The 56,570-nt window shown below is 59.5% G+C and carries 53 protein-coding genes and 1 pseudogene (2 of these 54 only partly in view); 18 read left to right on the forward strand and 36 right to left on the reverse strand.

The window, feature by feature from the left end:
* Together ptsP and AC1DIG_RS12080 are read right to left on the reverse strand one after the other, a co-directional pair.
* Window positions 1-1,312: the 5' portion of a phosphoenolpyruvate--protein phosphotransferase gene (ptsP, locus tag AC1DIG_RS12075; RefSeq protein WP_477767493.1), read on the reverse strand. It extends 968 nt beyond the left edge of the window; the window shows 1,312 of its 2,280 coding nt (coding positions 1-1,312); it begins with the start codon at window positions 1,310-1,312; the stop codon falls past the left edge of the window.
* A gap of 22 nt (window positions 1,313-1,334) precedes the next feature.
* Window positions 1,335-1,814 (reverse strand): RNA pyrophosphohydrolase, encoded by a 480-nt coding sequence (locus tag AC1DIG_RS12080; protein WP_008064982.1) that lies wholly within the window; start codon window positions 1,812-1,814, stop codon window positions 1,335-1,337.
* A 144-nt stretch (window positions 1,815-1,958) separates the two neighbouring features.
* Here AC1DIG_RS12080 and AC1DIG_RS12085 point away from each other — a divergent pair, with 144 nt between their 5' ends.
* Window positions 1,959-2,615, forward strand: a complete 657-nt coding sequence (locus tag AC1DIG_RS12085) for a histidinol-phosphatase (RefSeq protein WP_477767494.1) — start codon at window positions 1,959-1,961, stop codon at window positions 2,613-2,615.
* 104 nt (window positions 2,616-2,719) lie between these two features.
* On the opposite strand, the gene AC1DIG_RS12090 is transcribed toward AC1DIG_RS12085, so the two are convergent.
* Both AC1DIG_RS12090 and ilvA read right to left on the reverse strand, forming a co-directional pair.
* Window positions 2,720-3,145 carry a DUF2269 family protein gene (locus tag AC1DIG_RS12090; RefSeq protein WP_477767495.1) on the reverse strand — a complete coding sequence of 142 codons (426 nt, stop codon included), beginning with the start codon at window positions 3,143-3,145 and terminating at the stop codon, window positions 2,720-2,722.
* Between the two features lie 39 nt (window positions 3,146-3,184).
* Window positions 3,185-4,699: a threonine ammonia-lyase, biosynthetic gene (gene ilvA / locus AC1DIG_RS12095; protein ID WP_477767496.1), complete on the reverse strand. Its 1,515-nt coding sequence runs from the start codon at window positions 4,697-4,699 to the stop codon at window positions 3,185-3,187.
* A 300-nt stretch (window positions 4,700-4,999) separates the two neighbouring features.
* Between ilvA and rpiA the strand changes: the two genes are divergently transcribed.
* Entirely contained in the window at window positions 5,000-5,674 is a 675-nt protein-coding gene (gene rpiA / locus AC1DIG_RS12100; protein WP_477767497.1) for a ribose-5-phosphate isomerase RpiA, read from the forward strand.
* Between the two features lie 123 nt (window positions 5,675-5,797).
* Here rpiA and AC1DIG_RS12105 read toward each other — a convergent pair whose 3' ends face one another.
* Genes AC1DIG_RS12105 through AC1DIG_RS12115 form a run of 3 tightly spaced genes read right to left on the reverse strand, consistent with a single transcriptional unit; the run spans window position 5,798 to window position 8,796 of the window.
* Window positions 5,798-6,751, reverse strand: a complete 954-nt coding sequence (locus AC1DIG_RS12105) for an SdiA-regulated domain-containing protein (RefSeq protein WP_477767498.1) — start codon at window positions 6,749-6,751, stop codon at window positions 5,798-5,800.
* A complete protein-coding gene (locus AC1DIG_RS12110) occupies window positions 6,696-7,361 on the reverse strand; it encodes a fumarylacetoacetate hydrolase family protein (protein WP_477767499.1) in 666 nt (221 codons plus the stop codon). The genes AC1DIG_RS12105 and AC1DIG_RS12110 overlap by 56 nt, the downstream gene beginning before the upstream one ends.
* A 40-nt stretch (window positions 7,362-7,401) precedes the next feature.
* Complete coding sequence (locus AC1DIG_RS12115; RefSeq protein WP_477767500.1) at window positions 7,402-8,796, reverse strand: FAD-binding oxidoreductase; 1,395 nt, start codon at window positions 8,794-8,796, stop codon at window positions 7,402-7,404.
* Between the two features lie 204 nt (window positions 8,797-9,000).
* Here AC1DIG_RS12115 and serA point away from each other — a divergent pair, with 204 nt between their 5' ends.
* A complete protein-coding gene (gene serA, locus AC1DIG_RS12120; RefSeq protein ID WP_477767501.1) occupies window positions 9,001-10,230 on the forward strand; it encodes a phosphoglycerate dehydrogenase in 1,230 nt (409 codons plus the stop codon).
* A gap of 103 nt (window positions 10,231-10,333) precedes the next feature.
* Here serA and AC1DIG_RS12125 read toward each other — a convergent pair whose 3' ends face one another.
* Both AC1DIG_RS12125 and AC1DIG_RS12130 read right to left on the reverse strand, forming a co-directional pair.
* Window positions 10,334-10,804 (reverse strand): hypothetical protein, encoded by a 471-nt coding sequence (locus AC1DIG_RS12125; RefSeq protein ID WP_477767502.1) that lies wholly within the window; start codon window positions 10,802-10,804, stop codon window positions 10,334-10,336.
* Window positions 10,805-11,076: 272 nt separating this feature from the next.
* Window positions 11,077-11,514 (reverse strand): DUF4399 domain-containing protein, encoded by a 438-nt coding sequence (locus AC1DIG_RS12130; protein ID WP_477767503.1) that lies wholly within the window; start codon window positions 11,512-11,514, stop codon window positions 11,077-11,079.
* 132 nt (window positions 11,515-11,646) lie between these two features.
* On the opposite strand from AC1DIG_RS12130, the gene AC1DIG_RS12135 reads away from it, so the two are divergent.
* Complete coding sequence (locus AC1DIG_RS12135; protein ID WP_477767504.1) at window positions 11,647-12,420, forward strand: transporter substrate-binding domain-containing protein; 774 nt, start codon at window positions 11,647-11,649, stop codon at window positions 12,418-12,420.
* A gap of 106 nt (window positions 12,421-12,526) precedes the next feature.
* Here AC1DIG_RS12135 and AC1DIG_RS12140 read toward each other — a convergent pair whose 3' ends face one another.
* Both AC1DIG_RS12140 and AC1DIG_RS12145 read right to left on the reverse strand, forming a co-directional pair.
* Entirely contained in the window at window positions 12,527-13,030 is a 504-nt protein-coding gene (locus AC1DIG_RS12140; RefSeq protein ID WP_477767505.1) for a 2-thiouracil desulfurase family protein, read from the reverse strand.
* A 2-nt stretch (window positions 13,031-13,032) separates the two neighbouring features.
* Complete coding sequence (locus tag AC1DIG_RS12145; protein ID WP_477767506.1) at window positions 13,033-13,665, reverse strand: 2OG-Fe(II) oxygenase; 633 nt, start codon at window positions 13,663-13,665, stop codon at window positions 13,033-13,035.
* A gap of 132 nt (window positions 13,666-13,797) precedes the next feature.
* Between AC1DIG_RS12145 and AC1DIG_RS12150 the strand changes: the two genes are divergently transcribed.
* On the forward strand, window positions 13,798-14,550 hold the full coding sequence (locus AC1DIG_RS12150; protein WP_477767507.1) for a DUF2059 domain-containing protein: 753 nt from the start codon (window positions 13,798-13,800) through the stop codon (window positions 14,548-14,550).
* 133 nt (window positions 14,551-14,683) lie between these two features.
* On the opposite strand, the gene bipL is transcribed toward AC1DIG_RS12150, so the two are convergent.
* Entirely contained in the window at window positions 14,684-15,637 is a 954-nt protein-coding gene (gene bipL, locus AC1DIG_RS12155) for a phospholipase BipL (RefSeq protein WP_477767508.1), read from the reverse strand.
* A gap of 109 nt (window positions 15,638-15,746) precedes the next feature.
* On the opposite strand from bipL, the gene AC1DIG_RS12160 reads away from it, so the two are divergent.
* The 3 genes from AC1DIG_RS12160 (at window position 15,747) to AC1DIG_RS12170 (ending at window position 19,519) form a co-directional block, all read left to right on the forward strand.
* Entirely contained in the window at window positions 15,747-16,331 is a 585-nt protein-coding gene (locus AC1DIG_RS12160; RefSeq protein WP_477767509.1) for a DUF6436 domain-containing protein, read from the forward strand.
* 103 nt (window positions 16,332-16,434) lie between these two features.
* Window positions 16,435-18,846: a penicillin acylase family protein gene (locus tag AC1DIG_RS12165; protein WP_477767510.1), complete on the forward strand. Its 2,412-nt coding sequence runs from the start codon at window positions 16,435-16,437 to the stop codon at window positions 18,844-18,846.
* A 331-nt stretch (window positions 18,847-19,177) separates the two neighbouring features.
* Window positions 19,178-19,519 carry a carboxymuconolactone decarboxylase family protein gene (locus tag AC1DIG_RS12170; protein ID WP_477767511.1) on the forward strand — a complete coding sequence of 114 codons (342 nt, stop codon included), beginning with the start codon at window positions 19,178-19,180 and terminating at the stop codon, window positions 19,517-19,519.
* Between the two features lie 47 nt (window positions 19,520-19,566).
* On the opposite strand, the gene AC1DIG_RS12175 is transcribed toward AC1DIG_RS12170, so the two are convergent.
* Window positions 19,567-20,532, reverse strand: a complete 966-nt coding sequence (locus AC1DIG_RS12175; RefSeq protein ID WP_477767512.1) for a GlxA family transcriptional regulator — start codon at window positions 20,530-20,532, stop codon at window positions 19,567-19,569.
* Window positions 20,533-20,905: 373 nt separating this feature from the next.
* Here AC1DIG_RS12175 and AC1DIG_RS12180 point away from each other — a divergent pair, with 373 nt between their 5' ends.
* Window positions 20,906-21,547 (forward strand): HD domain-containing protein, encoded by a 642-nt coding sequence (locus AC1DIG_RS12180; RefSeq protein ID WP_477767513.1) that lies wholly within the window; start codon window positions 20,906-20,908, stop codon window positions 21,545-21,547.
* Between the two features lie 104 nt (window positions 21,548-21,651).
* On the opposite strand, the gene AC1DIG_RS12185 is transcribed toward AC1DIG_RS12180, so the two are convergent.
* The 8 genes and pseudogenes from AC1DIG_RS12185 to AC1DIG_RS12220 all read right to left on the reverse strand — a co-directional run.
* On the reverse strand, window positions 21,652-22,542 hold the full coding sequence (locus tag AC1DIG_RS12185; RefSeq protein ID WP_019694147.1) for an ABC transporter permease subunit: 891 nt from the start codon (window positions 22,540-22,542) through the stop codon (window positions 21,652-21,654).
* Entirely contained in the window at window positions 22,539-23,420 is an 882-nt protein-coding gene (locus AC1DIG_RS12190; RefSeq protein ID WP_477767575.1) for an ABC transporter permease subunit, read from the reverse strand. Before AC1DIG_RS12190 ends, AC1DIG_RS12185 begins: the two co-directional genes overlap by 4 nt.
* Window positions 23,421-23,455: 35 nt before the next feature.
* Complete coding sequence (locus AC1DIG_RS12195; protein ID WP_123580981.1) at window positions 23,456-24,598, reverse strand: ABC transporter ATP-binding protein; 1,143 nt, start codon at window positions 24,596-24,598, stop codon at window positions 23,456-23,458.
* 71 nt (window positions 24,599-24,669) lie between these two features.
* Complete coding sequence (locus tag AC1DIG_RS12200; protein WP_477767514.1) at window positions 24,670-25,764, reverse strand: polyamine ABC transporter substrate-binding protein; 1,095 nt, start codon at window positions 25,762-25,764, stop codon at window positions 24,670-24,672.
* A gap of 187 nt (window positions 25,765-25,951) precedes the next feature.
* A complete protein-coding gene (locus tag AC1DIG_RS12205) occupies window positions 25,952-27,046 on the reverse strand; it encodes a polyamine ABC transporter substrate-binding protein (RefSeq protein ID WP_477767576.1) in 1,095 nt (364 codons plus the stop codon).
* Window positions 27,047-27,245: 199 nt separating this feature from the next.
* Window positions 27,246-28,610, reverse strand: a complete 1,365-nt coding sequence (locus AC1DIG_RS12210; protein ID WP_477767515.1) for an aspartate aminotransferase family protein — start codon at window positions 28,608-28,610, stop codon at window positions 27,246-27,248.
* Window positions 28,611-28,663: 53 nt separating this feature from the next.
* Window positions 28,664-30,022 carry a glutamine synthetase family protein gene (locus AC1DIG_RS12215; RefSeq protein ID WP_054594537.1) on the reverse strand — a complete coding sequence of 453 codons (1,359 nt, stop codon included), beginning with the start codon at window positions 30,020-30,022 and terminating at the stop codon, window positions 28,664-28,666.
* Window positions 30,023-30,096: 74 nt separating this feature from the next.
* Window positions 30,097-30,411 (reverse strand): annotated as a pseudogene (locus AC1DIG_RS12220) (gamma-glutamyl-gamma-aminobutyrate hydrolase family protein); the annotation flags it as partial.
* A 278-nt stretch (window positions 30,412-30,689) separates the two neighbouring features.
* Here AC1DIG_RS12220 and AC1DIG_RS12225 point away from each other — a divergent pair.
* Window positions 30,690-32,066 carry a glutamine synthetase family protein gene (locus AC1DIG_RS12225; protein WP_477767516.1) on the forward strand — a complete coding sequence of 459 codons (1,377 nt, stop codon included), beginning with the start codon at window positions 30,690-30,692 and terminating at the stop codon, window positions 32,064-32,066.
* Between the two features lie 243 nt (window positions 32,067-32,309).
* Window positions 32,310-32,948 (forward strand): TetR/AcrR family transcriptional regulator, encoded by a 639-nt coding sequence (locus AC1DIG_RS12230; RefSeq protein ID WP_477767517.1) that lies wholly within the window; start codon window positions 32,310-32,312, stop codon window positions 32,946-32,948.
* A gap of 201 nt (window positions 32,949-33,149) precedes the next feature.
* On the opposite strand, the gene AC1DIG_RS12235 is transcribed toward AC1DIG_RS12230, so the two are convergent.
* The 10 genes from AC1DIG_RS12235 to argE all read right to left on the reverse strand — a co-directional run bounded on the left by AC1DIG_RS12235 (window position 33,150) and on the right by argE (window position 43,541).
* Window positions 33,150-33,365: a TOBE domain-containing protein gene (locus AC1DIG_RS12235; RefSeq protein WP_003177394.1), complete on the reverse strand. Its 216-nt coding sequence runs from the start codon at window positions 33,363-33,365 to the stop codon at window positions 33,150-33,152.
* Between the two features lie 33 nt (window positions 33,366-33,398).
* A complete protein-coding gene (gene ssuB, locus AC1DIG_RS12240) occupies window positions 33,399-34,205 on the reverse strand; it encodes an aliphatic sulfonates ABC transporter ATP-binding protein (protein WP_477767518.1) in 807 nt (268 codons plus the stop codon).
* A complete protein-coding gene (gene ssuC / locus AC1DIG_RS12245) occupies window positions 34,202-34,990 on the reverse strand; it encodes an aliphatic sulfonate ABC transporter permease SsuC (RefSeq protein WP_477767519.1) in 789 nt (262 codons plus the stop codon). Before ssuC ends, ssuB begins: the two co-directional genes overlap by 4 nt.
* Window positions 34,991-34,998: 8 nt before the next feature.
* Window positions 34,999-36,147: an FMNH2-dependent alkanesulfonate monooxygenase gene (ssuD, locus tag AC1DIG_RS12250; protein ID WP_477767520.1), complete on the reverse strand. Its 1,149-nt coding sequence runs from the start codon at window positions 36,145-36,147 to the stop codon at window positions 34,999-35,001.
* A gap of 25 nt (window positions 36,148-36,172) precedes the next feature.
* Complete coding sequence (locus tag AC1DIG_RS12255; protein WP_477767521.1) at window positions 36,173-37,141, reverse strand: sulfonate ABC transporter substrate-binding protein; 969 nt, start codon at window positions 37,139-37,141, stop codon at window positions 36,173-36,175.
* 89 nt (window positions 37,142-37,230) lie between these two features.
* Entirely contained in the window at window positions 37,231-37,824 is a 594-nt protein-coding gene (ssuE, locus tag AC1DIG_RS12260; protein ID WP_477767522.1) for an NADPH-dependent FMN reductase, read from the reverse strand.
* Window positions 37,825-38,146: 322 nt separating this feature from the next.
* Window positions 38,147-38,785, reverse strand: a complete 639-nt coding sequence (locus tag AC1DIG_RS12265) for a peroxiredoxin (RefSeq protein ID WP_477767523.1) — start codon at window positions 38,783-38,785, stop codon at window positions 38,147-38,149.
* Window positions 38,786-39,075: 290 nt separating this feature from the next.
* Window positions 39,076-40,407 (reverse strand): OprD family porin, encoded by a 1,332-nt coding sequence (locus tag AC1DIG_RS12270; RefSeq protein ID WP_477767524.1) that lies wholly within the window; start codon window positions 40,405-40,407, stop codon window positions 39,076-39,078.
* Between the two features lie 548 nt (window positions 40,408-40,955).
* Window positions 40,956-42,254, reverse strand: a complete 1,299-nt coding sequence (gene argA, locus AC1DIG_RS12275; RefSeq protein WP_145014238.1) for an amino-acid N-acetyltransferase — start codon at window positions 42,252-42,254, stop codon at window positions 40,956-40,958.
* A 138-nt stretch (window positions 42,255-42,392) separates the two neighbouring features.
* Window positions 42,393-43,541: an acetylornithine deacetylase gene (argE, locus tag AC1DIG_RS12280; protein WP_477767525.1), complete on the reverse strand. Its 1,149-nt coding sequence runs from the start codon at window positions 43,539-43,541 to the stop codon at window positions 42,393-42,395.
* 158 nt (window positions 43,542-43,699) lie between these two features.
* Between argE and AC1DIG_RS12285 the strand changes: the two genes are divergently transcribed.
* Window positions 43,700-45,067 carry a CYTH domain-containing protein gene (locus AC1DIG_RS12285; RefSeq protein ID WP_477767526.1) on the forward strand — a complete coding sequence of 456 codons (1,368 nt, stop codon included), beginning with the start codon at window positions 43,700-43,702 and terminating at the stop codon, window positions 45,065-45,067.
* A gap of 126 nt (window positions 45,068-45,193) precedes the next feature.
* Here the strand turns inward: AC1DIG_RS12285 and AC1DIG_RS12290 are convergent, their stop codons facing one another.
* The gene (locus AC1DIG_RS12290) at window positions 45,194-45,667 is read right to left on the reverse strand and encodes an Lrp/AsnC family transcriptional regulator (protein WP_123426265.1); all 474 of its coding nucleotides are present in this window, start codon (window positions 45,665-45,667) and stop codon (window positions 45,194-45,196) included.
* A gap of 125 nt (window positions 45,668-45,792) precedes the next feature.
* On the opposite strand from AC1DIG_RS12290, the gene AC1DIG_RS12295 reads away from it, so the two are divergent.
* From AC1DIG_RS12295 to AC1DIG_RS12315, 5 genes are all read left to right on the forward strand, one after another.
* Entirely contained in the window at window positions 45,793-46,131 is a 339-nt protein-coding gene (locus AC1DIG_RS12295; RefSeq protein WP_347928285.1) for a hypothetical protein, read from the forward strand.
* Window positions 46,132-46,272: 141 nt separating this feature from the next.
* On the forward strand, window positions 46,273-48,054 hold the full coding sequence (tfpB, locus tag AC1DIG_RS12300) for a type IV pilus assembly ATPase TfpB (protein ID WP_477767527.1): 1,782 nt from the start codon (window positions 46,273-46,275) through the stop codon (window positions 48,052-48,054).
* Window positions 48,055-48,124: 70 nt separating this feature from the next.
* Complete coding sequence (locus tag AC1DIG_RS12305) at window positions 48,125-49,045, forward strand: SPFH domain-containing protein (protein WP_477767528.1); 921 nt, start codon at window positions 48,125-48,127, stop codon at window positions 49,043-49,045.
* A 10-nt stretch (window positions 49,046-49,055) separates the two neighbouring features.
* Entirely contained in the window at window positions 49,056-49,505 is a 450-nt protein-coding gene (locus AC1DIG_RS12310) for an NfeD family protein (RefSeq protein WP_477767529.1), read from the forward strand.
* 67 nt (window positions 49,506-49,572) lie between these two features.
* Complete coding sequence (locus AC1DIG_RS12315) at window positions 49,573-49,902, forward strand: DUF2388 domain-containing protein (RefSeq protein ID WP_477767530.1); 330 nt, start codon at window positions 49,573-49,575, stop codon at window positions 49,900-49,902.
* Window positions 49,903-50,034: 132 nt separating this feature from the next.
* Here the strand turns inward: AC1DIG_RS12315 and gcvP are convergent, their stop codons facing one another.
* Window positions 50,035-52,908: an aminomethyl-transferring glycine dehydrogenase gene (gene gcvP, locus AC1DIG_RS12320; protein WP_477767531.1), complete on the reverse strand. Its 2,874-nt coding sequence runs from the start codon at window positions 52,906-52,908 to the stop codon at window positions 50,035-50,037.
* Between the two features lie 153 nt (window positions 52,909-53,061).
* Here gcvP and AC1DIG_RS12325 point away from each other — a divergent pair, with 153 nt between their 5' ends.
* Complete coding sequence (locus AC1DIG_RS12325; protein ID WP_477767532.1) at window positions 53,062-54,204, forward strand: DegT/DnrJ/EryC1/StrS family aminotransferase; 1,143 nt, start codon at window positions 53,062-53,064, stop codon at window positions 54,202-54,204.
* A 55-nt stretch (window positions 54,205-54,259) separates the two neighbouring features.
* Here the strand turns inward: AC1DIG_RS12325 and gcvH are convergent, their stop codons facing one another.
* The 3 genes from gcvH to AC1DIG_RS12340 all read right to left on the reverse strand — a co-directional run.
* A complete protein-coding gene (gene gcvH / locus AC1DIG_RS12330; protein ID WP_145014229.1) occupies window positions 54,260-54,643 on the reverse strand; it encodes a glycine cleavage system protein GcvH in 384 nt (127 codons plus the stop codon).
* Between the two features lie 51 nt (window positions 54,644-54,694).
* Window positions 54,695-55,777: a glycine cleavage system aminomethyltransferase GcvT gene (gcvT, locus tag AC1DIG_RS12335; RefSeq protein ID WP_477767533.1), complete on the reverse strand. Its 1,083-nt coding sequence runs from the start codon at window positions 55,775-55,777 to the stop codon at window positions 54,695-54,697.
* A gap of 155 nt (window positions 55,778-55,932) precedes the next feature.
* On the reverse strand, window positions 55,933-56,570 hold the final stretch of the coding sequence (locus tag AC1DIG_RS12340) for an ABC transporter permease (protein ID WP_477767534.1). The gene runs 979 nt beyond the window's last position; the window shows 638 of its 1,617 coding nt (coding positions 980-1,617); its start codon lies beyond the right edge, outside the window; it ends in the stop codon at window positions 55,933-55,935.

A 56,570-nucleotide genomic window follows, 5' to 3' on the forward strand; every position in this document is an offset into this window, starting at 1 on the left:
TCGTCACACACGGCAAGTCGCGCAGTGCATCCAGCCCCAAGGCCAGTTGTTTCTCTTCTTCGACCACGTCGGCGAATTGCTTGCGCAGCACGTCGCTCGGGTTGGTGTAGACCTCGCCGTGGTAGCCGTCGACGATCATCTGAATGCCGTCGACCTTGGAATACGGCAGGTCGACCAGACCCATCACCGTCGGGATACCCATGGCTCGCGCCAGGATCGCCACGTGGGAGTTGCCGGAACCGAGTACCGACACCAACCCCACCAGCTTGCCTTCCGGCACCTCGCCGAGCATCGCCGGCGTCAATTCTTCGCTGATCAGAATGGTGTTGTCGGGATAGACCAGCGTCTGCTGACGTTCTTCCTGCAGGTAAGCCAGCAGGCGTCGGCCAAGGTCTTTGACGTCCGAGGCGCGCTCACGCAGGTAGGCGTCGTCCATCAATTCGAAACGGTTGACGTGATCGGTGACCACCTGACGCAGTGCGCCCTGGGCCCACTGACCGGTCTTGATCACGGTGGTCACTTCGCTGCCCAGCGAAGCGTCGTCGAGCATCATCAGGTAGACATCGAACAGCGCCCGCTCTTCCGGCCGCAATTGCGTGGCGAGCTTGGCGGACAGCGCGCGCATGTCAGCGCGCACGCCTTCGATGGCGGTCTTGAACAGCCCCAGCTCTGCTTCGATGTCAGCGATGGCCTTGTCAGGCACCACGTCCAGATCGGCCGGCGGCAACATGACCACCGCGGTACCGACCGCCGCACCGGGCGAACCGGGTACGCCGACAAACTTTGCTTCCTGAATGCCCTTGCCCTGACGCCCCAGACCACGGATCGAACCGGTGGCCTCGGCGTGGGCGATAACGCCCGCGAGCTGGGCGCTCATGGTCACCAGGAAGGCTTCCTCACCTTCGTCGAACTGGCGACGTTCTTTTTGCTGGATGACCAACACGCCGACAACGCGGCGGTGGTGAATGATCGGGGCGCCGAGGAACGAGGCATAACGCTCTTCACCGGTTTCGGCGAAGTAGCGATAGCGCGGGTGATCCGCGGCGTTTTCGAGGTTGAGGGGTTCTTCACGCGTGCCGACCAGGCCAACCAGACCTTCGTTGGGCGCCATGCTGACCTTGCCGATCGAGCGCTTGTTCAAGCCCTCGGTGGCCATCAGCACGAAGCGGTTGGTTTCGGGGTCGAGCAGGTAGACCGAGCAGACCTGGCTGCCCATGGCCTCTTTGACGCGCAACACAATAATCCCCAACGCCGCCTTGAGATCCTTGGCGGAGTTAACTTCCTGGACGATCTTGCGCAGCGTATTGAGCATGGCTCGGGGTCGAACTCCGTCGTCAGTCGCGCGCTAAAAGGCGCGGGGCAAGCTCTTTGAGAGCGCGGCGATAAACCTCGCGCTTGAATGTCACCACCTGGCCCAACGGATACCAATAACTGACCCAGCGCCAGCCATCGAACTCCGGTTTACCGGTCAAATCCATCCGCACCCGCTGCTCGTTGGAGACCAGGCGCAGGAGAAACCACTTCTGTTTCTGGCCGATGCACAGCGGTTGGCTGTGCGTTCTGACCAGGCGTTGCGGCAAACGATAGCGCAACCAGCCCCGGGTGCAGGCGAGAATTTCAACATCTTCGCGCTCCAGACCCACTTCTTCGTTCAACTCGCGGTACAAGGCGTCTTCGGGCGTCTCCTGAGGGTTGATACCACCTTGAGGAAACTGCCAGGCATCTTGATTGATACGGCGAGCCCATAGCACCTGGCCGGCATCATTCGTGAGAATGATCCCGACATTGGGGCGGAAACCATCGGGGTCGATCACGGCAACAACCTCGCAAACGCATGTCGTCGCATTGTTCCACAAAGGTCGTGAAGGCGGCAACGAAGCTTCCTACCTTATGTGCACTCTTGTGAAAAGACCGTATTCTGGAGGCCTTTTTACAGACTTTTCAGCGAGTAACTGCAAATGCGTCTGGCTTTATTCGACTTGGACAACACACTTTTGGGCGGCGACAGCGATCACGCATGGGGCGATTACCTGTGCGAACGCGGCTTGCTCGACGCCGTCGCCTACAAAACGCGCAACGATGAGTTCTACCAGGACTACCTGGCCGGCAAGCTGGACCAGGCCGAGTACCTGAACTTTTGCCTGGAAATCCTCGGTCGGACCGAGATGACCCTGCTGGACGAATGGCACCGCGACTACATGCGCGACTGCATCGAACCGATCGTATTGTCCAAGGGACTCGAGTTGTTGGCCAGGCACCGGGCTGCCGGCGACAAACTGGTGATCATCACCGCCACCAACCGTTTTGTCACCGGGCCGATTGCCCAGCGCCTGGGTGTCGAAACCCTGATTGCCACCGAATGCGAAATGGTCGACGGCCGCTACACCGGACGCAGCACTGACGTACCGTGCTTCCGTGAAGGCAAGGTGACACGCTTGAATCGTTGGCTGGAAGAGACCGGTATGTCGCTCGAAGACAGCTACTTCTATAGCGATTCGATGAATGACCTGGCCCTTCTGGAGGAAGTGGCAAACCCGGTGGCCGTGGACCCGGACCCGAACTTGCGGGCCGAGGCACAGAAGCGTGGCTGGCCGATCATGTCGTTGCGTGACTGAAATCGCCATCGCGAGCAAGCTCGCTCCCACACTGGATCTGTGATCGACGCAAATCCCCTGTGGGAGCGAGCTTGCTCGCGATGGGGTCGACTCGGTTTCAAGCCTTAAACCGGTTTAGCGCCCATCAACCCGGCAATCGCGATAAAGCAAACAAAGCTGAACACTGCCAAGGCAAACGTAAACTTGCCATTGCCACCCGGCTCAGTACGCAGCTTGTTAAGCCGCACCAGCAGCCAGAACATCGCCAGCGCACCGGCTGTGTAGGTCACGCTGGAAGCCAGAATCCACATCTGCCCCAGCGGCCAGCCCACCAGGTGCACCATCCACCATCCGGTGAACGGCATGCTCAGCAAGGCCAGGCCCATCACCAACCAGACAAACACCCATGGGCGCTGCAAGGTGCGCGCGTGCGCCGTCACATCGCCGTTACGCCGCGTGTGCCAGACCCAGATCGCCAGGCCCAGCGCACCGACCAGCAACAACACTGTTGCCAGGACATGCGCCATTTTCAGGGCGGTTAACGTTTCCATTGTTCGTTTTCCTTATGGACTGACCATCAGCGTAGACGCTCAGCCGAGGAACAGCTTATACGCCGGGTTGTCGCTCTCATCCCAATACGGGTAACCGATTTCCGCCAGTGCCGCCGGCACCAGATGACGCTCTTCATGCGGCACTTGCAGACCGGCGACCACCCGACCATCGGCCGCGCCGTGGTTGCGGTAGTGGAACATCGAGATATTCCAGCGCCCGCCGAGCTTGTTGAGAAAGTTGAACAAGGCTCCCGGACGCTCCGGGAACTCGAAGCGCAACACCACTTCATCGACGACCTGCGCCGCACGACCGCCCACCATGTGGCGAATGTGCAACTTGGCCAGTTCGTTGTCGGTCAGGTCGAGCACCGGGAAGCCCTGCTCGGTCAGACTGGTGAGCAGCGCACTGCGTGGATCGTTTTCCGGGTGCGTCTGCACGCCAACAAAGATGTGCGCTTCGCTGCCGGTGTTGTAGCGGTAGTTGAATTCGGTGATCTGGCGTTTGCCGATCGCTTCGCAGAACGCCTTGAAGCTGCCCGGTTTCTCCGGGATGGTCACGGCGATGATCGCTTCGCGGCCCTCACCCAGCTCGGCGCGTTCAGCAACGTGGCGCAGGCGATCGAAGTTGACGTTGGCGCCGGAATCGATGGCCACCAGGGTCTGCCCGGTTACACCGCGCAACTCGACGTACTTCTTGATCCCCGCTACGCCCAAAGCACCGGCAGGCTCGGTGATCGAGCGGGTATCGTCGTAGATATCCTTGATCGCCGCACAGATCTCGTCAGTGCTGACAGTGATCACTTCATCGACGTAATCCTTGCAGATATCGAAGGTGTGCTGGCCGATCTGCGCCACTGCCACGCCATCGGCAAAGAGCCCGACGGTCGGCAGAACCACGCGCTCACCGGCCGCCATGGCCGCCTGCAGGCAGTTGGAGTCGTCCGGCTCGACGCCGATGATCTTGATCTCGGGCCGCAGGTACTTCACGTACGCGGCGATCCCGGCGATCAGGCCGCCACCGCCCACCGGGACGAAAATCGCATCGAGCGGGCCCGGGTGCTGGCGCAGAATCTCCATCGCCACGGTACCCTGCCCGGCAATGGTGTGCGGATCATCGTAAGGGTGGATGTAGACGTAACCCTTTTCGTCGACCAGTTTCAGCGAATAGGCCAGGGCTTCCGGGAAGGAATCCCCGTGCAGCACCACTTTGCCGCCGCGTGAACGCACGCCTTCGACCTTGATCTCAGGGGTGGTCTTGGGCATGACGATGGTCGCTTTCACGCCCAACACCTTGGCCGCGAGCGCCAGGCCCTGCGCATGGTTACCTGCGGAGGCTGTGACCACGCCACGGGCGCGCTCTTCATCGCTCAATTGGGTCAGCTTGTTGTAAGCGCCGCGAATCTTGAACGAGAACACCGGCTGCAAGTCTTCGCGCTTGAGCCAGATCTTGTTGCCCAGCCGCTCGGAGAGCTGGCGAGCAGTCTGCAATGGGGTTTCTACGGCAACGTCATAAACGCGCGAGGTGAGGATCTTTTTGACGTACTGTTCGAGCATCGGAAAGCATCACTGAGCGGGTTGGGCAGGGCCAAGGAGTCTAACCCGGCTTTTGCTCGGGCGACCACACGAATCCAGAGGATTTAGCCAGGCATGGAGCTATAATGCGGGCCTTTCGTTCCAATGCCAGTCAGTTAAGCGCAATCCATGTGAGAGCGAGCTTGCTCGCGATAGCGGTGGATCAGTCAACATTGATGTTGAATGTTATGCCGTCATCGCGAGCAAGCTCGCTCCCACAGGTTTGTGCCTTAACTGACAGGCATTAGGCCTTTCGTTCCCCTTTGGCACCTCGGAGCCCGCATGACCCAGGATCAACTCAAACAGGCAGTGGCTCAGGCCGCCGTCGATTTCATCCTTCCAAAACTCGACGACAAGAGCATCGTCGGGGTCGGCACCGGCTCCACCGCCAACTGCTTCATCGACGCACTGGCCCTGCACAAGGGCGCGTTCGACGGCGCGGTTGCCAGCTCCGAAGCCACCGCCGCGCGCCTCAAGGCCCACGGGATTCCGGTGTATGAGCTCAACACCGTCAGCGACCTGGAGTTCTATGTCGATGGCGCCGATGAAAGCGACGAGCACCTGAACCTGATCAAGGGCGGTGGCGCAGCCCTGACCCGCGAGAAGATCGTTGCAGCCGTGGCCAAGACGTTCATCTGCATCGCCGACGCCAGCAAACTGGTGCCGGTCCTGGGCGCTTTCCCATTGCCGGTCGAAGTGATCCCGATGGCCCGCAGCCACGTGGCCCGCGAGCTGGTGAAACTGGGCGGCGATCCGGTTTACCGTGAAGGCGTACTGACCGACAACGGCAACATCATCCTCGACGTGTTCAACATGCAGATCACCAACCCGGTCGAGCTCGAGACTCAAATCAACGCCATCGTCGGCGTGGTCACCAACGGCCTGTTCGCTGCCCGTCCGGCAGACTTGTTGTTGCTGGGCACGAGCGAAGGCGTGAAGACCCTGCGCGCCGAGTAAGGCAAACACAAAACCTGTGGGAGCGGGCTTGCTCGCGAAAGCGGTGTAACAGTCAACGATGATGTTGAATGTGATGGCCCCTTCGCGAGCAAGCCCGCTCCCACATTGGTTTTGCGGTGTTTGTCAGGGCTGTGGCTTTTTGAAGACATAAAACAGGTTTGGCTCGCTGACCAGGTACATCGTGCCGCTGCCGTCCATGGCGATCCCCTCCGCTTGTGGCACCGTCTTCTGTAAACCCTGACGCCCAATGTTCAGTGACATCGTGCTTAACGGCCTACCGTCGATATCCAGTTCCAGCACCAGATGCGACTCATCCGACAGCGCCAGCAAATGGCCGCTGCGCTTGTCATATTGCAGGCTCGACAGGTCGCGCACGAACAGCCCGGCATCGCGCTTGGGGTTGTTGACCACGTGCACCGCATAGGACTTCTCGGGATTGTAATGCGGGAAGCCCTGCACTTCGTAGATCAGCATCGGGTCGCGTTCCTTGGCGACGAACAACCGCTTGCCCACCGAATCGTAGGCCAGGCCTTCAAAGCCCTTATTGCTGCTCATGTGCACGCCAAGGGCCAACTGCTCGGCTTCCGCAGCATCCAGAAACGTCGTTTCATCCTTCAGATGAATCTTGATCAAGCGCTGCTGATATTCATCGGCGATCACATAGGTATCAGCACTGATGAACTCCACCGCTTCCGGGTCGCCAAACCCGATCAGCGTCACGCGGCGCAGGATTCGTCCATCGAGGGACAACTCGATCAGCTCGGGTTTTTTATTGGTCACGGTGAACAGGCTGTTGCGCACCGGATCGAAAGTCAGCGCCGAAACGTCAGCGCTCAGCCCGTCAATGACCTTCGCCTCGACAACCACCTGGTAATCGTTGAGTGCCATGGACTGGCCGTCGGCCGGATGCAACCAGGCTTGCAGGTTGAACCAGCCACGCTCGAACAAACGATAATGTTGCCCGGCCGCGCCCAACGCCACGACTGCGGCGAAGAGCACGATCAGGACCAGGTTTTGCGGTTTAGCGAACACTGCTCTTGAAGCTGCCGGCGCCCGGCAGTTCCAGCACCAGTTCATCGCCAACGTTCAGCGGTCCGACGCCAGCTGGAGTGCCGGTCATGATCACGTCACCGGCTTGCAGCGAGAAGCAGCCTGCCATGTGCTGGATCATTGGCACGATCGGGTTGAGCATCAAGCTGCTGTTGCCGTCCTGGCGAACTTCACCGTTGATGGTCAGGCGGATGCCGATGTCGGTCAGGTCCGGGAACTCGCTGCTGACCACGAACGGCGCCAGCACGCAGGCGCCGTCGAACGACTTGGCGATTTCCCATGGCAGGCCTTTGGCTTTCAGCTCGGCCTGCTTGTCGCGCAAGGTCAGGTCCAGCCCCGGTGCGAACCCGGAGATCGCGTCCAGCACTTCTTCGCGGCTCGGCGTGGTCGACAATGGTTTGCCGATCAGCACCGCGATTTCTGCCTCGTAATGCACCGAGCCACGCTCGGTCGGAATCGCAAAACCACCTTCCAGCGCGACCACGCAACTGCCCGGCTTGATGAACAACAGCGGCTCGGTCGGCACCGGGTTATCCAGTTCCTTGGCGTGTTCGGCGTAGTTACGCCCGATGCACACCACTTTCCCGACCGGGAAATGAATACGTGTACCGTCGACATACTGGTGCTGATAGCTCATTACCGACTCCTGCCTTATTGATTCATCAGGGACAGCGACTTCAAACAGCGAAGATCTTGCCCGGGTTCATGATGCCGTTCGGATCGAACACCGCCTTGACCGCTTTCATGTACTCGATCTCAACCGGCGAACGGCTGTAGGTCAAGTAATCACGCTTGGTCATGCCCACGCCGTGCTCGGCGGAGATCGAGCCGTTGTACTTCTCGACGGTTTCGAACACCCACTTGTTGACGGTCGCGCACTTGGCGAAGAACTCGTCCTTGCTGAGGTTCTCTGGCTTGAGGATGTTCAAGTGCAGGTTGCCGTCGCCGATGTGGCCGAACCAGACGATTTCGAAATCCGGGTAGTGTTCACCGACGATCGCGTCGATTTCTTTCAGGAATGCCGGGACTTTCGACACAGTGACCGAAATGTCGTTCTTGTACGGCGTCCAGTGGGAAATGGTCTCGGAGATGTATTCGCGCAGCTTCCAGAGGTTTTGCAGTTGCGATTCGCTCTGGCTCATCACGCCATCCAGCACCCAGCCTTCTTCGACGCAGTGCTCGAAGGTTTCCAGCGCATGGTTGGCCACTTCTTCGGTGGTCGCTTCGAATTCCAGCAGCGCGTAGAACGGGCAATCGGATTCGAACGGCGCCGGCACATCGCCGCGCGCGAGGACTTTGGCCAGGGCCTTGTCGGAGAAAAATTCGAACGCGGTCAGGTCGAGCTTGCTCTGGAACGCGTGCAGCACCGGCATGATCGAGTCGAAATCGGCAGTGCCGAGGACCATCGCGGTGAGGTTTTTCGGGGCGCGATCAAGGCGCATGGTCGCTTCGACCACAAAACCCAAGGTACCTTCGGCGCCGATGAACAGCTGGCGCATGTCGTAGCCGGTGGCGTTCTTGATCAGGTCGCGGTTCAGTTCCAGCAGGTCGCCCTTGCCGGTCACGACTTTCATGCCGGCAACCCAGTTACGGGTCATGCCGTAGCGAATAACCTTGATCCCGCCGGCATTGGTGCCGATATTGCCGCCAATCTGGCTCGAACCTGCGGAAGCGAAGTCCACCGGATAGTACAAACCGTGCTCTTCGGCACGATTTTGCAGTTGTTCAGTGACCACGCCTGGCTGGCAGACCGCAGTACGGTCGGTCAGGTTCACGTCGAGGATCTGGTTCATATAGTCGAAGGAAACCACCACTTCGCCATTCGCCGCCACGGCAGCAGCGGACAGCCCGGTGCGTCCGCCCGACGGCACCAGCGCAATCTTGTGCTCATTCGCCCAACGGACGATGGCCTGGACCTGCTCGGTGGTCTTGGGAAACACGATGGCCGTCGGGGCCGGGGCGAAATGCTTGGTCCAATCCTTACCGTAAGCATTCAGGGAGTCGGCATCGGTCAGCACCTTGCCAGGCTCAACCAGGGTCTTCAGCTCTTCAATCAGGGCGGGATTGGTCATCGACAGAACTCTCGAACAATTCATGGTCATCCTGAGTACGCTTCACGTCGCAGGAATGAGTGTTTGCGGGGTGCATATGCTAGCATACCGCCCCCGCAGGATAGTGCCCAAAGGCTGTTCTGCGGTGACGGCTTTCCTGCCGTCCGGGTCAGCTCACGCTGTCCGATTCCCTGCCATTTTTCTCCGGGACACAGGTTTACGCAGATGAGCAAGACTTCTCTCGATAAGAGCAAGATCAAGTTCCTTCTTCTCGAAGGCGTCCACCAATCGGCTGTCGACGTCCTCAAGGCGGCGGGCTACACCAGCATCGAGTACCTGACAGGTTCTCTGCCGGAAGCCCAGCTGAAGGAAAAGATCGCTGATGCGCACTTCATCGGCATTCGCTCCCGCACTCAACTGACTGAAGAAATCTTCGATCACGCGAAGAAACTGGTAGCTGTTGGCTGTTTCTGCATTGGCACCAACCAGGTCGACCTCAACGCTGCTCGCGAACGCGGCATCGCTGTCTTCAACGCACCGTACTCCAACACCCGTTCGGTGGCCGAGCTGGTGCTGGCTGAAGCGATCCTGCTGCTGCGCGGCATTCCTGAGAAGAACGCATCCTGCCACCGTGGCGGCTGGATCAAGAGCGCGGCCAACTCTTTCGAAATCCGCGGCAAGAAGCTGGGTATCGTCGGTTATGGCTCGATCGGTACTCAACTGTCGGTTCTGGCTGAAGGCCTGGGCATGCAGGTGTACTTCTACGACACCATTACCAAGCTGCCACTGGGTAACGCCACTCAGGTCGGCAATCTGCACGAGTTGCTGGCGATGTCCGACATCGTCTCGCTGCACGTACCGGAAACCGCCGCTACCCAGTGGATGATGGGCGAGAAGGAAATCCGCGCCATCAAGAAAGGCGGCATCCTGATCAACGCCGCTCGCGGTACTGTGGTCGAACTGGACGCCCTGGCGGACGCGATCAAGGACAAGCACCTGATCGGCGCCGCCATCGACGTATTCCCGGTGGAGCCACGCTCCAACGACGAAGAGTTCGAAAGCCCGCTGCGTGGCCTGGACAACGTGATCCTGACCCCGCACATCGGCGGCTCCACCGCCGAAGCACAGGCCAACATCGGTCTGGAAGTGGCAGAGAAACTGGTCAAGTACAGCGACAACGGTACGTCGGTATCGTCCGTGAACTTCCCTGAAGTGGCCCTGCCGGCTCACCCTGGCAAGCACCGTCTGCTGCACATCCACGAAAACATTCCGGGTGTACTCAGCGAGATCAACAAGGTCTTCGCCGAAAACGGTATCAACATTTCCGGTCAGTTCCTGCAGACCAACGAGAAAGTCGGCTACGTCGTGATCGACGTCGACGCCGAATACTCGGACCTGGCGCAAGAGAAGCTGCAACACATCAAAGGCACCATCCGTTGCCGCGTGCTGTTCTAACGCTCAAGCGCCAATGAAAAAGGGAGACCCTCGGGTCTCCCTTTTTTATGTCTGCTGTCCCGCCCTGAACAGGCTTGCAGCTGTTTCGGGGCAAGATAAACAACTATGTTGGCGTTCCTTCGCAGTAACGACCAGTAGAATCGAGCAACCTCACTTCATGAAAAAACTCATGAGACTTGATCGGATTGCCATTTATCTTGAAGGCGTACCAGATCCTGACATGTCCAGAGCGTAGGCCAGAATTCTGCGGTGGCTGAATTTTTTTGATAAAGGGCTCGTACGGTACCTGCACCTCGAAATGCCCACCCGCCTCTTGGCCAGTGACCCTGTACTCTTCAAAGAACTGGGTACCTGGGATTTCTTGTTGCCCGGAAGCATCGATACCAACTGAATGCACCATGACATCGGTGCCCTTTGGCATGAACTTACCTTCGATAGGGACGGTCACATCCAACCACCGATTTGTTCCAACAACCCTCAAACTTTTACAGTTCACTACCCATTTGCCGTCGCCGGTTTGAAAAACAGGTGCCGTAGGTGCTGGAAATTCAATCAGGTTTTCCTTAGCAGTCATTTCACACTCTCCATCGCAATTGAATTGATGCCCCCCCGAACAGACATTGCTGGCGGTCCTTCTTCAATAACAGGAGGAGACCTTGTGGACCTGCTGGAAATTAGGCGCCCTATTCCTGACACCGGCTACTGTCAGATCTGACAGGTTTTACGACCGCCTGTCGGTTTAAAGTTTAAAACGGCGCCTTCTTATACAAAACGCCCGATGCGATGCACCGGGCGTTGGGCTGAAACAGGTGCAACCCTGTTTCAGGGCCAGTCACTGGAAAAAACCTACTTTACAGTCACGGTGATTTTTTTCGAGACGATCGGCGGATCGAACGGCACGTGGTTCTTGTCGCCCAGCTCCAGTTGCAAGGTGTGCTTGCCCGGTGTCAGGGTCACGTCGGTTTCGGTCTGGGCCTTGCCGAAATGCAGGTGGTTGGCGTCCGCCGGGATCGGCATGTTCTCGGCCGGCAATTTGTCGACGTCGATCAACAGGTGATGGTGACCGGTGTGTGCGGTCTGGTCGCCGGCTGGGGCCAGGGCAATGCCCTCAACCGCAAATCTGACCTTGAAGGTTTTGTCCACGGTCGCACCTTCCGCCGGAGAGACGATAAACACCTTCGCACCCGCAGGGGCCTTGGTGCGGGGGACGTCCGCGGCGCTCGCCAGCATCGAAGCGCTGAGCATCAGACCGGCGAGAACTGCTCGTGACATAAAGGTTTTCATTCTTTTCTCCAGTTTTGAACTTAATCTTTACGGTTGTGACAACTTCGTAGCAATTCGTTGTCGAAGCACCTCAACACCATAGCAAAGCGCACCGAAACAGCGCGCCGCACATAATGAATTCAAGGAGTGACCATGCGCTTTCTGCCTGGCCTGATACTGTTGCTGCCCCTTGTGAGCCCTTTTGCTCACGCTGAACTGATCGACGATGTAAACGACCGCGGCGAGTTGCGCATTGCGCTTGAAGCCAACACTCCTCCCTTCAATTTCAAGGAAGACGGCAAGCTCAGCGGCTTTGAAGTCGAACTGGGCCAACTGCTGGCCAACGAACTGGATGTGCGCGCCGACTTCGTGGTCACCGATTCGACCGATCTGTTGCCGGGGGTCGAGAGTGGCAAGTACGACGTCGCCATCAACCACATAGCACTGACTCCCGAGCTCAAGGATCGTTTCGACTTCAGCGAACCTTATAGTTATTCAAGCGCACAATTGATCGTGCGCCAGGAAGAACAACGCCCACTCGGCACTTTGCTGGCGCTCAAGGGCCAGGCCCTGGGTGTGGCGCAAGGCAGTCAATTCGTTGAACAGGCGCGCGGCGTTGAAGGCATTGACCTGCGCAGCTATCCCGACGCGCAGCAGCCGCTCAAGGATGTGGCAGAAAAGCAGATCGACGCAGCCATCAGCGATCGATTGCTGATCCCCTACGCCATCCGCGACAGTCGTCTACCGGTGAAAGAAGGTGCCGAGGTCGGTCCGACCCTGAGCCTGGCGATTCCTTTTCAGAAAGGTAACCCGGCATTCCAGGCCAGCCTCGATCGGGCCCTGCAACGGATCAAGGCGGACGGCCGATTGATGGCGCTGTCGGAGAAATGGTTCGGCATGGACGCGAGCCAACCACCGAAACCGTAATCCAATGGAGATCCAATGTGGGAGCGAGCTTGCTCGCGATAGCGGCCTGACAGTCAACATCATTATTGAATGTGATGCCTTCATCGCGAGCAAGCTCGCTCCCACATTAGTTATGTGAAGACTGTTGGATGAGTGCAGCCAATGCGAGCGCCGCCTCGGTCAACTCCAGCTCGCTGAATACCTTCACCCCATTACGGGTCAACAAGGCTGCAGTGACGCCCTCGCCGCTGACTTTGACCCCGCTGAAGGTCCCGTCATAGGTCAGCCGATTGCCGCAGGACGGGCTATTGGCCTTGAGCACGGCGATGCGAATGGCGTGTTTTCGAACCAGTTCCAGCGCCTGATGGGCGCCCGAGAGAAACTCGGCGCTGACGTCCTCGCCCTCAGTCGTCATCACCCGCGCAGTACCGTCGAGCACTTGAACGCCCTGCCCACCCGGAATTTCGGCCGCGGCCCGAGGTGTTGGCAAACCGCCGGCGACTTCCGGGCACAAGGGGATCACCCGACCTTCGGCGATCCACTGTTCCAGCTGATTGAACGGCCCGCTGGCCCCACCGTCGTAACGCACGCGGTGGCCCAGCAGACAACGACTCACCAGAATTTTCTGCATGATCAGAATGGCTCGTTGCCGCGCCGGCGAAACCAGCCCGTCAATGACAGGCGCTCGCGGGTCGCGGGCAGGACTTCATGGGGCACCTCGCCCGACAGGAACACCACCAGACAACCGCCGGTGGGCACCACATCTTGCTCTCTGCCCTCCTTCAGGTACATCCGCAACTGGCCGCCATGCTCCGGCAGCCAGGCGTCATTGAGGTAGATGACCGCCGACACCATGCGCCGGTCGTCGTCGCGAAAGCGGTCGACGTGCTTGCGGTAGAACGCGCCTGGCGGATACAGCGCGAAATGGCTCTCGAAATCCTCAAGACCGAGAAACAACCCACGGTTCATCGCCTCCCGCAGGCTGTCCATCAAACCCAGATAGCTGTCGCAGGCATCGTCTTGCCCGGGCTCAAGCCACTGAATATGGTCGCCACGAATGCCTTCGCGAATCTCCGAGAAAGGCCCGCGCCCCACTGCCGCTGGCGCCAGTTCACCTTCGGCTGCACGTTTACGGCACTCAGCCGCCAGTTCCTGGGTCAGACCCAGAGGCAGGAAAATATTCTGCTGCGACCAGCCGTGTGTAGCCAGGTCGTCGACGATACGTAACAGCAGCGGGTGATCAGAGGGTATTTGCATGGCGCGCATAGTATTCCTGCGCCAGAAAATCCGACAGAGCCGTGTAGCGGAGGATCGTCGGATAAGCTGACGAACCTGATACGAATTCTCGACAACCTGTGTCCGGCCCCGGAGAATAGTCGCCTGCTGACAGGAGTCCTTATGCGCCGTTTGCTTTTTTCACTGTTGATGCTCTGCACTTTGCCCGCCTGGGCAGACGGCCACGACCAGTTATACAAGGTCGCCGGTTGGCCAGACCAACGCGCGCATTTTAACGATGCCCTCACTGCCGCCCAGCAACGTTACCAAAGCAGCCTGCCGCCCGCGGTGTTTCAGGCTCTGGTCGACAACAGCAATCGGCGCTTCGCCCCGCAGTCCATGGACCGGCGAGCCGAAGCACAACTGCGCAAGAACCTTGCAGATCCGAAACCTGCACTGGCGTTTTTCCAGTCGCCACTGGGGCGCAAGATCATCGCCGCCGAACTGTTGGCGACCCGCCGCGACCAGTTGGCGAAGAACGCCAAGGGCCTGCCGAAAATCGAAGCCAGTGACACCCGTCAGTTGATCATTGGCCATTTGGCCCAGGCCCTGCCGGCGCGCGAAGCCGGAGCCGAAGTCAGCCTGGCGATTGCCGGCGTAGCGGCCGACAGCCTGAGCCAGATGATCCCCGGCCTGCTCGGCGGCGGTCAGGCCCAAGGCATGCTGGACGGCCAGCGTCAGCGCTTGATGGATCAGATCGGCTCCGACTTGAACAACACGTTGCTGTATGTCTATCGCGACCTGTCGGATGACGAACTGGAGGAGTTCGCCACGTTTGCCGAGTCCTCTGAAGGCAAGGCCTATTACCGGGCGGCGTTGGCAGCGATTCGGGCGGGACTGGCGGTGGGGCAAAGCACCTCGAGCCTCAGCCAGTAAGCTTCAGCGTCTGGAAGATCGCCATCGCGAGCAAGCTCGCTCCCACAGTAGCTCTGTGTCGATCACAAGATCGTGTGGGCAACGCTGATCAAATGTGGGAGCGAGCTTGCTCGCGATGGGGCCCCAACAGTCGCTAGAGATTCCGCCCTTTGATCCGCTTGGTCAAAAACCCGAAATACTCCTGGCGCAATGCCGGGATTTCATTCGCCAGATGATGGCGGGCCTCGGGCAGTTTCAACACCTGCGGCCGGTCGAACTTGCCCCCCAACACTTCAAGGTTGTGCTCCCAATCCACCGTCATGTCCGCCTGCCCCTGGACGATCAGTGGCCGACGACTGCTGCGCGGAGCCGCTTCGATACGCTTGATCCACCGCGCCAGCGCTCCGACCCAGGCGGTTGGTAAACGCAGCGGCTGTAGCGGATCGGCTTGCAGGAATGGCAAGAACGCCGGGTCGTTGGTGTTCTCGCTGAAGCGCCGGGCAATGCCTTTGACGAAAGGCCTCATCAGGTAATAGCTGAAGTGCGACCAGCCCCAGGAGCGCGGCCGTACCAGTGGTGCAAGCAATACCACCTGCCCTTGCGCAGGGCTGTCTGCGCCAGCGTTCAACACATGATCGATGACAATCGCACCACCCGTACTCTGCCCGCACAGGTGCCATGGTTGCGGCAGGTCCAGCGACCGCGCCTCACCGAACAGCCCTTGCAGCGCCGCCTGATACTCGGCGAAATCCTCGATGCTCGCGCGTTCGCCGCTCGACAACCCATGCCCCGGCAAATCACAGGCAATCACCGCGAACCCCTGATCCAGCGCCCATTCGATCACATGCCGGTACAGGCCCATGTGATCGTAGAAACCGTGGAACACGAACATCGTCGCCACCGCCCGCTGCGGCCACCAGACCTGGCTGACCAACTGATAGCCGCCAACCTTGAAACTGCCGAGCCCGCGCTTGACCGGCACGCTGCGCTGCGGGAAATCCAGCCCATAGAAATGCTGATAGGCCAAGGCTTCGTCCGACAACGGCTGCGCCTCGGCCAAGGGCCGCAGGCTGGCACGCAGATGATCGGGGTTGAAGGTGGCAGGCATCACGGGCTTCCAGGCAAAGCGCGGAGCGCAAAACAGACTTTATGGGCCTGCGATATTCATCTGTCGCGGCAAGCATGGCAAGCTACGCGACCTTCGAGGATGGTTCCGTATGCGCCCGCACTACCGCACGACACTGCTTGCCAGTCTGCTCGCCCTCGTGTGCGCCGGCGTGCTGTGGGCCGCCTATGACTGGTTTCAGGGACGCTACCTGCGGGCGTTCAGCTCACACACGGCGGTGTTTTCCGGCGATCCGTTGAGCCTGCCCGCCAATCTCGCGGGCCCCGGCCCGATTCGCGTCGTGCATTTCTGGGACCCGGCCTGCCCGTGCAACGTCGGCAATCAACAGCACCTGGCCGAACTGCTTGAGCACTTTGTGCCGCAAGGCGTCGAGTTTTATGCCGTCCAAAAGCCCGGCAGTCAGGGTCAGTTACCCGGCACCTTGAGCCGACTGAAAACCCTCGACGCCCTGCCAGGCTCCGAACAAATCCCCGCCAGCCCGGCGGTCGCGATCTGGGACCGTAGCGGCAAACTGGCGTATTTCGGGCCCTACAGCGAAGGCCTGACCTGCAATTCCAGCAACAGCTTTATCGAACCGATCCTGCAAGCGCTGAGCGAAGACCGCCCGGTGAGCGCCACGCATACCCTCGCGGTGGGCTGCTATTGTCCATGGGCGAAGACGGATGAAACTCACTAAGGCATTCCGGACTTTTCAAGGAAGGTAATGCTCGGCACAGAGGCTCTGTGCTAAATGTTTGCAGCCTTAGACGGCGGCAATTTCGAAAGCACAAGGAGTCACCATGAAACGCGTTCTGACCCTACTGGCCCTGTTACTCGTCGTCCTCGCGGCGGGCGGTGGCTGGTATGTGTACAGCAAGCAACCGACGCGTCAGGGCCAGGTGGAATTGCAACGCCTGCAAGGCTCGGTGACGGTGCGCTACGACGAACGCGGCGTGCCGCATATTCGTGCCGAGAACGAAACCGACCTCTATCGTGCCCTCGGTTATGTGCATGCCCAGGACCGGCTGTTCCAGATGGAAGCCATGCGCCGCCTGGCCCGTGGCGAGCTGGCCGAAGTCCTCGGGCCAAAACTGATCGACACCGACAAACTGTTCCGCAGCCTGCGCATCCGCGAGCGCGCCGAGAGCTACGTGGCCGCACTCGACCGCCAGTCTGCGGCGTGGAAGGCGCTGCAAGCCTATCTGGACGGGATAAACCAGTATCAGGACACCCACGCAGCGCCGATAGAGTTTGACGTACTGGGCATCCGCAAACGCGCGTTCACCGCCGAGGACACCGTCAGCGTCGCCGGCTACATGGCCTACAGCTTTGCCGCGGCGTTTCGCACCGAACCGTTGCTGACCTATGTGCGCGATCAACTGGGCAGCGATTACCTGAATATCTTCGACCTCGATTGGCAGCCCAAAGGCGTGCTGGCCAAACGTCAGTCCAGCAAAGTCCCGGTACTCTCCGCCGCTGACTGGAAAGACCTCAACGCCATTGCACGCCTGAGTGAGCAAGCGTTGGCCGACAACGGCCTGCCACAATTCGAGGGCAGTAACGCCTGGGTGATTTCCGGTACTCGCACCCAAAGTGGCAAACCGCTGCTGGCCGGTGATCCGCACATTCGTTTTTCGACACCGTCGGTGTGGTACGAAGCGCAACTGTCGGCGCCGGGTTTCGAGCTCTATGGCCACCATCAGGTCCTGGTGCCTTTTGCTTTCCTCGGCCACAACCTGGACTTCGGCTGGAGCCTGACCATGTTCCAGAACGACGACCTCGACCTGGTCGCCGAGAAGGTCAACCCGGACAACGCCAACCAGGTCTGGTATCACGGCAAGTGGGTCGACATGGTCAACACCGAGCAGCAGATTGCCGTGAAGGGTCAGGCGGCGGTCACATTGATGCTGCGTCAATCGCCCCACGGTCCGATCATCAACGACGTGCTCGGTGCCAGCGCCGGCAAGACGCCGATCGCCATGTGGTGGGCGTTCCTCGAAACCCAGAACCCGATCCTCGAAGGCTTCTACCAGCTCAATCGTGCCGACACCCTGGCCAAGGCCCGCGCTGCGGCAACCAAGGTGCATGCACCGGGGCTGAACATCGTCTGGGCCAATGCCAAGGGTGACATTGGCTGGTGGGCGGCGGCACAACTGCCCAAACGTCCGGCCGGGGTCAAACCGTGGTTCATACTCGACGGCAGCACCAATCAGGCGGACAAGGAAGGTTTCTACCCGTTCAGCGCCAACCCGCAGGAAGAAAACCCGGCGCGCGGCTACATCGTCTCGGCCAATTTCCAGCCGGTTTCGCCGACTGGCATGGAGATCCCTGGCTACTACAACCTGCCGGATCGCGGTCAGCAGCTCAATCGCCAGCTCAGCGACAAGAACGTGAAGTGGAACATCGACGCCAGCCAGAAACTGCAACTGGGCACCACCACCGACTACGGCCCTCGCCTGCTGGCGCCGCTGTTGCCAGTACTGCGTGAAGTGGTCAGTGACCCGCAAGAGCTGCAACTAGTGGAGCAACTGGCCAAGTGGAAAGGCGATTACCCGGTGAACTCCACCAGCGCCACACTGTTCAACCAGTTCCTGTTCAACCTTGCCGATGGCGCACTGCACGACGAACTCGGCGACAGCTTTTTCGAGACCCTGCTCTCGACCCGCGTGATCGATGCCGCATTGCCCCGACTGGCCGCCTCCCCGAACTCGCCGTGGTGGGACAACCGCAACACACTCGGAAAGGAAACCCGCGCCGACATCGTCAAAGCCGCGTGGCAGGCCAGTATCGCCCACCTGAAAACCACCCTCGGCCCTGACCCGGCGCAATGGCTATGGGGCGACGCCCACACCCTGACCCACGGCCATCCGCTGGGCATGCAAAAGCCGCTGGATCGAATCTTCAACGTCGGCCCGTTCGAGGCCCCCGGCAGCCACGAAGTGCCGAACAACCTCTCGGCAAAAATCGGCCCGGCACCATGGCCTGTGACTTACGGCCCGTCGACCCGCCGGATCATCGACTTCGCCGACCCGGCGCACGGCCTGACCATCAACCCGGTCGGCCAAAGCGGCGTGCCGTTCGATTCACACTACGATGACCAGGCCGAAGCCTATATCGAAGGTGTCTACCAGGAGGCGCATTTCAACGAGGAAGAAGTCACGGCCAATACCCGCAGCACCTTGAAGCTGTTGCCGGCGCGGGTGGCGCAGTAGGTTGAGATTTTTGTTGGCAGGGCTGCCATCATCGCGAGCAAGCTCGCTCCCACATTAGATCTTCAGCGGACACAGCTTTTGTGTACGAAGCAAATCAATTGTGGGAGCGAGCTTGCTCGCGATGAGGCCCTGACAGACAACACAGATTTAAATCCATCGCAGCAATCTTCCCGGCGCTTCGCCGTAGATTTGCTTGAACTTCTTGCTGATCGAGTTCCTTTGCGACGACTGGATAAACAACTAAGCGGATCGGGCAAACGCAAACCGCCCGAGTGGTCAAAACTGTACGTGTCGCACGCCGTACATCCCAACCTGCTCAGGAGTGAATGCAATGTTCAATAACTGGTCCGAACTGCTGCCCACCATCCAGAAAGCCTTCGGCGCACTGGGCAAGAGCAACCCGAAAATGGTCAAGGCCTTTATGGCGCTGGATGAAGCTGCCGCTGAAAATGACGTGCTCGACGCCAAGACCCGTGAGCTGATTTCCATCGCCGTCGCGATCACCACTCGTTGCGATGGCTGCATCGGTGTACACACTGATGCAGCGATCAAGGCCGGTGCCACCCGCGAAGAAATCGCCGCCACCCTGGCCACCGCAATTTCGCTGAATGCCGGCGCAGCGTACGTCTTCTCGCTGCGAGCACTTGAAGCGCATGACACCTTGAAAGGCTGACACCAACCCCTGTGGCGAGGGAGCAAGCTCCCTCGCCACAACAACGCTCAAACCATCGTCGCAAAATTCAGCCGAAACTGCTGCGGCGTCACGCCCAGCCGTCGGTTGAACACGCTGCGCATGTGCTGGGCATCACGAAAACCGCATTGGTAGGCGACTGTCTTGAGCGGTGCCCGAGAGCTTTCGAGCATCACCCGGGCGGCGTCCACCCGCGCCTGCTCAACGAACTCCGCCGGAGTGATTCCGGCTTCTCGGGCGAACACCCGAGAGAAGTTACGCGCGCTCATGTTGGCCGCAGTCGCAAGGTCGGCGATGCCCAAATCACCGGTCAGGTTGGCCAACACGTAATGCTGAACCCTCGCCACAGGGGATTTCGCTTCGGCGTGCGGCGTCAGAAACGGGCTGAACTGCGATTGCCCGCCGGAGCGCTGAGTGAACACCACCAAGCGCTTGGCCACACTCAAGGCCACTTGCGGGCCGTGATCCCTGGCGAGCAAGTACAGCGACAGATCGATCCCCGCCGTCACGCCCGCCGAGGTGAACAGCTCAGCATCCTCGACGTAGAGCCGATCGGCTTCGACCCGGGTCGACGGACACAACGCCGCCAACGCGGCGGCATCGCTCCAGTGCGTGGTCACCGTACGCCCCTCAAGCAGCCCGGCGCGGGCCAGTATGAAGGCACCGTTGCAGATCGAACCGAAACGTTGCGAACGCACACACGCCTCGCGTAACCAACCATGAAACGCTGCGCCGAAATCCTCGAACGGCAACTGCGGCCCGCCGGCCACCAACAGCAAATCGTAAGCCTCCAGCGCCTCGCTGAAATGCCGATGGGCGTGCAGCGCCAGACCGTTCGAGCACGGCATCACACCGCGCTCGAGGCCGATGACGTGCAGTTGATAGTGATCCTTCGGTGCAAGGAATCGATTGGCCTCGGAAAACACATCCATGGGACCGGAGACATCCAGCGACTGGACGCCAGAAAACACCACGATGGCAACGGATTTACTCATGGGACGAAACGCCTTCAATGGCATTGATATGAATGTCGGCCATCACAGGATCCGTAGCAGCTGCCGAAGGCTGCGTTCGGCTGCGCAGCAGTCGTAAACGCTGTGCACGCATTCCTCTTGAAAGACCGCTGCGACTGATTTCACGACTGCTGCGCAGCCGAACGCAGCCTCGCAAGCTCGACAGCTGCTACAGGCCTGAGATCGTTCGGAAATCTGACTCACACCCTAGCCAATCCATGGCCAAGAAGCGAACTGGCACGAATTGCACGCTGATTGGCCGGGATCGTAGCCGCGTGTCGATTGTTCGCTTCAGGAGGCGCGAACAGACTGGATACATCAGCGCCGCCACGGCGTTCCCCACAAGGTAACTACCATGAGCAGCAGCATCGCCGGCATCAAAATTCCCGACAGCGCCCTCGCCCGCGCCACCACCGACTACATCCGCGACATCGAGTCCGACCTGCTTTACCACCACTCTCGCCGGGTGTTTCTGTTCGGTGCCTTGAGCGGCGAACGCCAGGAACTGGCCTACGATCCGGAGCTGCTGTACGTCGGCGCGATGTTCCATGACCTGGGCTTGGTGGAGGGTCATCGCAGCACTGGCGAACGCTTCGAAGTCGACGGGGCAAACGCTGCCGCAGCCTTCCTCAAGCCGTACGGGTTGAGCGATGACGATATCGAACAGGTCTGGCTGTCGATCGCCCTGCACACCACGCCGGGTATACCCAAACATCTGCGGCCGACCGTGGCGCTGGTGACCGCTGGTGTGGAAATGGACGTGTTGGGAGTGGACTACGCGGCATTCTCAACCGTGCAGCGTGAAGCGGTGGTGCATGCGCATCCACGGGGGGAAGGTTTCAAGGAGTGCATCATCTGCGCCTTTGCCGACGGCCTGCGCCATCGCCCGCACACCACCTTTGGCAACGTGAAGACCGATGTGCTGGCGGATCAGGAGCCGGGGTTCAAACCGATGAACTTCGTAGACGTGATTCGCCGATCCCCTTGGGTGGCGTGAATTAGTGTGGGAGCGAGCTTGCTCGCGATGCAGGCAACTCGGTTCAACAGAAAACCGAGGCGATGCTATCGCGAGCAAGCTCGCTCCCACAGGGACTGCCGGGGTTAAGCCGCTTCCGGCGCCTGCGCGCGGCGTACGTCCGGTTGTTTCCAGGAGTCCGCAGCGCCCTCTTCGATAGCTTGCTGGATCGCACGTTTGCGACTTTCTTCAGCACGACGGCTGAAGAACCAGACCATGAACGTGACGATCGAAACAGCCAGCAGAATCAGGCTGGCCACGGCGTTGATCTCGGGCTTCACGCCCAGACGCACGGCCGAGAACACTTCCATCGGCAAGGTCGTGGAACCCGGTCCGGAGACGAAGCTCGCCAGCACCAGGTCATCCAGCGACAGGGCAAACGACATCATGCCGCCCGCAGCCAGCGACGGCGCGATCATCGGGATGGTGATCAGGAAGAACACCTTCCACGGCCGTGCGCCGAGGTCCATGGCCGCCTCTTCGATGGACAGGTCCAGCTCACGCAGGCGCGCCGAGACCACCACCGCCACATAAGCGGCGCAGAACGTGGTGTGGGCGATCCAGATGGTCACCAGGCCACGCTCCTGTGGCCAGCCGATCATCTGCGCCATCGCCACGAACAGCAGCAACAGCGACAGACCGGTAATCACTTCGGGCATCACCAGTGGCGCGGTGACCAGGCCGCCGAACAGCGTGCGGCCCTTGAAGCGGGTGACGCGGGTCAGCACGAAAGCAGCCAGCGTCCCCAGTGCTACGGCGGCAATCGCGGTGTAGCAGGCGATTTCCAGCGAGCGCACCACCGAGCCCATCAGTTGAGTGTTGTCCAGCAGGCCGACGTACCATTTCACCGACCAGCCGCCCCAGACTGTCACCAGTTTCGAGGCGTTGAACGAGTAGATCACCAGGATCAGCATCGGCAGGTAGATGAACAACAGGCCGAGCACCAGCATCAGGCTGGAGAAACGGAAGCGCTTCATTCTTTACCCTCCATTTCCTTGGCCTGACTGCGGTTGAACAGGATGATCGGCACAATCAGGATCGCCAGCATCACTACCGCCAGGGCAGACGCCACCGGCCAGTCACGGTTGTTGAAGAACTCTTGCCAGAGCACTTTACCGATCATCAGGGTTTCCGGACCGCCAAGCAGTTCCGGGATCACGAACTCACCGACCACCGGGATGAACACCAGCATGCAGCCGGCGATGATGCCGTTTTTTGACAACGGAACGGTGATCTTCCAGAAGCTGTTGAAGGTACTCGAACCCAGGTCCGAAGCAGCCTCCAGCAAGCTGGTGTCGTGCTTCACGAGGTTGGCATAGAGCGGCAGGATCATGAACGGCAGGTACGAATAGACCACACCGATATAGACCGCCAGGTTGGTATTGAGGATCTGCAGCGGCTCGTTGATCCAGCCCATCGACATCAGGAAGCCGTTGAGCAGGCCGTTGTTGCTGAGGATGCCCATCCACGCGTACACGCGGATCAGGATGGCGGTCCAGGTCGGCATCATGATCAGCAGCACCAGCACCGTTTGCATCTCTTTGCGTGCACTGGCGATGGCGTAGGCCATCGGGTAGCCGATCAGCAAACAGAGAAGGGTGCTGAAAAACGCCATCTTCAGCGAGCCGAGGTAGGCAGCGATGTACAACTCGTCGCCGCCCAGCATCGTGTAGTTGCCCAGATTCAGCAGCAACTGGACCTTCTGATCGACGTAGCTGTAGATCTCGGTGTACGGCGGAATGGCCACGTCGGCTTCGGCGAAGCTGATCTTCAGGACGATGAAGAACGGCAACATGAAGAACATGAACAGCCAGATAAACGGAACCCCGATGACCAGATGACGACCTGCGGGAATTATTCGACTGAGTCGGCGCGTGAGCTTTTGCGTGTTCATGAGCGCAGTACCACGCCGCTGTCATCTTCCCACCAGACGTAAACCTGATCGCCCCAGGTAGGGCGCTGGCCTCGACGTTCGGCGTTGGCGACGAACGACTGCACGATCTTGCCGCTCGGCAGTTCGACGTAGAACACCGAGTGGCCACCGAGGTAGGCGATGTCGTGCACCTTGCCGCTCGACCAGTTGTGCTCGCAGGTCGGCATTTCTGCCGTGACCAGCAATTTTTCCGGGCGAATCGCGTAGGTCACCGACTTGTCTTGCACCGAGGTGCTGATGCCGTGGCCGACGTAGATGTTGCGGTCCAGGTCCTTGCAGGTAATCAGCGCATGACCCTCGGCGTCGTCCACCACTTCACCTTCGAAGATGTTGACGTTGCCGATGAACTCACAGACCAGGCGGCTGGTCGGGGTTTCGTAGATGTCGATCGGGCTGCCGATCTGCGCGATCCAGCCCAGGTGCATGATCGCGATACGCTCGGCCATGGTCATGGCCTCTTCCTGATCGTGGGTCACCATGACGCAGGTCACGCCGACGCGCTCGATGATTTCCACCAGTTCGAGCTGCATCTGCGAACGCAATTTCTTGTCCAGCGCGCCCATCGGCTCGTCGAGCAGCAATAGCTTGGGCCGCTTGGCCAGGGAACGGGCCAGCGCCACACGCTGACGCTGACCACCGGAGAGCTGGTGCGGCTTGCGCTTGGCGTACTGGCTCATCTGCACCAGCTTGAGCATTTCGGTCACACGGGCGTCGACTTCAGCCGCCGGGATCTTGTCCTGCTTCAGGCCGAAAGCGATGTTCTGCGCCACGGTCATGTGCGGGAACAAGGCGTAGGACTGGAACATCATGTTGATCGGCCGCTCGTACGGCGGCATCTCGGTGATGTCCACGCCGTCGAGGAAAATGCGCCCCTCCGTGGGCCGTTCGAAACCTGCAAGCATGCGCAGCAAGGTCGATTTGCCCGATCCCGAACCGCCGAGCAAGGCGAAGATCTCGCCTTTCCTGATTTCCAGGGACACATCGTCCACGGCAATCGTCTCGTCGAACTTCTTCGTGACCCGGTCGATTTTGACCAGCACCTGTTTCGGTGTCTGGTCGCCCTCGAGGGCTTTCTTATAGGCGCCGGAGGCAACTGCCATTTACGAAACTCCCAACAAAATTTGCAGTTCACCCAATGCAGGCGAACCTTGGATAGTCTGAGCCTTTGTCACTATTTACCCGACTTGACCTTGGTCCAGCTGCGGGTCATCAAACGTTGAATCTTGGGTGGCAGCTCAGAGTTGACGTAAAGCTTGTCGACGATGGCTTGCGATGGATAAACCGCCTCATCTGTACGTACGGCCTGATTCATCAGCTCACCCGCTTTAGGGTTCGGGTTGGCATAACCGACGGCATCACTGACCTGAGCAATCACTTCTGGCTTGAGCACATAGTTGATGAAAGCATGAGCTTCTTTGACGTTGCTCGCATCCCGAGGAATCGCCAGCATGTCGAACCACAGATTGCCGCCTTCCTTGGGAATCACGTAGGCAATGTCGATACCTTTGCCGGCTTCGGCAGCACGCGCCTTGGCCTGGAAGACATCGCCGGAGAAACCGGCCGCGACACAAATCTCGCCGTTGGCCAGATCGGAGATGTACTTGGACGAGTTGAAATACGTCACGTAAGGCCGCACCGCCAACAGTTTGGCTTCAGCCTTCTTGTAGTCTTCAGGGTTCTGGCTGTTGGGCGACAGGCCCATATAATTCAGCATGGCGGGAAGCATTTCATCCGCCGAGTCGAGGAAGGCGACACCGCAGCTGGACAGCTTCTTGATGTTTTCCGGCTCGAACAGCATGGCCCACGAGTCGATCTTGTCGACGCCCAGTGCCGCTTTGACTTTTTCTACGTTGTAACCAATGCCGTTGGTGCCCCACAGGTAAGGCACAGCGTATTGGTTACCCGGATCGTTTTTCTCCAGGCGCTTGAGCAGCACCGGATCGAGGTTTGAGTAGTTCGGCAACTGCGACTTGTCGAGCTTCTGGAACGCCCCGGCCTTGATCTGCTTACCCAGGAAGTGGTTGGACGGCACGACTACGTCATAACCGGTGTGCCCGGCCAGCAACTTCCCTTCCAGGGTTTCATTGGAGTCAAACACGTCGTACACCGGCTTGATGCCGGTGGCTTTGTCGAAATCGGCCAGGGTGGTCTTAGCGATGTAATCCGACCAGTTATAAATATGCACGGTGGACGCAGCTTGAACACTGACGGCAAGCGTCAGGCCGGCGCCGATCAGCATGGCATTGCGAAATAAAGAAACAGGCAAGTGAAGGTCCTCTAAAATAGTTGGGCCCAAGTTGCCCAGCGTTACGTGACAGCCATGGCTGCGTGGCAACAAAACCGGCGCGCAACTTACCCTCGATAAACCTTTCCAGCAAAACTTTCTGTCATTTAATTATTCCTGCTGCCGCCGCCAGAGCGACGACGGCAACAGGTTATTGCCTCAAACCGGCTTATTTACCCGATTTGATCTTGGTCCAGCTACGGGTCAGCTCACGCTGGGTAGCGGCTGGCAAATCGGCGATTGCATACAGCTTGGCCTGCACATCGGCAGTCGGGTAGATGCCCGGATCCGAGGTGATTTCCTTGTTCACGTACTGAGTGGCTTCGGCGTTACCGTTAGGGAAACGCACGGCGTTGGTGATTTCAGCCATCACTTTCGGCTGCAACAGGTAGTTCATGAACTTGTAGGCACCCTCGACGTTTTCCGCATCTTTAGGGATAGCGACCATGTCGTAGAAGCTGCCAGCGCCTTCTTTCGGAATGGCGTAGCTGACTTTCACCTTGTCACCGGCTTCGGCGGCACGGGTCTTGGCCTGCTGGACGTCACCCGAATAACCGACGGCTACGCAGATGTTGCCGTTGGCCAGGTCCGAGATGTACTTGGACGAGTGGAAGTAGGTGATCGAAGGACGAATCTTCAGGAACAGCTCTTCAGCCTTCTTCAGGTCTTCCTTTTTCTGGCTGTCGGTTGGCAGACCCAGGTAATGCAAAGCGACTGGCAGCATTTCGGTCGGCGAATCGAGGAAGCTCACGCCGCAGCCCTTGAGCTTGGCAATGTTCTCTGGCTTGAGCACCACATCCCAGGAATCGATTTTGTCGACGCCCAGCGCGGCTTTGACCTTCTCGGCGTTGTAACCGATACCGATCGAGCCCCACATGTAAGGGAAGGCATGTTTGTTGTCCGGGTCGCTGACAGAAACCGCCTTGAGCAGCGACTTGTTCAGGTTGCCGTAGTTGGACAGCTTGGACTTGTCCAGCTCCTGGTAAACACCGGCCTTGATCTGCTTGGCCAGGAAGTTGTTGGAGGGCACCACCACGTCATAACCGGATTTGCCGGCCAGCAACTTCGCCTCGAGGGTTTCGTTACTGTCGAACACATCGTAGACGACCTTGATCCCGGACTCTTTTTCAAAGTTCGCGATGGTGTCCGGTGCGATGTAGTCAGACCAGTTGTAAACGTGCAGGACTTTATCGTCGGCCTGGGCTGCCCCAGCCATCACGCCCATCAGGGACAAGGCGAGCAGGGTCTTGCCAGTTTTCTTCAAACCTAATGCCTTCATGCGTAACGCTCCAATTATTCTTTTTAACCACATTTTTTTGTTAACCAAGATCCAGCGGCCGATTCCTTGGCAACTCAAACAGCGGATAGTCTGGCAAGTTACAAGGCAGGCTTTCAAGGAAAGACCCCACCTTTGTGCGCCCTGAGCGAAGTGCCAGCCACGGACCTCGCTCAGAGCCTAGCACTTAGCTTTGCAGCGCACTCAGGGTCAGGTCCAGGCACTTGCGCGCCTTGGTCACCAGTTCGTCGATCTCGGCCTTGGTAATGACCAGTGGCGGAGCAATGATCATGGTGTCGCCCACGGCGCGCATGATCAGCCCGTTGTCGAAGCAGAACTGCCGGCAGATCATGCCAACCCCCTTGCCGACATACCGCGCCCGGGTCGCCTTGTCCTGAACCAGTTCGATAGCCCCCAACAGACCTACCCCACGAACTTCACCCACCAATGGGTGATCGTTCAGTTCCCATAGACGCTTTTGCAAATAAGGTGCCGTTTCTGCGTGAACGCGCTCGATAATTTTCTCTTCGCGCAGAATTCGGATGTTTTCCAGTGCCACCGCAGCGGCGACCGGGTGCCCGGAATAGGTGAAACCGTGGTTGAAGTCGCCCCCTTCGTTCAGCACATCGACCACTTCGTCACGCACGATCAGGCCACCCATCGGGATGTAGCCGGACGTCAGGCCTTTGGCAATGGTCATCATGTCGGGCTTGAGGCCGTAGAAATCGCTGCCGAACCACTCGCCGGTACGGCCGAAACCACAGATCACCTCGTCGGCCACGAACAGGATGTCGTACTTGGCGAGGATTTCCTTGATGCGCGGCCAGTAGCTGTCTGGCGGAATGATCACGCCGCCGGCACCCTGGATCGGCTCGGCAATGAACGCACCGACCGTGTCGACGCCGAGTTCGAGAATCTTTTCTTCCAGCTGGTTGGCCGCCCAGATACCGAACTCTTCAGGGGTCATGTCGCCCCCTTCACCGAACCAGTACGGCTGCGGGATGTGAACGATGCCCGGGATCGGCAAGTCGCCCTGTTCGTGCATGTAGGTCATGCCGCCCAGGCTGGCGCCGGCCACGGTCGAACCGTGGTAGCCGTTTTTGCGGCTGATGATGACTTTCTTCTTCGGCTGGCCTTTGATCGCCCAGTAATGGCGAACCATGCGCAGCATGGTGTCGTTGCCTTCGGAGCCGGAGCCGGTGAAGAAAACGTGGTTCATGCCTTCTGGCGCGATGTCCGAGATGGCCTTGGCCAGTTCCAGGACCGGCGGGTGAGCGGTCTGGAAGAAAAGATTGTAATAAGGCAGTTCGCGCATCTGTTTGCTGGCGGCATCGGCCAGTTCATCGCGACCGTAACCGATGGCCACGCACCACAGACCGGCCATGCCGTCGAGGATCTTGTTGCCTTCGCTGTCCCAGAGGTAAACGCCCTTGGCGTTGGTGATGATCCGCGGGCCTTTCTCTTTCAGCTGTTTGAAGTCGCTGAAAGGCGCCAGGTGGTGTTCGCTGCTCAGGGTTTGCCATTCACGGGTTTGCGGGTTCTTGCTGGTCATAAAGCTCTCCTTAAAGGGTGAGAGTGCGGCTTTTCAGGGCCGCACCCGGCGCATCAGACGGCGAACAACAGGAACTCCCGCTCCCACGAACTGATCACGCGCTTGAAGTTTTCATGCTCGGCCCGCTTGACCGCGACGTAGCCAGTGATGAATTTTTTGCCCAGATACTTCTCGATGGTCGCGCTGTGTTCCATGCGCTCCAGTGCGTCTTCGATGGTCAGCGGCAGACGCAGATTGCGTCGCTCGTAACCCCGTCCAACCACAGGCGCGCTCGGGTTGATGCCTTCCACCATGCCGATATAGCCGCAGAGCAGGCTCGCGGCGATCGCCAGGTACGGGTTGGCATCGGCGCCCGGCAGGCGGTTTTCCACCCGACGGTTTTGCGGGCCTGCGTCCGGGACTCGCAGGCCGACGGTGCGGTTTTCTTCGCCCCACTCCACGTTCACCGGCGCCGAGGTGTCCGGCAGGAAGCGGCGGAACGAGTTGACGTTGGGTGCGAACAGCGGCAACAGCTCGGGGATGAACTTCTGCAAGCCACCGATGTGGTGCAGGAACAGCTCGCTCATCGTCCCGTCTTCGTTGGAGAAGACATTCTTGCCGGTTTCAATGTCGATGATGCTCTGGTGCAAGTGCATCGCACTGCCCGGCTCGCCGGTCATCGGCTTGGCCATGAAGGTCGCGGCCACGTCGTGCTTGAGCGCCGCTTCGCGCATGGTGCGCTTGAACACCAGGATCTGGTCGGCCAGGGACAGCGCGTCGCCGTGACGGAAGTTGATTTCCATCTGCGCCGTGCCGTCTTCGTGGATCAGTGTGTCCAGATCCAGCTCTTGCAGTTCGCACCAGTCGTAGACGTCTTCGAACAACGGGTCGAATTCGTTGGCCGCTTCAATCGAGAACGACTGACGACCGGTTTCCGGGCGACCGGAGCGGCCAATCGGCGGCTGCAACGGGAAGTCCGGGTCTTCGCAACGCTTGGTCAGGTAGAACTCCATCTCCGGCGCCACGATCGGCTGCCAGCCCTTGTCGGAATAAAGCTTCAGGACTTTCTTGAGCACGTTGCGCGGCGACAGCTCGATCGGGTTGCCCTGCTTGTCGTAGGTGTCGTGAATCACCTGTGCGGTCGGCTCGATGGCCCACGGCACGAGGAATACCGCGTTCGAGTCCGGGCGGCAGATCATGTCGATGTCGGCCGGGTCGAGCAGTTCGTAATAGATGTCGTCTTCGACGTAGTCGCCCGTCACTGTTTGCAACAGCACACTCTCGGGCAGGCGCATGCCTTTTTCGGCAATGAACTTGTTGGTCGGCGAAATCTTGCCGCGGGTGATCCCGGTCAGGTCGCCAATCATGCATTCGACTTCTGTGATCTTGTGGTCTTTCAACCAATCGGTGAGCTGGTCGAGGTTGTTACTCATAAATGCCTCTGGGCTGAGTGTCCTGACATCTGTAAAAGTCAGGCGTTGTTTGACGCATCCGCGTCGCGTTGTGCTGCACGCTTGCCGGCGCGAATCAACGAAAGCGTGGTGGCGTCGCGTGCAGGATCATGAGCAGTTCCCGGCGCACTCGCAGGACCGTTATAGTGAAAAGGTTCTACAGTGGAAGGAGAGCCGGTAAACAGAATGCCATCCAGACCGTCAATAATATCGGTCGGATCGAGCAGTTCCGCCTGGGACGGAAGTATCGACGGCAGGCCCTTGGCAACGGTGGCCGCTGCGCGGACGTACTTATCGCGGGTGACGTGATAAGCATGCAAACCGATCTGTCTTGAGCAGTCGGTGACGCCGATTAACGGCAGGCGAGACATGAAGCACCCCGGTATTATTGCTGTTATGGGTTTGATTTGAGCTTAGCGTTGTTCATTTTTTTACACAACACCCCCGTAAAAAATACAACACGCCCCGCTCAAGGCTGCGGCCGCCAAAGACCCCGAAGGCATAAAAGTGCCCCAAAGCGCCTCAAAAATGCCCTTCGAGCGCTTTTTTAGGGCAAAAAAGGCCTCGCTTGACTTCGGCATGCCGTTCGGGTTGACTGGAATCCGAAAAGATCAATGATTGATATTTTTAACAACAAAGGTGTTGCATCATGTCGGTACCCCCGCGTGCCGTTCAGCTTAACGAAGCGAACGCGTTCCTTAAGGAACATCCTGAGGTTCTGTACGTTGACCTTCTGATTGCGGATATGAATGGTGTGGTGCGCGGCAAGCGCATCGAACGCACCAGCCTCCACAAGGTTTACGAGAAAGGCATCAACCTGCCGGCCTCTCTATTTGCTCTGGATATCAATGGCTCGACGGTGGAAAGCACCGGCCTGGGCCTGGACATCGGTGATGCTGACCGAATCTGCTATCCAATCCCCAATACCCTGTGCAATGAACCCTGGCAGAAGCGCCCGACCGCGCAACTGTTGATGACCATGCACGAACTTGAAGGCGAGCCGTTCTTCGCCGACCCGCGTGAAGTGCTGGCCAATGTGGTGCGCAAGTTCGACGACATGGGCCTGACCATCTGCGCCGCGTTCGAGCTTGAGTTCTACCTGATCGACCAGGAGAACGTGAATGGCCGGCCGCAACCTCCACGCTCGCCGGTGTCCGGCAAACGTCCACACTCGACCCAGGTTTACCTGATCGATGACCTCGACGAATACGTCGACTGCCTCCAGGACATCCTGGAAGGTGCGAAAGAGCAAGGCATCCCTGCCGACGCGATCGTCAAGGAAAGTGCTCCGGCGCAATTCGAAGTGAACCTGCACCACGTTGCCGACCCGATCAAGGCCTGCGATTACGCAGTACTGCTCAAGCGTCTGATCAAAAACATCGCCTACGACCATGAAATGGACACCACCTTCATGGCCAAGCCTTACCCAGGCCAGGCGGGTAATGGTCTGCACGTCCATATCTCGATTCTCGATAAAGACGGCAAGAACATTTTTGCCAGTGAGGATCCCGAGCAGAACGCCGCACTGCGTCACGCGATCGGCGGTGTGCTCGAGACCCTACCGGCGCAGATGGCCTTCCTCTGCCCGAACGTCAACTCGTACCGTCGTTTCGGCGCACAGTTCTACGTGCCGAACTCGCCGTGCTGGGGCCTGGACAACCGTACCGTGGCGATTCGCGTACCGACCGGCTCTGCCGATGCCGTACGTATCGAACACCGCGTTGCTGGTGCCGATGCCAACCCGTACCTGCTGATGGCTTCGGTCCTGGCGGGTGTGCACCACGGCCTGGTCAACAAGATCGAACCAGGCGCGCCGGTCGAAGGCAACAGCTACGAGCAGAACGAGCAAAGCCTGCCGAACAACCTGCGTGATGCACTGCGCGAGCTGGACGACAGCGAAGTCATGGCCAAGTACATCGATCCGAAATACATCGACATTTTTGTCGCCTGTAAAGAGAGCGAGCTGGAGGAGTTCGAACACTCCATCTCCGACCTCGAGTACAACTGGTACCTGCACACCGTGTAAGCGGCTGTAGCAAAAAAACAACGCCGCCGGCCTCATCGCCAGCGGCGTTTTTTTATGGGGTTATTCAGTTGGACCGAGGCGCCTGCTTCGCGAGCAAGCCCGCTCCCACATTAGATCTTCTGTGAACACAAAATCCGAATTCAACACCGATCAAGTGTGGGAGCGGGCTTGCTCGCGAAGGCGTCCTGGCAGACAACATCGAACCCTGCTCGTACAATGCCCGCTGCCCTGCAGGAGACTTCAATGACGCGCCCCGCCCCCCTTCGTAAACCCCGCGCACGCAGCCAGGCCCGGATCGACTCGATACTCGACGCCGCCCGCACGCTGCTTGCCGCCGAGGGCGTGGCCAGCCTGTCGATCTATAGTGTGGCCGAACGCGCCGAGATCCCGCCGTCATCGGTCTACCACTTCTTCGCCAGCGTCCCGGCCCTGCTCGAAGCCCTGACCGCCGACGTCCACAGCGCTTTTCGCGCGTGCCTGCAAGAACCGATCGACGTCGACTCGCTCAGTGGCTGGCGTGATCTGTCACGACTGGTCGAGCAACGCATGCTCGCCATCTACGACGAAGACGCCGCCGCGCGCCAACTGATCCTCGCTCAACACGGCCTGACCGAAGTCACCCAGGCCGACCGCCAGCACGACATCGAACTCGGCGACCTGATGCACAAACTCTTCGATCAGCATTTCGAACTGCCGGCGCTGCCCAAGGATGTCGATGTGTTTGCGCTGGCCATGGAGCTGGGCGACCGCGTCTATGCCCGCTCGGTGCAGCAGCACGGGCAGATTACCCCGCGCATGGCCGAGGAAGGGATGCGGGTATTTGACGCTTATCTGGGGCTGTATCTGCCGCCGTACCTGCCCAAGCGCGCTATTCCAGCCTGATTTTTTGCTGACTTCACTGGCCTCATCGCGAGCAAGCTCGCTCCCACATTAGATCTTCAGTGAACACAGATTTTGTGTATGGCAGAAATCCCCTGTGGGAGCGAGCTTGCTCGCGATGGCCGCACCGCCCATCTCACTGACTCACATACATAAAAAACCCCGAAGGGCTCGAGCCGTCCGGGGCTGTGTGTGACACATCGATCACAACTTGGCGATCGACACCTCGGTGGATTTCACGAAGGCGATCACCTCGCTGCCGATCGCCAGTTCCAGCTCTTTGACCGAGCGCGTGGTGATGACCGAGGTGACGATGCCTGACGCGGTCTGAACATCGATCTCCGAGAGCACGTCGCCCTCGACGATTTCCTTGATGGTGCCTTTGAACTGGTTGCGAACGTTGATGGCTTTGATCGTCATGGTGTTGATTCCTGTCGTTGGGTGAACATTGAGTCAGTGAGCCCAGCGCAATTGCGTGGGCAAGGGTGAAACAGGTTCCGGCGCAGGCGGCGAGCCCGGCAGTGACAGCACGCGGTTGAGCACTTCGGTCTCCAGCGCCGCCAGCCGATGGGAACCACGGACCCGAGGGCGCGGCAGTTCGACCTGCAGGTCGAGGCCGATTTCGCCCTCTTCGATCAGCAACACCCGGTCGGCAATCGCCACCGCTTCGCTGACGTCGTGGGTCACCAGCAACACGGTAAAACCGTGCTGCTGCCAGAGCCGTTCGATCAGTTGCTGCATTTCAATTCGGGTCAGCGCATCCAGCGCGCCCAACGGTTCATCGAGCAACAGCAAGCGCGGCTGATGGATCAGCGCCCGCGCCAAGGCCACCCGCTGCTTCTGCCCGCCGGACAATGCGGCCGGCCATTCATCGGCGCGATCTGCCAGGCCCACGGCGTCCAGTGCGTCCAGCGCCTGCTGGCGCCAATCGCCCTTGAGCCCGAGGCCGACGTTGTCGATGACCTTTTTCCACGGCAGCAAACGCGCTTCCTGAAACATCAGCCGGGTGTCTTCGCGCGCCTCGTCGAGCGATGCGGAACCGGCCAACAGCTCACCGTCCGTGGGTTGATCAAGGCCCGCCAGCAGGCGCAGCAAGGTACTTTTACCGCAGCCGCTGCGACCGACCACGGCCACGAACTGGCCGGCCGGAATGTGCAGGTCGATCTCGCGCAGCACCTGCCGCGTGCCAAAGGTTTTTTGCAGTTTGCGCACCACCAGCGGAATTCCGCGCAGCAGGCGTGGAGGTTGTTGGGCCGTCATGCTGCACCGCCCTTGGTCACTTGATAGGCCGGGTGCCAGCGCAACCAGACTCGCTCCAGACCGCGGGCCGCGAGGTCGGCTAACTTGCCGAGCACCGCGTACAGAACAATCGCCAGGACCACCACATCCGTCTGCAAGAACTCCCGGGCGTTCATCGCCAGGTAGCCGATCCCGGAGCTGGCGGAGATGGTTTCAGCGACGATCAGGGTGAGCCACATGAAGCCCAGGGCAAAGCGCACGCCCACCAGAATCGAAGGCAGTGCGCCCGGCAGAATCACCTGACGGAACAGGCTGAAACCGGACAGGCCGTAACTGCGCGCCATCTCCACCAGAGCCGGGTCGACGTTGCGAATACCGTGATAGGTGTTGAGGTAGATCGGGAACAACGTCCCCAACGCCACCAGGAAAATCTTCGCCGACTCATCAATGCCGAACCAGAGGATCACCAGCGGAATCAGCGCCAGATGCGGCACGTTGCGGATCATCTGCACCGAACTGTCGAGCAGGCGTTCGCCCCATTTCGACAAGCCGGTGATGAAACCCAATGCCAGACCGATACCGCCACCAATCACAAAACCAATACCGGCGCGCCAGCCGCTGATCGCCAGGTGTTTCCAGATTTCACCGCTGCGCACCAGGCTCACGCCCGCCTCGATCACCGCGCTGGGGGCCGGCAAAATCCGTGTCGACAACCAGCCCGCCGATACCGACAACTGCCACACCGCCAGTAGCAACACCGGCAAGGCCCACGGCGCGAGGCTGTGGATAAGCTTTTCCCTTTTCATGGCGCGCCTCAGCTCTGGGACGCGGCTTTGGGAAGAATGTCGTTGGCGACCATCTCGCCAAACGGGCTGACGTAACCGGCGCTTTTCGGCAACTCGGGACGCTCGACGTCGAGGTGCGGGAACAACAACTCCGCGACCCGATACGATTCCTCCAGATGTGGGTAGCCCGAGAAGATGAAGGTATCGATGCCCAGGTCTGCGTACTCCTTGACCCGTGCGGCCACGGTCGGGCCGTCGCCGACCAATGCGGTGCCGGCACCGCCACGCACCAGACCGACGCCGGCCCAGAGGTTCGGGCTGACTTCCAGGTTGTCACGGCTACCACCATGCAGCGCAGCCATACGCTGCTGGCCGACCGAGTCAAAACGCGCCAGCGAGGCCTGGGCACGGGCGATCGTGTCGTCGTCCAGATGGGAGATCAATCGATCTGCCGCTTGCCAGGCTTCAGCGTTGGTTTCGCGGACGATCACATGCAAACGAATGCCGAAGCGCACGGTGCGCCCGAGCTTCGCGGCCTTGGTGCGTACTTGTTCGATTTTCTCGGCGACAGCGGCCGGTGGCTCGCCCCAGGTCAGGACCATTTCGACCTGCTCGGCTGCCAGATCCTGAGCCGCTTCAGAAGAGCCACCGAAGTACAGTGGCGGACGCGGTTGCTGGATCGGCGGATAGAGCAATTTCGCGCCCTTCACGCTGATGTGCTGACCGTCGTAGTCGACCGTCTCGCCTTCCAGCACCCGACGCCAGATCCGGGTGAATTCCACCGAGGCCTGATAGCGCTCTTCGTGACTAAGGAACAATCCGTCGCCGGCCAGTTCTTCCGGATCGCCGCCCGTTACCAGGTTGAACAGCGCACGCCCACCGGACAAGCGATCCAGGGTCGCCGCCTGGCGTGCGGCCACCGTCGGGGAAATGATTCCAGGACGCAACGCAACCAGAAACTTCAAGCGCTGGGTCACCGGAATCAGCGACGCGGCCACCAGCCACGAGTCTTCGCAGGAGCGGCCGGTGGGAATCAGTACCCCGCCAAAACCCAGACGATCTGCCGCTTGGGCGACTTGCTGCAAATAACCGTGGTCGACGGCGCGAGCGCCTTCGGCGGTGCCAAGGTAATGGCCGTCACCGTGAGTAGGCAGGAACCAGAAAATATTAAGGCTCATGGAGTGGTCTCCTAAGGAAATCGAATTACGGCGCAGTGGCAACGGCTGCCGGTGGCGTCCAGATCACGTCTTTGATGCTCAAGGGTTTCGGAATCAATTTGAGCTGATAGAAGCTGTCGGCGATTTTCTGCTGGGCCGCGATCACTGGCGGCGTGAGGAGATGCGCACCGAAGCCCTGGCGTTTCACCGCAGTCAGGGTGATGTCTGCAGGCAAGCCGAGCAGCGGCGAGACTTGTTGCGTGACCTCTTCAGGGTTGGCTTTGGACCATTCGCCGATGGTGCGGACCTCCTCCACCAGGGTTTTGATCACAGCCGGATGTTTTTCGGCGTAAGTCTTGGTCGCCAGGTAGAACTGATGGTTGTCGACGATGCCGCTGCCGTCACGCAGGGTGCGTGCATGCAGTTGTTGTTCGGCGGCGGCCTGATACGGGTCCCAGATCACCCAGGCATCGACGCTGCCGCGTTCGAACGCCGCACGGGCATCGGCCGGCGGCAGGAATACGGTTTGAATGTCGGTGTACTTGAGACCGGCGTCCTCCAGAGCGCGCACCAGCAGGTAGTGCACGTTGGAGCCTTTGTTGAGGACGACCTTCTTGCCCTTGAGGTCCTGTACCGATTTGATCGCCGAGTCTTTCGGCACCAGGATCGCTTCGCTGGTCGGTGCGGGCGGCTCGTAAGCGACATAGAGCAGATCGGCACCGGCCGCCTGAGCGAACACCGGTGGAGTTTCGCCGGTCACGCCGAAATCGATCGAGCCGACGTTCAGCCCTTCGAGCAGCTGCGGGCCGCCGGGGAATTCAGTCCATTGCACGCTGATGCCTTGGGCGGCGAGGCGCTTTTCAAGCGAGCCACGGGCTTTGAGCAGCACCAGGGTGCCGTATTTTTGATAGCCGATTCGCAAGGTCTCGGCCGCTTGAGCTTGAGTAATGACGCCGAAGGACACAGCCGCAGCAAACAGAGCGACCAGACCACGACGCAAAATGACAGTGCGCATAGCGCTCTCCTTTTTGCAGTTGGGTTTTGGCTGCACCTGCTTGCCCGTTAGCGGGCGAGTAAGGCCAGTACATCAAATTCGGGTAAGGCTTAAATGCTCCAGCGAGCACTCAACAAACGATCATTCAACAGGTTCGGGTCCAGCGGCTTGGGCCGACGGGCCATGGCACTGAAGAACTGCTCCAGCGCCTCAACCAAGCGCTGTTCCAGTGCCGGCGACAACTGCGCCTGCGCACTGCCTTCGCCGTAAGCGATCTGGCTGTCTTCGGCGAAAATTCCGTGGAGCATTTCCTGGGCTTTCAGCGCCGACAGCACCGGCTTGAGCGCGTAATCCACGGCCAGCATGTGGGCGATGCTGCCGCCAGTGGCCATGGGCAGTACAACCTTGTGGCTCAGGGCGCGCTCCGGCAGCAGATCCAGCACGGTTTTCAGCGCGCCGGAAAACGACGCCTTGTAGACCGGCGTGGCAATCAACAAGCCATCGGCGTTTTCAATCTGTTGCAGCAGGTCGACCACCTTCGGGCTGTCGAAGCGCGCGTGCAGCAAGTCTTCGGCCGGGAAATCCCGTACCTGATAACTCACCACCTCTACACCTTGTTTCTGCAACCAGCGTTGGGAGCGATCCAGCAGCACCCCGGAGCGGGAGCGTTGGCTGGGACTTCCTCCGAGTGAGACGACCAGCATGCGGCTATTCCTTAAGCGTTTCCGGCGATTCGCAGTGTGCGATCTCGCGACAATGGACAGACCTTACCAGTTGATTTATATATCCATAAATCATATTTATTTATGTGTTTATTCTTTAAATGCATATATAGAGAAACGTTTTCCAGGCGAAAAAAAAGGCCGTCGAAACGGCCTGAAGCTCCCCTGCTTTGTGGATACGTTGAAGCTGTTGCGCTTGGCAGACCGCTATCGCGAGCAAGCTCGCTCCCACATTGGAATGCGTACACCTGTGGGAGCGAGCTTGCTCGCGATTGGATTTCAGTACCACCGAACAATCCGGACCTTATTTATTGGGTTGTGGTGTCAGGCGCAGGTACGGTTTTACTGCGCGGTAGCCTTTAGGAAAGCGTTTGCTGATTTCCTCTTCATCCTTCAACGACGGCACGATCACCACTTCATCACCGTCCTGCCAGTTGGCTGGGGTGGCCACTTTGTAGTTGTCGGTGAGTTGCAACGAGTCGATCACCCGCAGGATCTCGTGGAAGTTGCGTCCGGTACTGGCCGGATAGGTGATGGTCAGGCGAATCTTCTTGTTCGGATCGATGACGAACAGCGAACGCACGGTCAGGGTGTCGTTGGCATTCGGGTGGATCAGGTCATAGAGGTCGGAGACCTTGCGGTCGGCGTCGGCGAGGATCGGGAAGTTGACGAGAGTGTTCTGGGTTTCGTTGATGTCTTCGATCCACTTGTGATGCGAGTCCACCGGGTCGACCGAGAGTGCAATGGCCTTGACCCCGCGCTGGGCGAACTCGTCCTTGAGCCTGGCGGTAAACCCCAGCTCCGTGGTGCACACCGGCGTGAAGTCCGCCGGATGGGAAAACAGCACGCCCCAACTATCGCCCAGCCACTCGTGAAAACGGAGGGTGCCGACGCTGGAATCCTGTTCGAAATCGGGGGCAATGTCGCCCAGTCTGAGGCTCATGGTGCTGCTCCTGGTGAGTGCGTGATGAGCCTACTGTGCCTAGTGTCGCTGCTTATTAAAAAGAATAAATATCGATTTGTTTAGGTCCAAAATGAATATTAAACATCTGTTCACTGGACGCACACGTCAACGAAGACCAGTCTTGGAACCAAGGTTCGAGAAGGCCTTGAGTTGCTGCAAAGAGGGAAGTGAAGGCGGGCCTGCGGGGGTGGGCCCGACTTGAAACGCAAAAGCCCCGCCAGGCTTGCGCCGAGCGGGGCTTTTTATACAGGCTTGTAAACGCCTGGGTATTACAACAGCGGGATCGAGTAGCTGACGATCAGACGGTTTTCGTCTTGGTCGCGAGTGGCGATGTCGGTACGCCACATGGCGTTTTTCCAGGCAAAGCCGAGGTTTTTCAGCGGGCCTTCAGGAACAACATAAGCCAGGCTCAGGTCACGTTCCCACTCAGTCTTGTCGCCAGTAGTGGAGTCGATGCCGGTGCCACGCAGGTAGGTTACACCGGCGGTCAGGCCAGGTACGCCAACCTTGGCGAAGTCATAGGCGTAGCGAGCTTGCCAGGTACGTTCGCCAGCGCGGGCAAACTTCTGGATCTGCACGTCGGTGATGGTGCTGTTGGACGAACCGTCACCCTGGTTCAGCCAAGGGAAGTCGCTGTCACCGCTGCTGACCTGATAGCCGGCGCCGAAGGTGTGACCTTCAACCGAGTACAAAGCCAGGTAGCTGTACAGGTTGTTGTCGACCTTGCCTTTGGTCAGAGATTTTGGGGTGTCCGGGTAGTAGCCGGTGGTGAAGTAGTTCTTGTCGTTGCCGTTAGCACCGTTGTCGCGGCTACGGTAGTAGCGCAGGTCACTTTTCAGGACGCCAGGACCGATGGACCAGTTGTGCACCAGGCCCAGGAAGTTCTGCGAGTAGAAGTCCTTCAGCTCGCCGTAGTAGTACGAAGCAGTCAGGTCCTTGGTGATTTTGTAGTCAGCACCACCGTAGTAGAACTTGTTGCTGAACTTGCCCGCGTCGTAGTTGGAGCTGGCGTTGGCACCGGCAATCGACAGACCTTCGTCGTTGCTGGAGTTACGACCTTTGGCTTCGTTGATCTCGCCCGCGGTCAGGGTCAGGTCCTTGATCTCGTTGGACTTGATCTCGCCACCGGTGAAGGTTTGTGGCAACAGACGACCATCGTTGGTCTTGATGACCGGGTTGTTCGGCTGCAGGGTACCGATTTTCAGCTCGGTCTGGGAGATCTTGACCTTACCGGTCAGGCCCAGGCTGCCGAAGTCTGGAACCGCACGGTTGCCATCGCTTGGGAAAATCGTACCGCCAGAAGCAGTGCCGCTCGAATTGCCGCTCTTGGCTGGGCTGGAGTCCAGACGCACGCCGTACAAGCCGATGGCGTCAACGCCGAACTGAACGGTACCTTGGGTGTAGCCCGAGATGAAACGCAGATCGAAGCCTTGGCCCCATTCTTCGTTTTTGTTCGCGCCGGTGCCGGTACGGTTGTCGGTGTTGATGTAGAAGTTACGCAGACCCAGGGTCGCCTTACTGTCTTCGATGAAACCGGCGGCGCTTGCCTGCTGCGCCAAAACCCCTACGGCCACAGCCAGGGCCAAGGTGGACTTATTCATGTTTCGCTCCTCTACGTTTCTAATTTTTTGTGCACTTTGGTCCAGGATCTGACGCCCCGGTTCCCATCGATGCGCGATTAGCGCAAGACCGTGACCGATAAGTCAATCGTAAGCAGTCGCGTCTACGACCTTGGTCTAATCGCCGTGTTTGGTCCGTTCAGGTTAGTGAATTCCTCATAAACCCAAAAAGAATTATTTATTCATTTTTCATACGATTCGGGAATATAGATCAGCACACCTCAACCGAACCGGATCCTGGGGTATCGGCCTATGAGCTAATTCCTAAATGGTATTTACAAACGCTTCTTTAGTTCCATTCGTGCTCACGTAATTCTTCTTACGTCAATCACGATCAAATAAGCGACGCCATCATGGCGAAACGTGCATCTTCCCGTCAAATTGTTACAGTTTGTATACAGCTATAATTTTTTTTACCGCCCGTCCGGTAAATTCCGCAACGGGCAGAAAAACGGCAGAACTGATCGGCGCACGTCCCTGTATGAGCCTGTGATCTGTCCGTGTTCGGGGCGAAGTCTAGGCGCCAAAGGTTACAGAGTCTTTTCGAAGATCTTCGAATTACGCTGATAGTTGTACAGCGAGGCCCGGGCCGACGGCAGGCGCTCGACGCTGCTGGGCACAAAGCCGCGCTCGCGGAACCAGTGCGCAGTACGGGTAGTGAGGACAAACAGGGTTTTGAGCCCTTGGGCACGAGCCCGGGTCTCGATCCGCTCCAGCAGTTCATCACCACGGCCGCCGTGACGGTACTCCGGGTTTACCGCCAGACAGGCGAGTTCCCCGGCATCCGAGTCAGCGATCTGATACAGCGCCGCACAGGCGATGATCATGCCTTCGCGCTCGACCACGCTGAACTGCTCGATTTCGCGCTCCAGCACTTCGCGCGAACGACGCACCAGAATCCCCTGCTCTTCCAGCGGGCTGATCAGGTCCAGCAAACCACCGACATCTTCGATAGCCGCTTCGCGCACAACCTCGAACTGCTCCTGCGCCACCAGCGTACCGCCACCGTCACGGGTGAAGAGTTCGGTCAGCAGCGCGCCGTCTTCGGCATAACTGACAATATGGCTACGGCCGACACCACCACGGCAGGCTTCAGCCGCAGCATCCAGCAACTCGGCCTGATAGTTCGCGCCCAGACGCTGCAAGTGCGCCGGCACCTGTTGTGGGCGCAGTTCGCGAACCAGACGACCGTTTTCATCGATCAGCCCCAGGTCCGCGCCGAACAGCAGCAGCTTGTCAGCGCCCAGATCGATGGCGGCGCGGGTGGCGACGTCTTCGCAGGCCAGATTGAAAATTTCCCCGGTCGGCGAGTAGCCCAGCGGCGAGAGCAGCACGATGGAGCGCTCGTCCAGCAGACGGTTGATGCCCTTGCGGTCGACCCGGCGCACTTCGCCGGTGTGGTGATAATCGACACCTTCAAGCACACCGATCGGCCGTGCGGTCACCAGGTTGCCGCCGGCCACCCGCAGACGCGAGCCCTGCATCGGCGAAGACGCCATGTCCATCGACAAGCGCGCCTCGATGGCAATGCGCAGTTGACCCACTGCATCGATCACGCACTCCAGGGTCGCCGCATCGGTGATGCGCATCCCGTGGTGGTAATGCGGAGTCAGGCCACGTGCGGCGAGACGGGTTTCAATTTGCGGCCGCGAACCATGCACCAATACCAGCCGCACACCCAGGCTGTGCAGCAGCACCAGGTCGTGGACGATATTGCCGAAGTTCGGGTGCTCGACGCCGTCGCCGGGCAGCATGACGACGAAGGTGCAATCGCGGTGAGCGTTGATGTAAGGGGAAGCGTGACGAAGCCAGTTAACGTATTCGGGCATAACACCTGCGCCTGTAACAAATAGCAGCCGATAAAAAGGACGAAGCAAAACGCACAGCGGGCTGATGGTTATCGTCGGAACAGGCTTGGCGACACGCGCGTTCTCCTCATGAATACAGGTTGGGTGCCCCGGGATTTATCAAGCCGGGGTCAGGCAGTAGTTTTCGATCAATTGACGTAATAGATGCACGGTAGGCTGCAAACGTGACATTTCAAGGTATTCCCCTGGTTGGTGGGCGCAGGCGATATCGCCTGGGCCGAGCACCAATGTCTCGCAGCCAAGACGCTGAAGATAAGGCGCTTCAGTGCCGAACGCTACTGCTTCGGCAAGGTGGCCGGTGAGTCTTTCGGCGACCTGTACCAGTTCCGAGTCGGCCGCCTGCTCGAAAGGCGGCACTTCAGGGAACAGCGGAGCGTAGTCGATCTTCACCTGATGGAGTTCGGCGACCGGTTCGAGTTTCTGCCGGATCGCCGCGCGCAATGCGTTCGGGTCCATGCCCGGCAAGGGCCGCAGGTCAAACTCCAGCGAGCATTGACCGCAGATCCGGTTCGGGTTGTCGCCACCGTGGATGCAGCCGAAATTCAGTGTCGGTTGCGGCACGCTAAACTGCGGATTGCGGAACTCGCGCTGCCATTGCAGGCGCAAGCCGCGTAACTCGCCCATCGCATCGTGCATGGCCTCAAGAGCGCTATGGCCCAGGCGCGGATCGGACGAATGGCCGCTCTGACCGAGAATGTCGATGCGCTCCATCATCACGCCTTTATGCAGACGGATCGGTTTCAAGCCAGTTGGCTCACCGATCACCGCTACCCTGCCCAATGGCCGGCCGGCAGCAGCCAACGCCCGGGCGCCAGCCATGGAGCTTTCTTCGTCACAGGTGGCGAGGATCATCAGCGGCTGCTTGAACGGTTTATCCAGCAGCGGCAGCACGGCTTCGATTGCCAGCGCGAAAAAGCCCTTCATGTCGCAACTGCCGAGGCCGACCCAGCGACCGTCGACTTCGGTCAGTTTCAGCGGATCGGTCTGCCACAGCGCACCATCGAACGGCACCGTGTCGCTGTGCCCGGCCAGTACCAGCCCGCCGGGACCGCTGCCAAAACTGGCGAGCAAGTTGAATTTGCCGGGGCTGACTTGCTGGATATCGCACGAAAAGCCCAGGTCACCGAGCCAGGTCGCCAGCAAATCAATGACCGCGCGATTGGATTGATCGAGGCTGGGTTGGGTACAGCTGACGGACGGTGCGGCGATCAGCGCAGCGAACTGGTCTTTCATGGACGGCAAAGGCATCGCTGACTCCCAACTCCCAAGATGAACCCTCATCATAGAGCCATCCTGTGGCAGGAATAAACCGTCGCGGCGCGTAGGTTTAATGAGTGCTGTACACTGCACGGCCTTGGCAGCCACACATTCCCCCGGCTGCGCTCCCGATCCTGGATTTTCCGGCCATGCAGAAAGAAACCGAAATCAAACTCCGCGTCAGCCGCGAAACCCTCGCTGCCCTGCGCGAGCACCCGCTACTGAAAAAACGCAACAAAAGTGGCTGGGAACGCCGTGAGTTGATGAACCAGTACTTCGACACGCCAGAGCGTGACCTGGCTCGCGCCAAGGTCGCCCTGCGCCTGCGCCGCGATGGTGAAGAAGTCATTCAAACGCTCAAGACCCGTGGCCACAGCGTCGCCGGTCTGTCCGAGCGTAACGAATACGACTGGAACCTGCCCAAAGCCAAGCTCGACGTGAAGAAACTCGACGGCGAATGCTGGCCCGAAGAGCTGGCCGAGCTGGACAAGAAAACCCTGAAGGCCATTTTCACCACTGATTTCGTGCGCGAACGCGCAGAAATCGCCTGGGGCCGTGGCAAGACCAAAGTGGTCATCGAAGCCGCACTGGACCTGGGCCACGTGATTGCCGGCAAGCAGAAAGAAGAGATCTGCGAACTGGAACTGGAACTGCGCGAAGGCGAACCGGCGGCATTGCTGGAACTGGCCGCCGAGCTGGCCGCGACCCTGGCGCTGATGCCGTGCGATATCAGCAAGGCCGAGCGCGGCTACCGCCTGTTCGACGCCAACAGTTATTCGTTGAGCCTGCCAGCGCCGGAGTTGACCTTCGAACTGCCACTGGACGACGCGTTCGCCGCATTGAGCTGGCATTTGCTGGGCAGCAGCCAGCGCCTGGCCGAGCAATATCGCTTCAACGGCCACTGGCGCCTGCTGCAGGATTGGGTCGAAAACCTGGCTGAATTGCGCGCGCTGCTCAGCAGCCTGGGCCAAGCCGCTCCGCGTCAGTCGACTCACGACTTGCGCGTGGCGCTGGATGCCTTGCTGGAAGACTGGCGCCCGCTGGTTCAGGCCGGCCTGGACGACGAAGACGTGCGCAAAGCCGCTCCGGAGCAGTTCCTCGAAGAGCTGGAAGACCCGCGCTGGGGCCTGTTCTCGCTGAACACCTCGCGCTGGTTGCTGGCCCGCACCTGGGCTGCCGATCGCAACACCCGTGGCAACCGCCAGGGTGCTGCCCAACTGGGCAACTGGTTGCCGCGTCTGCTGGGTGAAGAAGCGACGTCCCTGCAGTTGCAGCGTTATCAGCAACAGCCGGAAGACCTGGCCGAGCAACTGCCGCGTATCGAACGCATCCAGGCCTGGCTGCACCATGCCCGCAGCGTACTGGACATCCCGGAAATGGATCGCCTGTACGGTGAGCTGAACAAACTCGCGCAACTGGCCAACGAGCCGATCACCGACGAAGTGCTGGATGCACGCAAACAGCAGGCAATTGCGGTGTACCAGAACCGCGCGTGGAAGATGTTGCTGCGTATGTAATACCGCCATCGCGAGCAAGCTCGCTCCCACATTTGATCTTCGGCGAACACAAATTGTGTGTGCGACCGAAATCCAGTGTGGGAGCGAGCTTGCTCGCGATGAGGCCCGCACATTCACCACAAGGCTTTAACCTCGCAACACCGGCAAACTCGTCGTGGACTTGATTTCCGACAAGGCCACGATCGAGTTGACCTCCTGAATCCCCGGCACCATCGACAGCTTCTCGAAGAAGAAGCGCTCATAGGCTTCGATGTCCGCCGTGACGATCCGCAACAGAAAATCCACCGCGCCCATCAGCACATAACACTCCAGCACCTCCGGAAAACCGCGAATCGCCTCGGTGAACTCCGTGAAGTTCGAACGCCCGTGGGCGTTGAGTTTGATCTCGGCGAAAATTTGCGTGTTGAGGCCGATTTTCTTGCGATCGAGCAAGGTCACTTGCCCGCGAATAACCCCCTCCTCCTTCATCCGCTGAATGCGCCGCCAGCACGGCGACTGCGATAGCCCGACCTGCTCGGCAATCTGCGCACTGGAAAGCGAGGCGTCCTCTTGCAGCAGTGCCAGAATCCGTCGGTCATACGCGTCAAGCTCGCTATGCATAGAAAAACCCGTAAATACATTGTTTGAGAATTGACCAATTCGATTTAAAGCCAATTAACCCCATCATAGATAAGAAATACCTGGCACCGAATGTAAAAATTTCTCCAGTGATTTGGAGACCGACCATGCCCCCGCTCGAAGCCGTCAGCAACACCCCTACCCGTGCCGACGTGTGGAACGTCAGCAATGCCCATTGTCGCGTGCACTACCAACTGCTGGCCGAGGCCGAACCGGACGTGTTGTGTCGGGCGCTGAATCTGTTCGCGTTGCAGTTTCTGGTGCCGCAGCAGGTCAATGTGCTGCGCGACGACGACCTGCTGTCGATCGGTATCGTCATGGACGGCTTGAGCTGGCACCGCGCCCAGGTGATCGCGGAAAAATTACGTAACCTGATCAGTGTCTGCTCGGTGGAACTGCAAGCGGCTGATTCGCAATGGGTTCAGCCTGCGCAGGCCGCCGGCTGAAGCGCCCCGGTAAAAACTCGCAACGATGAATCGGCCGATGGCCGAACGACCGGCCCTTGTGGGGACTATTCTTGGCATCTGTGGTCAGAGACGCACCTGTCTACACCGCTCGTTGCAGGATCGTTTCCATAAGGAGCCCGGATGTCCGTTCAACTCGCTACTCAGGATCGCTGGCTGGATCTCAATGACCTGCTGCGCGAACTGGTCGCCCAAGGCTTCATCAGCCAGGACTCGGCCGAGCACGCGCTGACCACCCGCCGCAATGCCAGCAACAGCCAGTTGCACCCGCTGGAATTCCTCGCCAGCCAACACCTCGACGACCTCAGCCGCCCCGGCAAACGCCTGGATCTGGAAAGCCTGACCCTGTGGCTCTCGCTGCAGGCCGGCCAGCCTTACTTGCGCATCGACCCGCTGAAAATAAACGTCGCGCAAATTACCCCGCTGATGTCGTATGCCTTTGCCCAGCGCCACAAGATCCTCGCGGTATCGATCGACCGCGACGCCGTCACCATCGCCAGCGCGCAGCCTTATGTGCGCAGTTGGGAAGCCGACCTGACCCACGTTCTACAGTTGCCGATCAAACGGGTGGTGGCCAACCCGGCGGATATCCAGCGCTTCAGCGTGGAATTCTTCCGCCTGGCCAAATCGGTCAGCGGCGCGACCAATGCCGACCAGCAAATGAACACCCTGGGCAATTTCGAACAGTTGCTCAACCTCGGCGCCAGCGATCAGGAACCGGACGCCAACGACGCGCACATCGTCAACATCGTCGACTGGTTGTTCCAGTACGCCTTCCAGCAACGCGCCAGTGATATCCACATCGAACCACGACGCGAGCAAGGCACCGTGCGCTTTCGCATCGACGGCGTGTTGCACAACGTCTATCAATTTCCACCACAGGTGACCATGGCGATCGTCAGTCGCCTGAAGAGCCTCGGGCGAATGAACGTCGCAGAAAAGCGCAAACCCCAGGATGGCCGGGTCAAGACCAAGACCCCGGAAGGCGGCGAAGTGGAGTTGCGGCTGTCGACGCTACCCACCGCGTTCGGTGAAAAAATGGTCATGCGGATCTTCGATCCGGAAGTGCTGCTCAAGGACTTCGACCAACTGGGGTTTTCTGCCGATGATCTGCGCCGCTGGCAGGACATGACCCGCCAGCCGAACGGCATCATTCTGGTCACCGGGCCGACCGGTTCGGGCAAGACCAGCACGCTCTACACCACGCTGAAAAAACTCGCGACGCCAGAGGTCAACCTCTGCACCATCGAAGATCCGATCGAAATGGTCGAGCCGGCGTTCAATCAGATGCAGGTCCAGCACAACATCGACCTGACCTTTGCCAGCGGCGTGCGCGCACTGATGCGACAAGACCCGGACATCATCATGATCGGCGAGATCCGCGACCTCGAAACCGCCGAAATGGCCATTCAAGCGGCACTCACCGGGCACCTGGTGTTGTCGACCCTGCACACCAACGACGCACCGAGCGCCATCAGCCGCCTGCTGGAACTCGGCGTGCCACATTACCTGATCAAAGCCACCCTGCTGGGCGTCATGGCGCAACGTCTGGTCCGCACGCTATGCCCGCATTGCAAGGCACCGCTGACGCTGGGCGAAGACGACTGGCAAACCTTGACCCGTCCCTGGCAAGCACCGCTGCCAAGCAACGCCCAACGCGCGATTGGCTGCCTGGAGTGTCGCGACACCGGTTATCGCGGACGCGCCGGGGTCTACGAAATCATGCAAATGACCGACAGCGTCAAAGCCCTGATCAACCCCGACACCGACCTGCTCGCCGTACGTCGCCAGGCATTCAAGGAAGGCATGCGCAGCCTGCGGTTGTCGGGTGCGCAAAAAGTGGCGGCGGGGCTGACGACGATTGAAGAGGTGCTGCGAGTGACGCCGCAGAGTGAGCAGAAGTAATCGGTGCCCGGCACGAGTTCACGCCGCTACACTCTGCCAAGCACCTTCATTGACAGAACAGGGACTTTCCATGCAAATCGGTAGCGTACTTTTACTTTTCCTCGGCCTTGTCGTCGCCATTCTGTTCATGGGATTCAAGGTCGTGCCGCAGGGTTTCCAGTGGACGGTCGAGCGTTTTGGACGGTACACCGACACCCTCAAGCCAGGCCTGAATATCATCATTCCGGTGATGGACCGCATCGGGCGCAAGATCAACGTGATGGAAAACGTGCTGGATATTCCTCCGCAGGAAGTCATCACCGCCGACAACGCCACGGTGCAAATCGATGCCGTGTGTTTCTTCCAGGTGGTCAACACGGCCCAGGCAGCGTACGAGGTGAATAACCTTGAGCATGCCATCCGCAACCTGCTGCAAACCAACATCCGTACGGTGCTCGGTTCGATGGAGCTGGACGCGATGCTCAGCCAGCGCGACGCGATCAACGAAAAACTCCTGCGTACGGTCGATGAAGCAACTGCACCATGGGGCATCAAGATCACCCGGATCGAGATCAAGGACATCAGCCCTCCAGCCGACCTGATGGCGGCAATGTCCGGTCAGATGAAAGCCGAACGAATCAAACGCGCGCAAATCCTTGAAGCCGAAGGCCTGCGAGCCTCGGCGATTCTCACCGCCGAGGGCAAGAAACAGGCACAGATCCTCGAAGCGGAAGGCAGCCGTCAGGCCGCCTTCCTCGAATCCGAAGCCCGCGAACGTCAGGCCGAAGCCGAAGCTCGCGCCACCAAGGTCGTGTCCGAGGCAATTGCCAGCGGCAACGTGCAGGCGGTGAACTACTTCGTCGCCCAGAAATATATCGACGCCCTCGGCAAACTCGCCTCGGCCAACAACAGCAAAGTGATCCTGATGCCGCTTGAAGCCAGCCAGGTGATCGGCGCGGTCGGCGGTATCGGCGAGATCGTCAAGGCCACGTTCGACAGCAAGAAGGCCTGAGGCGCGACCTATGTGGGCATTCCTGCAACATTTATCGTTCTGGGACTGGCTGGCGCTGGGCACGATCCTGTTGATTCTCGAGGTTTTCGGCGCTGGCGGTTATCTGTTGTGGATCGGCCTCGCCGCTGCAGCGGTGGGCGTGCTGACGTTCCTGATTCCAGGTCTGTCGTGGACACTGCAGCTCCTGTTGTTCGGCGTGCTGTCGATCCTGACCGCCCTGTACTGGTGGCGACGCCAGCGTAGCGCGGTACGGGCCAGCGATCAGCCGAACCTCAACCTGCGCGGGCAGGAGCTGATCGGCAGGGTCTTCGTGGTGCATCAGGCGATTGTCGATGGGCGCGGTAAAATCAAGGTCGCCGATGGCGTCTGGATGGCCAGGGGGCCTGACGCTCCAGCGGGCTCCAGGGTTCGCGTCACAGGGCTGGACGGGGTGGTTATCCTGGTTGAACACGCAGATTGAACGCTACGGAACTCGTTTGGGGTATTGGCAATCCAAGCTGCCAGAAATCCCACTGGAGTCACCCACAATGCGTTTTAAACTTGCTGCCGCTTCGCTTGCCTTGCTTTCCCTGTCCGTAGGTTCAGCAATGGCCCGTGATCATGATGATGGCATCTTGCGAGAACTTATTTCCTCAGGTGCGACCACCGCGTCCACCTACCTGACCTCCAGGGATCACAAGCTGGTCGTTGCCGCTCAGGACGACGCCAGCAGCTTCGTGGCCAGTGACGGCAATATCCGTGGTCCGTACCTGGAATCTGCCATGCAGAAAGTCCGTGCCGACAACCCGGGTTTGAAGGCTACCGACATGGAGTTGGCCAACGCAATTCTGGCCAAGAACGCGGTAGCCCCGGAATAATTTTGTTGCTGTAAAAATGCGATCCATTGTGGGAGCGAGCTTGCTCGCGATGAGGCCATAACATTCAACATTTTTGCTGACTGTTACACCGACATCGCGAGCAAGCTCGCTCCCACATTTTATTTACGCATTTCAGCGGTATTCATCTACCGGCACGCAGGCGCAGAACAGGTTGCGATCCCCATAAACGTTGTCCACGCGGTTCACTGTCGGCCAGTATTTATGCAGCCTGGTGTGCGTGTCCGGGGTCACCGCTTGCTCGATGCTGTAAGGCCGATCCCAGACGCCGGTAATGTCCGCCAACGTATGCGGTGAGCGTTTCAGCGGATTGTCCTCGGCAGACCAATTGCCATTCTGCACCTCGGCAATTTCCGCGCGAATACTCAGCATCGCGCTGATAAAGCGATCCAGCTCCGCCTTGGACTCGCTTTCGGTAGGCTCGACCATCAACGTGCCCGGCACCGGGAAAGACATGGTCGGCGCATGGAAACCGTAATCCATCAGTCGCTTGGCAACGTCTTCTTCGCTGATACCGGTTTGCGCCTTGAGCGGTCGCAAGTCGAGGATGCATTCGTGCGCCACCCGCTCGTTGCGCCCGGTGTAGAGCACCGGAAAAGCACCGGACAAATGCTTCGCCAGGTAGTTGGCCGAGAGAATCGCCACCTCGCTGGCATCCGCCAGCTGCGGCCCCATCATCGCGATGTACATCCAGCTGATCGGCAAAATACTCGCACTGCCCCAAGGCGCCGCGCTGACTGCGCCATTCTGCGGATGGGGCCCCTCGATCGGCACCACCGGGTGATTGGCAACGAACGGCGCCAGATGCGCCCGCACCCCAATCGGTCCCATCCCCGGCCCGCCTCCGCCATGGGGAATACAGAAGGTCTTGTGCAGGTTCATGTGCGAGACATCGGCGCCGATATCCGCCGGGCGGGCCAGCCCGACCTGTGCGTTGAGGTTGGCGCCGTCCATGTACACCTGACCGCCGTGGCTGTGGATAACTTCACAGATTTCGTTGATGCCCTCTTCGTACACCCCATGGGTCGAAGGGTAAGTGGCCATCAGGCAGGAGAGCTTGTCGCCAGCAGCCGTCGCCTTGGCTTTCAGGTCATCGAGGTCGACGTTACCGGCATCGTCGCAATCAACGATCACCACCCGCATCCCGGCCATCTGCGCCGAGGCCGGATTGGTGCCGTGGGCGGATGCGGGAATCAGGCAGATGTCACGTGCGCCTTGCTGACGGCTTTCATGGTATTTGCGGATCGCCAGCAACCCGGCGTATTCACCTTGGGCGCCGGAGTTGGGCTGCATGCAGATCGCATCAAAACCGGTGATCGCGCAGAGCCAGCTTTCCAGCTCGCTGATCATCAATGAATAACCCACCGCCTGCTCTTTCGGCGCAAACGGATGCAGGTTGGCGAACGCTGGCCAGGTGATCGGGATCATCTCGCTGCTGGCATTGAGTTTCATGGTGCAGGAGCCCAATGGAATCATCGACTGGTTGAGCGCCAGGTCCTTGTTCTCCAGTTGCTTGAGGTAACGCAGCATCTCAGTTTCGCTGTGATGGGCGTTGAACACCGGATGGCGTAAATACGGCGTGGCCCGCAACAAGCCGTCGGGAATCCCGGAAACCAGCGGTTCACCATCCAGTTCGGCGACATCAAGCCCGTGATCGGCCCCCAGGAACACATCAAACAGCTTCGCCACCGTGCGTTCGTCGCAGCTCTCGTCGAGACTCAAGCCAACCTGCCCGCGCCCAAGAATCCGCAGATTGATCTGCGCCGCTTTGGCGCTGTCGATGATCGCGGTCTGGCTGCCACCGACTTCCAGAGTCAAGGTGTCGAAGAAATGCTGGTTGAGCCGGGTGATGCCTTTGCGCTCCAGTCCGGCGGCGAGAATGCACGTTAGCCGGTGTACCCGTTGCGCAATCCGTTTAAGCCCCTGCGGGCCATGGTAGACCGCATAAAAACTGGCGATATTGGCCAGTAACACCTGGGCCGTGCAGATGTTCGAGTTGGCCTTCTCGCGACGGATGTGTTGCTCGCGGGTTTGCAGGGCCATACGCAGCGCGACGTTGCCGCGAGCATCTTTCGAAACGCCGATGATCCGCCCGGGAATCGCTCGTTTGTATTCATCGCGGCTAGCGAAAAACGCTGCGTGCGGGCCACCGTAGCCCATCGGCACGCCAAAGCGTTGGGACGAGCCGAAGACCACGTCAGCCCCCATTTCACCTGGCGGTGTCAGCAACAACAGGCTCAGCAGATCAGCCGCAACGCAGGCCAGCGCCTGCTGCGCATGCAAGTGATCGATCAGCGGGCGCAGGTCGCGGATTTCACCATGGGTATCGGGATACTGCAGCAGTGCGCCGAACACCTGGTGCTGTTTCAAGTTATCCACAGTGTCGACGATCAGTTCGAAGCCAAAGCCTTCAGCGCGGGTCTTCACCACGGAAATGGTCTGTGGATGACAGTTCTCGTCGACGAAGAACAGATTGCTTTTCGACTTCGCGACACGCTTGGCCAGCGCCATGGCTTCAGCGGCCGCCGTGGCTTCGTCGAGCAACGAGGCGTTGGCCAGTTCCAGGCCCGTCAGGTCGATGGTCAATTGCTGGAAATTGAGCAGTGCTTCGAGTCGCCCCTGAGCAATTTCCGGCTGATAGGGGGTGTAGGCGGTGTACCAACCGGGATTTTCCAGCACGTTGCGCAAGATCACCGCGGGCGTCAGGGTGCCGTGGTAACCCATGCCGATCAGGCTGGTCCAGACCTGATTTTGTTCGGCATAGCCGCGCAGCTTTGCCAGCGCGGCCTCTTCATCGAGCGCAGGCGGCAAGTCCAGCGCGCGGTTGAGGCGAATTCCCGGCGGCACCGTCTGCTCGATCAGCTCGACGCGGCTGCCGAGCCCGAGGCTGTCGAGCATCGCCTGCTGCTCGGCGGTGTCCGGCCCCAAATGGCGCCGCAGAAAGGCATTCGGGTCTCGTAACTGGCTCAAGGATGGCAACTGGGACATGACGGGCTCTCTCTTGAATGGCGCTCAACGTCGATGCAACTCGATCACAGCAGCATAGCTCCCCTGCGCACTCGGCATGGCGTCTTTGCTCAATCAGGCTCATCATGTGCGGCGCATATAACTACCGTCAGCCAATCGGGTGCACTGATCGTCATGAGCCAACTGCCTTTTCTGCCATTTTCCAAACCTACTATCGATGAAGCCACGATTGCCGCTGTCGGCGACGTCTTGCGCTCTGGCTGGATCACCAGCGGGCCCAAGGTGCAGGCGTTCGAAGCCCAACTCTCGGAGTTTTTTGGCGGCCGTCCGGTGCGCACGTTCAACTCCGGGACCTGCACCATGGAGATCGCCCTGCGCATCGCCGGAATCGGTGCCGGTGACGAAGTCATCACCACGCCGATTTCCTGGGTCGCCACAGCCAACGTGATTCTCGAAGTCGGCGCCACCCCGGTGTTTGCCGACATCGACCCGATCACCCGCAACATCGATCTGGACCAGCTCGAAGCGGCCATTACCCCGCGTACCAAGGCAATTATCCCGGTGTACCTCGCCGGTTTGCCGGTGGACATGAGCCGCCTGTATGCGATCGCCAAGAAACACGGCCTGCGCATTATCGAAGACGCCGCCCAGGCACTGGGTTCGAGCTGGAATGGTCAGCGCATCGGCGCCACCGGCGACTTCGTGTCGTTCAGCTTCCAGGCGAACAAGAACGTCACCTCTTCGGAAGGCGGCTGCCTGGTATTGAACAACGCTGAAGAAGTGCGCCTGGCCGAGAAGTATCGCCTGCAAGGCGTGACCCGTACCGGCTTCGACGGTCTGGACGTCGATGTGCTGGGTGGCAAGTTCAACATGACCGACGTGGCAGCGGCCATTGGCCTGGGCCAATTCGCTCACATCGATGCCATCACCGCTCACCGCCGCGAACTGGCCAAGCATTATTTCGCCTGCTTCGGCAGCGATTTCGAAGCCAAATACGGTGCACAACTGCCACCGGCAGACTTCACCAACAGCAACTGGCACTTGTTCCAGTTGGTGCTGCCAGAGCGCAAGGACGGCAAACCGGCTCGCGCAACCTTCATGGAGCAAATGCAGGAACTGGGCGTCGGCATCGGCTACCACTACCCGCCAATCCACCTGCTGAGCCTTTACCGCGAACGCGGTTTCAAGGAAGGCATGTTCCCGGTGTCCGAACGTGTCGGTCGCCTGATCGTCTCGCTGCCGATGTTCACGGCCATGAGCAAAAGCGATGTCGAGCGTTCAGTGGCGGCGGTGAAGGCTGTATTGCAAAACGCGTAAATCGCACCCACAAAAAAGCCTCGATCACTCGAGGCTTTTTCATTTCCGGCAGCAATTACTCGCCGATGGCGTTCTTGTAGCCAGTAGGGTCGAGCAATTTGTCCAGCTCAGAGGTATCAGTCGGCTCGAGTTTGAAGAACCAGCTGTCGTATGGCGCGCTGTTGACCAGCTCCGGGCTGTTGGCCAACTCTTCGTTAACGGCGATGACTGTACCGGAGACCGGCGAGTAGATATCCGAAGCCGCCTTGACCGACTCGACTACACCCGCAGCTTCACCGGCAGCGAAGACTTTGCCGATTTCCGGCAACTCGACGAACACCACATCACCCAAGGCTTCCTGAGCATGGTCTGAAATACCCACCTTTACGCCACCGTCTTCGTCCAGACGGGCCCATTCGTGACTTTCGGCAAAACGCAGGTCTACAGGAATTTCGCTCATGTTCTGTGTCCTCAAGAAGAAATGTCAGCGGTGTTGGCCCGCCAGAAAAAGTTAGATCAGGGTTTTGCCATGACGTACGAAGGTCGGTTTGACCACCCGAACCGGGTACCACTTGCCACGAATTTCCACTTCTGCCCGGTCGGCGGTCGCCATCGGCACCCGCGCCAGGGCAATCGATTTGCTAAGCGTAGGAGAGAAACTACCACTGGTGATCTCCCCTTCGCCAACATCAGCGATGCGAACCACCTGATGGGCGCGTAAAACCCCACGCTCTTCAAGCACCAGACCGACCAGTTTTTGCTTCACCCCGGCGGCCCGTTCAGCCTCCAGCGCGGCGCGGCCAATGAACTGACGAGCAGCCGGTTCCCAGGCAATGCTCCAGGCCATATTGGACGCCAGCGGTGAGACATCCTGATGAATGTCCTGGCCGTAGAGATTCATCCCGGCCTCAAGACGCAGCGTGTCGCGGGCGCCGAGGCCAATCGGCGATATGCCTGCACCCACCAGATCGTTGAAGAATCCCGGCGCCTCATCGGCCGGCAAGGCAATTTCGAGACCGTCTTCGCCGGTGTAACCCGTACGGGCGATGAACCAGTCACCGTCACACTGACCTTCGAACGGTTTGAGTTGCTGGATCAGCGTGCCACGGGACTGGGTCACCAACTCGGCGATCTTTTGCCGCGCCTGCGGACCTTGAATCGCCAGCATCGCCAACTCGCTGCGCTCGCGCAGTTGAACCTGATAGTTGCCGAGCTGGGTCTGCATCCAGGCCATGTCCTGATCGCGGGTGGCGGCGTTCACCACCAGGCGGTAAGCATCTTCCAGGCGATAGACAATCATGTCGTCGACCACCCCGCCCCGTTCATTGAGCATGGTGCTGTACAAGGCACGGCCGACGCTGTGCAGACGTTCGACATCATTGGCCAGCAAATGCTGGAGCCAGGCCTTGGCCTGAGGGCCGCTGACATCGATCACGGTCATATGGGAAACATCGAAAACCCCACAGTCGCGGCGCACCTGATGGTGTTCCTCGACCTGTGAGCCGTAATGCAATGGCATATCCCAACCGCCAAAATCGACCATCTTCGCGCCAAGTGCGAGATGAAGGTCATACAGAGGCGTACGCTGTCCCATGGGTTTCTCCTTCCGGGCGTGGCGAAGGTACGGACAGGCGCTGCATGGTTGAAAGCCTTGAAGTAGAAGGCTTTCAGCCTATTTCAGCGACCCGGTCTGAAGGACGATCCGCACCGAATGCCGCGCATTGTAGCCGCAAGGTGTAGGACTGGCACCTAGCCGTTTTGATGTGCCGAACGTCGAATCAAGCCGATGACTGGCAGCAGGCCTACCATAATCAGTGTCAGCGCAGGCAACGACGCCCGCGCCCACTCGCCTTCGCTGGTCATTTCAAAGATCCGCACCGCCAGCGTGTCCCAGCCAAACGGGCGCATCAGCAAGGTTGCGGGCATTTCCTTGAGCACATCGACGAACACCAGCAGCGCCGCGCTCAACGTGCCGGGCAGCAACAACGGCAGATACACCTTGAAAAACAGTCGTGGCCCACTGATACCCAAACAGCGTGCAGCTTCCGGCAAAGACGGACGGATCCGCGCCAGGCTATTTTCCAACGGACCGTAGGCCACCGCGATAAAGCGCACCAGATACGCCAGCAACAGCGCCGACAGGCTGCCCAGCAGCAACGGTTTGCCCGCGCCGCCAAGCCAGCCCGACAGCGGCACCACCAGCTCACGGTCCAGGTAACTGAACGCCAGCATGATCGATACCGCCAGCACCGATCCGGGCAAGGCGTAGCCGATATTGGCCAGGCTGACCCCGGAGCGAATCGTCCGGGTCGGTGCCAGCCGCCGGGCAAATGCCAGCAGCAGCGCGACGCTGACAGTGATCAGCGCCGCCATGGCGCCCAGGTACA

This window comes from Pseudomonas sp. 05N431 (genome assembly GCF_056397005.1).

Coding starts and splice junctions, on each gene's coding strand:
- AC1DIG_RS12085 (WP_477767494.1), top strand. CDS start 1,959: ATGCGTCTGGCTTTATTCGACTTGGACAACACACTTTTGGGCGGCGAC.
- AC1DIG_RS12090 (WP_477767495.1), bottom strand. CDS start 3,145: ATGGAAACGTTAACCGCCCTGAAAATGGCGCATGTCCTGGCAACAGTG.
- ilvA (WP_477767496.1), bottom strand. CDS start 4,699: ATGCTCGAACAGTACGTCAAAAAGATCCTCACCTCGCGCGTTTATGAC.
- rpiA (WP_477767497.1), top strand. CDS start 5,000: ATGACCCAGGATCAACTCAAACAGGCAGTGGCTCAGGCCGCCGTCGAT.
- AC1DIG_RS12105 (WP_477767498.1), bottom strand. CDS start 6,751: ATGAACTGGTGCTGGAACTGCCGGGCGCCGGCAGCTTCAAGAGCAGTG.
- AC1DIG_RS12110 (WP_477767499.1), bottom strand. CDS start 7,361: ATGAGCTATCAGCACCAGTATGTCGACGGTACACGTATTCATTTCCCG.
- AC1DIG_RS12115 (WP_477767500.1), bottom strand. CDS start 8,796: ATGACCAATCCCGCCCTGATTGAAGAGCTGAAGACCCTGGTTGAGCCT.
- serA (WP_477767501.1), top strand. CDS start 9,001: ATGAGCAAGACTTCTCTCGATAAGAGCAAGATCAAGTTCCTTCTTCTC.
- AC1DIG_RS12125 (WP_477767502.1), bottom strand. CDS start 10,804: ATGACTGCTAAGGAAAACCTGATTGAATTTCCAGCACCTACGGCACCT.
- AC1DIG_RS12130 (WP_477767503.1), bottom strand. CDS start 11,514: ATGAAAACCTTTATGTCACGAGCAGTTCTCGCCGGTCTGATGCTCAGC.
- AC1DIG_RS12135 (WP_477767504.1), top strand. CDS start 11,647: ATGCGCTTTCTGCCTGGCCTGATACTGTTGCTGCCCCTTGTGAGCCCT.
- AC1DIG_RS12140 (WP_477767505.1), bottom strand. CDS start 13,030: ATGCAGAAAATTCTGGTGAGTCGTTGTCTGCTGGGCCACCGCGTGCGT.
- AC1DIG_RS12145 (WP_477767506.1), bottom strand. CDS start 13,665: ATGCGCGCCATGCAAATACCCTCTGATCACCCGCTGCTGTTACGTATC.
- AC1DIG_RS12150 (WP_477767507.1), top strand. CDS start 13,798: ATGCGCCGTTTGCTTTTTTCACTGTTGATGCTCTGCACTTTGCCCGCC.
- bipL (WP_477767508.1), bottom strand. CDS start 15,637: ATGCCTGCCACCTTCAACCCCGATCATCTGCGTGCCAGCCTGCGGCCC.
- AC1DIG_RS12160 (WP_477767509.1), top strand. CDS start 15,747: ATGCGCCCGCACTACCGCACGACACTGCTTGCCAGTCTGCTCGCCCTC.
- AC1DIG_RS12165 (WP_477767510.1), top strand. CDS start 16,435: ATGAAACGCGTTCTGACCCTACTGGCCCTGTTACTCGTCGTCCTCGCG.
- AC1DIG_RS12170 (WP_477767511.1), top strand. CDS start 19,178: ATGTTCAATAACTGGTCCGAACTGCTGCCCACCATCCAGAAAGCCTTC.
- AC1DIG_RS12175 (WP_477767512.1), bottom strand. CDS start 20,532: ATGAGTAAATCCGTTGCCATCGTGGTGTTTTCTGGCGTCCAGTCGCTG.
- AC1DIG_RS12180 (WP_477767513.1), top strand. CDS start 20,906: ATGAGCAGCAGCATCGCCGGCATCAAAATTCCCGACAGCGCCCTCGCC.
- AC1DIG_RS12185 (WP_019694147.1), bottom strand. CDS start 22,542: ATGAAGCGCTTCCGTTTCTCCAGCCTGATGCTGGTGCTCGGCCTGTTG.
- AC1DIG_RS12195 (WP_123580981.1), bottom strand. CDS start 24,598: ATGGCAGTTGCCTCCGGCGCCTATAAGAAAGCCCTCGAGGGCGACCAG.
- AC1DIG_RS12210 (WP_477767515.1), bottom strand. CDS start 28,610: ATGACCAGCAAGAACCCGCAAACCCGTGAATGGCAAACCCTGAGCAGC.
- AC1DIG_RS12215 (WP_054594537.1), bottom strand. CDS start 30,022: ATGAGTAACAACCTCGACCAGCTCACCGATTGGTTGAAAGACCACAAG.
- AC1DIG_RS12225 (WP_477767516.1), top strand. CDS start 30,690: ATGTCGGTACCCCCGCGTGCCGTTCAGCTTAACGAAGCGAACGCGTTC.
- AC1DIG_RS12230 (WP_477767517.1), top strand. CDS start 32,310: ATGACGCGCCCCGCCCCCCTTCGTAAACCCCGCGCACGCAGCCAGGCC.
- AC1DIG_RS12235 (WP_003177394.1), bottom strand. CDS start 33,365: ATGACGATCAAAGCCATCAACGTTCGCAACCAGTTCAAAGGCACCATC.
- ssuB (WP_477767518.1), bottom strand. CDS start 34,205: ATGACGGCCCAACAACCTCCACGCCTGCTGCGCGGAATTCCGCTGGTG.
- ssuC (WP_477767519.1), bottom strand. CDS start 34,990: ATGAAAAGGGAAAAGCTTATCCACAGCCTCGCGCCGTGGGCCTTGCCG.
- ssuD (WP_477767520.1), bottom strand. CDS start 36,147: ATGAGCCTTAATATTTTCTGGTTCCTGCCTACTCACGGTGACGGCCAT.
- AC1DIG_RS12255 (WP_477767521.1), bottom strand. CDS start 37,141: ATGCGCACTGTCATTTTGCGTCGTGGTCTGGTCGCTCTGTTTGCTGCG.
- ssuE (WP_477767522.1), bottom strand. CDS start 37,824: ATGCTGGTCGTCTCACTCGGAGGAAGTCCCAGCCAACGCTCCCGCTCC.
- AC1DIG_RS12265 (WP_477767523.1), bottom strand. CDS start 38,785: ATGAGCCTCAGACTGGGCGACATTGCCCCCGATTTCGAACAGGATTCC.
- AC1DIG_RS12270 (WP_477767524.1), bottom strand. CDS start 40,407: ATGAATAAGTCCACCTTGGCCCTGGCTGTGGCCGTAGGGGTTTTGGCG.
- argA (WP_145014238.1), bottom strand. CDS start 42,254: ATGCCCGAATACGTTAACTGGCTTCGTCACGCTTCCCCTTACATCAAC.
- argE (WP_477767525.1), bottom strand. CDS start 43,541: ATGCCTTTGCCGTCCATGAAAGACCAGTTCGCTGCGCTGATCGCCGCA.
- AC1DIG_RS12285 (WP_477767526.1), top strand. CDS start 43,700: ATGCAGAAAGAAACCGAAATCAAACTCCGCGTCAGCCGCGAAACCCTC.
- AC1DIG_RS12290 (WP_123426265.1), bottom strand. CDS start 45,667: ATGCATAGCGAGCTTGACGCGTATGACCGACGGATTCTGGCACTGCTG.
- AC1DIG_RS12295 (WP_347928285.1), top strand. CDS start 45,793: ATGCCCCCGCTCGAAGCCGTCAGCAACACCCCTACCCGTGCCGACGTG.
- tfpB (WP_477767527.1), top strand. CDS start 46,273: ATGTCCGTTCAACTCGCTACTCAGGATCGCTGGCTGGATCTCAATGAC.
- AC1DIG_RS12305 (WP_477767528.1), top strand. CDS start 48,125: ATGCAAATCGGTAGCGTACTTTTACTTTTCCTCGGCCTTGTCGTCGCC.
- AC1DIG_RS12310 (WP_477767529.1), top strand. CDS start 49,056: ATGTGGGCATTCCTGCAACATTTATCGTTCTGGGACTGGCTGGCGCTG.
- AC1DIG_RS12315 (WP_477767530.1), top strand. CDS start 49,573: ATGCGTTTTAAACTTGCTGCCGCTTCGCTTGCCTTGCTTTCCCTGTCC.
- gcvP (WP_477767531.1), bottom strand. CDS start 52,908: ATGTCCCAGTTGCCATCCTTGAGCCAGTTACGAGACCCGAATGCCTTT.
- AC1DIG_RS12325 (WP_477767532.1), top strand. CDS start 53,062: ATGAGCCAACTGCCTTTTCTGCCATTTTCCAAACCTACTATCGATGAA.
- gcvH (WP_145014229.1), bottom strand. CDS start 54,643: ATGAGCGAAATTCCTGTAGACCTGCGTTTTGCCGAAAGTCACGAATGG.
- gcvT (WP_477767533.1), bottom strand. CDS start 55,777: ATGGGACAGCGTACGCCTCTGTATGACCTTCATCTCGCACTTGGCGCG.